Here is a 57,671-nt window from a genome sequence, read left to right as displayed (position 1 = left end):
TGTGTGTCGTATACGTTTGTATCGCATGCGATCTAATAATAATTGCGCAGGCACCCATCGCTGTCAATCAGTCGGGTTGCGCCACCCGACGAGTGGCCTGTTGATGCCGCCCGTACCCGCCGGCTCACTGTCATGAAATGAAAAGCCATTGTCGTCTGATGAGAAGCGGCTCGTCAGGCGGCGTCCTACAGTCCAGTCAGCGCAAATCGACGCTGCACGCCAACCTTGCAGACTGGAGAATAAGAAAACATGGCCAAAGCCGTACGCTTCTACGAAACCGGTGGTCCCGAAGTCCTTCGTTATGAGGACGTCGAAGTCGGCGAGCCCGGTCCAGGTCAGGTTCGTCTGCGTCATGTGGCGGTGGGTCTGAACTATGCCGATACCTACTTTCGCAATGGCACCTATCCGATCCCGATGCCCAATGGCATGGGGGTCGAAGCCTCCGGCGTGGTCCAGGCGATCGGCGAGGGGGTTACCAACGTGCGCGTGGGGGATCGCGTCACTTACACCGGTTTTCTCAATACATTGGGTGCCTACAGCACCGAACGGCTGATCCCGGCCGCACCGCTGATCAAGTTGCCGGAAACCATCAGTTTCGAGACCGCCGCGGCGATGACCATGCGCGGCCTGACGTCGTCGTACCTGATGCGGCGCATTTACGATTTCAAGGTCGGCGACAGCATTCTGCTGCACGCTGCCGCCGGTGGTGTGGGCCTGATCGTGGCGCAGTGGGCCAAGCTGCTCGGCCTGACCGTCATCGGCACCGTGTCCACCGAGGTCAAGGGTGAAATCGCCAAGGCCCATGGCTGCGACCATGTGATCAATTACAGCCATGAAGACGTCGCCCCGCGTGTGCGCGAGTTGACGGACGGCGTTGGTGTCAACGTGGTGTTCGACAGTGTCGGCAAGAACACCTTCATGGGTTCCCTGGATTCGCTCAAGCGTCGCGGTCTGATGGTGTGCGTCGGCACGGCCTCCGGTCCGATCCCGGCTGTCGATCCGGTACTGCTGGCGATGAAAGGCTCGCTGTTCATGACCCGCCCGGCCCTGGCCGACTACATCGCCGACCCGGCGGAAAAAACCGCGTTGGCCAATGAGTTGTTCGACCATGTCGGCAGCGGCCGGATCAAGATCGAGATCAACCAGCACTATGCCTTGCAGGATGCCGTCCAGGCCCATCGTGACCTGGAATCACGCAAGACCACGGGCTCATCGATTTTCGTCATTTAAGGGAGTCGTCTTCCATGAAAGTCGAACAATTGACCTGCAGCATTGGCGCGGAACTGCTGGGCGTCAACCTCGCCGATGCGGTGCATGACGACGGTCTTTTTGCCGAGATCCGTGCTCAGTTGCTCACGCATCGCGTGGTGTTCCTGCGTGATCAGGAGATCACCCGGGCCGAGCACGTGGCCTTCGCCCGGCGCTTTGGCGAGCTGGAGGATCACCCGGTGGCCGGCAGTGATCCGGATCATCCAGGGCTGGTGCGCATCTACAAGCGCCCGGACCAGCCGATGGACCGTTATGAGAACGCCTGGCACACCGATGCGACCTGGCGCGAAGCGCCGCCAATGGGCTGTGTGTTGCGTTGCGTGGAATGCCCGCCAGTTGGCGGCGACACCATGTGGGCCAACATGGTGGAGGCCTACGCGCGGTTGCCGGATGACGTAAAGGCGAAGATCGCCGACCTGCGTGCGCGCCACAGCATCGAAGCGAGTTTCGGTGCCGCGATGCCGATTGAAAAGCGTCTGGCGCTCAAGGCGATGTACCCGGATGCCGAGCATCCGGTGGTCCGTACCCATCCGGAGACTGGCGAAAAGGTGCTGTTCGTCAACGCCTTTACTACCCACTTGAGCAACTACCACACCCCCGAGCGGGTGCGCTTCGGCCAGGACGCCAACCCGGGTGCCAGTGAGTTGCTGCGCTACCTGATCAGCCAGGCTTACATCCCCGAGTACCAGGTGCGCTGGCGCTGGAAACCCAACAGCATTGCCATCTGGGACAACCGCAGTACCCAGCACTACGCCGTCATGGATTACCCGCCGTGCCATCGCAAGATGGAACGCGCCGGCATCATCGGCGACAAGACTTAACGATCGACCGCAGCTGCATTCGCTCTCACAGACACGTCCGCCCGGCGCGATCCGGGCGTGCGGACAACCATAATAATAGGAGTAACCCATGCAATTCTTCGACGATTCCCTGCACCCGGAAAACATGGAAAAGGTAGTCATCACCGTGGCCCCGTATGGCCCCGAGTGGATGCCGGAAGACTTTCCCGAAGACATCCCGTTGACCATGGATGAGCAGGTGCAGAAAGCGGTCGATTGTTATGAGGCGGGTGCCACGGTTTTGCACCTGCACGTGCGCGAACTGGACGGCAAGGGTTCCAAGCGTCTGTCCAAGTTCAACGAGTTGATCGCCGGTGTGCGTGAAGCCGTGCCGGACATGATCATCCAGGTTGGCGGTTCGATTTCCTTCGCACCCGAAAGCGATGGTGAAGCGGCCAAGTGGCTGTCTGACGACACTCGCCACATGCTCGCGGAGCTGACGCCAAAACCGGATCAGGTGACGGTGGCTATCAACACCACCCAGATGAACATCATGGAGTTGCTGTATCCGGAATACCTGGAAGGTACGTCCCTGGCCAACCCTGCCTATCAGGCGGCCTATAGCGAAATGACCGTACCGGCTGGCCCGGCCTGGGTCGCCGAACACCTCAAGCGTCTGATGGACAACGGCATCCAGCCGCATTTCCAACTGACCGGCATGCATGCCATGGAGACCCTTGAACGCCTGGTTCGCAAAGGCGTGTACAGGGGGCCGTTGAACCTGACCTGGATCGGCATCGGCGGCGGTTTCGATGGCCCCAATCCGTTCAACTTCTTCAACTTCATCCATCGTGCGCCGGACGGTTGCACCCTGACCGCCGAATCGCTGCTCAAGAACGTACTGCCGTTCAATACCATGGCGCTGGCGATGGGGCTGCACCCTCGCGTGGGGATTGAAGACACGATCATTGATCAGAAGGGCAAGCGTTTCAGCTCGGTGCAGCAAATCGAGCAAACCGTACGCATCGCCCATGAACTGGGTCGCGAAATCGCCACCGGTAAAGAAGCCCGCGAGATCTATCGCATCGGTGTGCAGTACCAAAGCATCGAAGAAGCCCTGTTGGCCAATGGCATGGCCCCCAACCGCAAGGCCGGACAAAAAGGTGTGCCGCAACGCGGCTGATCGACCGATCGGCAGACGAAGCGGGCGGTCAAAAGCCTCCCGCTCGCTGCTTGGCAACACGCTTGATAACAACAATAAAACGAAGCTTTGAGGAGGCTGCATGGCCTTTCACCCAATCGCCGCAGACGATGACGACGGCAGTGGCGTCGGCATTGCGCGCAAGTATGCCTGGATCGTCTTCGCACTGACGTTCGGCCTGCTGATTTCCGATTACATGTCGCGCCAGGTACTGAATGCGGTGTTTCCGATGCTCAAGGGCGAGTGGGCCCTGAGCGACGGTCAACTCGGCCTGCTCAGTGGCATTGTTGCCCTGATGGTCGGCCTGCTCACCTTCCCCTTGTCGTTGTTGGCGGATCGCTTCGGTCGGGTCAAAAGCCTGGCGTTGATGGCGCTGTTGTGGAGCCTGGCCACACTGGGCTGCGCGTTGGCGCAGGACTACCAGCAGATGTTTATCGCCCGCTTCATGGTGGGGGTAGGCGAGGCAGCCTATGGCAGCGTCGGCATCGCGGTGGTGATTTCGGTGTTTCCCAAACACATGCGTGCAACGCTGGCCAGTGCCTTCATGGCGGGCGGCATGTTTGGCTCGGTATTAGGCATGGCGCTGGGCGGTGCCATCGCCGCCAAACTGGGCTGGCGCTGGTCGTTCGCCGGCATGGCGCTGTTCGGCCTGCTGCTGGCGGTGCTTTACCCGATCATCGTCAAGGAAGCACGCATTGCTCCGCAGCGTGCCGCGCAGGCGGCGAACAAGGCGGCTGCCGCGGTCAAGCGTCCGTTGCGTACGCTGTTTTCCAGCCGCTCGGTGATCGCGGCCTACATCGGCAGTGGCTTGCAACTGTTCGTCGGCGGCACCGTGATTGTGTGGATGCCCAGCTACCTCAATCGCTATTACGACATGGCCACGGACAAGGCGGGCGGCGTCGCGGCGATCATCGTGCTGTGCAGCGGCGCGGGGATGATCCTGTGCGGCATGCTCAGCGATCGACTGTGTCGCCATTGGCCGGAGCGCAAAGTCGCTTTGGCCATCGCCTATTGCCTGGGCAGTTGTCTGCTGTTGTCGACGGCCTTCGCCCTGCCGCCAGGGCCTGTGCAATTGGTGCTGATCTGCCTGGGGATGTTGATTGCCGCCGGCACGACCGGTCCTTGCGGAGCCATGGTTGCCAACCTGACCCATTACTCGGTCCATGGCACGGCCTTCGCCACGCTGACCTTGGCCAACAACATGCTGGGGCTGGCGCCTGGGCCGTTCATCACCGGCCGGGTGTCCGACCTCATCGGCTTGCAGGCGGCTTTTCAAATGGTGCCACTGGTCAGTATCGCGGCAGCGGCCGTGTTCTTTTACGCCAAGTGTCATTACCACAAGGACATGGCCCGGCTTCAGGGCGAGCAAGTCCACGATTCGATTGGCAAAGCGGTGTTAGAGGTGAAGTTGTGAGTGGTCGTTTACGTATTGATGTGTTTTTCGATTTCATCTGCCCCTGGTGCCTGATCGGCAAGCGCCAACTGGAGCGCGCGCAAGACCTGCTGCGTGTCCAGCAACCCGGCGTGGAAATCACCACGGTGTGGCACGGGGTGCAATTGCTGCCGCAGCTGCCGGCACAGGGTGAACCCTTTGTCGATTTTTACCTCAAGCGCCTGGGCAGTCTTAAAGCCGTAGCGATGCGCCTGGCCCAGGTGCAGCAGGCTGCGATGGCGGAGGGCGTGCCCATCGATTTGAGTCGCATCGTCCGCATGCCCAATACCGCCGACGCCCATCGCTTGCTGGAGCGTGCGAAGGTGCTGGGCAATAGCGCCCAATGCGATGTTTTGCTTGAGCGTTTGTTCGCAGCCTATTTCCAGCTTCAGGGATCAGAGAGCGGTGAGGATCTGGGCAGCCAGGAGACCTTGCTTGCCATCGCCCGGTCGTGTGGTTTCGACCCTGATGCCATGGCCTCCTGCCTGCAAGGCGACGGCGATCCTTACATTGGCAACGAGGCGGGAGCCGCCAGTGGCGTGCCCAGTTTTCAGTTCGACGGTCGCCTGACGGTGGTGGGCGCGCAGCCTGCCGAGGCGCTATTTGACGCCATGTGCGAAGCCTTGCTCGACAGTCATCGCGCGCGGCAACCGGCATGAGTCTTCGAATCCCCGTGCCCGCTGGAAAACTCCCGCCGGCAGGCGGTCGTGCGCTGTTCGAATGCGATGGTAAAAGCCTGGCGTTATTCAACATCGAAGGTGACCTGTTCGCCATTGACGACAGTTGCCCGCACCAGGGCGCCTCGTTGTGTGGCGGGCGCCTTGAGGGGCGGGTGATCCAGTGCTGCGCCCATGGCCTGCGCTTCGATCTGCGCAGCGGTTACTTGCTCAATTCAACCCAGGTCAAAGTTGCCAACTATCCGGTCGAGACAATTGACGGCCAGGCATTCATCGTCATCGCTTGCGAGGAGCCCGCGCCATGAACGCTATCGCACTTACCCGTATCCACAGCCGAACGCGCGAATTGGCGCCAGGCTTTATCGTCAGCTTGATCGTGGCGGCCGCCGCGTCCTTTTTGTCCGAGCATTACGGTGCGCCGGTGATGCTGTTTGCCTTGCTGTTGGGCATGGCGCTGAACTTCCTGGCCAGTGATGGTGCCTGCAAGGCTGGCATCGAATTCACTGCACGTACTGTGTTGCGCATTGGCGTGGCCTTGCTCGGCATGCGCATCACCCTTGAGCAGATTGCCGCGCTGGGCTGGAAGCCTGTGGCCCTAGTGGTGATTCTGGTGGTGGTGACAATCGGCGTTTCGGTGATCGCGGCCAAGGCGCTAGGGTTTCAGCGCTTGTTCGGCATGCTCACCGGCGGAGCCACTGCGATTTGTGGTGCCTCGGCGGCGTTGGCGCTGGCGGCGGCATTGCCCAATCATCCACAGAAAGAACGCGCGACGTTGTTCACGGTGATCGGGGTGTCGGCGCTGTCGACCCTGGCGATGATCGTGTACCCGATGATTGCCAATTGGCTGTCGTTGTCGCCGCAAGTGGCGGGGGTGTTCCTGGGGGGCGACCATCCACGATGTCGCCCAGGTCGTCGGCGCTGGTTACAGCCTGTCGACCGAAACTGGCGATACCGCAACAGTGGTCAAGTTGATGCGGGTGGCGATGCTGCTGCCGGTGATCGTGTGTGCGGCGATGGTCACGCGCATGCAGGGTGCCGATCCGACCGGCAAGCGACCACCACTGCTACCGTGGTTCGCCGTCGGTTTTCTGCTGCTGGCCTGTATCAACAGCACCGGCTGGGTTGCCCCGGTGGTGCAAGGTTCGGTCAATGAACTGTCGCGTTGGTGCCTGGTGGTGTCCATCAGCGCCCTGGGTATGAAGACTCAGCTCAAGGAGCTGGCGGCGGTCGGTATCAAACCCATTCTGCTGATGGTGGGGGAGACGGTGTTCCTGGTCGTGCTGGTGTTGCTGTTGCTGCGCTGGGGGCTGTAGACACGCGACAACCTCATTCACGAGCGGCGTTGCACTGCGTTGCCTCCATGGCGCGGTGGGACTCTCGGCCGGTGTCCCTGACACCGGTTCTTTTGCGGCGACTGTGCCAGCAGTCGCCGTTTTTTTTGTTTGACCGGTTCTGGAACAACGATACGTCGTCACCAACTGCCATAGGGAATGCCAAAGCGTTCGATGTAGCGTTTGGAAGAGTCTTTGATCTTTCCGTGGTAGCCGTTGTACTTGCCTTGATAGGGGCCTAACGGCTCGATGCCGACTTGGCCACGGTCGACTTTGTGGGCACGGAAACAATCGTCCCAGACCCAGACCTGAATGATGCCACCCGGCGCCAATCCCAGATTCAGGGCCGCACTCGGGTTGGCGGTGAACTCTGGGGTCTCGTGGCAACGTTGGGCTGTCGAGTTGCGCATGATATCGCGGGTGGACTCGGAGATATCGATCCAGCCCGCGTAGGTCTTGCGCTCGACAATCGATTGCCAGCGCACATAGAGGCGCTTCGGCAGGTCGGCGCCTGTGACGGGCTTGCCGGCCCCGCCAATACCTACCCAGCCCCGCGCATTTTCAGTTCCATTCTCGTGGTCGCTGCTACCCGCTACCCCCGCAGCGATATTGTAAAAAATTCGCCCGTTTATATCCTCGACAGCGGAGGTCTCGACCCATACCGTCATATGAGCGGGCTCGGTGAAGCCGATGTACCACCAGGATGTCCTGTAGTCGTTTTTGGCCGACAGCGGATCGACGGGTTGGCAGGCACCTATCGATATAAGCGCCAATAACAGGATCAGAATTTTCATGGTTACAGTGTCCATTCCGGTACATGAGGGTGGTGCACCCTTGCGGCATCTGCCGTTGGGATATGGGCATAGGCCAGTTCGAATCGGGTGATGCGAGGCCCCGAAAGGAAAGTCGGGGTCCAGTGCGCTGACTGGTGGATGTAGTGCAGCTTCAGCAATTGCTCCTCTGCGGCGGTAACGCGGTAATCACCGGCGACAAACCGCTCGCACATTGGCTCAAGTTCCGCGGGTGGTGCTAATTCGGGATCTTCCTGAGGATCGTCAAATTCAACCCCATGCTTTTTGGCAGCTTCATACATCACCCGCAGGTACACCCGCGACAGCCCGGCACCGATCTTACGTCGTAGCTGTAAACCGACAAATACCCGCTTTTGTTTTGGCGCGTTCTGCTCTCTTGGTTCAGGCAGCAGCTTTACCGGATCTGGGGTGATCAGTTCCAGCATCTCCATGGGCCAGCCCTTGGCGTGCCATTTCGCCCGTTCCTGTTGGGCATCGCGGTAGATCGAGGTGGTTTTTACGTCGGTGAACTCACCAACTTCCAAGGCCTGCATGGGGTTGAGTAACACGCACTCTTCGATGTCTTCGCGGTAACCACCGCCGATATCCGAGTGAGCACCCGGCAGGCTGATTTCCAGATGGTCCGGACCGACGCTGTTGAGGGCGAAGTTCGCGCGGTACTCGTCCCGTGCCACCAGTTGCAGAACATTGGGAAAGAAGCGCGGCATCAAATACAACTTGACCCCGGGGGCTACCGGGCTGCGCACATAACCCAGGTTACTCAGGCCACCCACGGAAGCGACGGTGTCGAACAGGCCGACAAACCCGATGTTGACCCCTTCACCAAAGACCTTGCTGAAGCCCCGGGCGAACAGGCTATTCGGCAAGTACAGCGTTTCCCTGAGCGGACTGTTGGTCCCTGACAGGCACAAACAGGCGAAATGTCGGGCGGCGGCCGCACCACGGCTGAAGCCGAACACGTCGAAGGTCAAGGAGCTGATCTGGATGTCCGGGAAGACCTGATGAAAGTTGCGTAACCGCCGTTTGATCTGGCCGAATGCGTCAAATACCCGAGCTTCGATACCGGTCTCACCCCGGCCCCAAGCCATGCCCAGCAGACTGTCTTGCCCGCCTGCGGTCGTGCCAATACCTTCGACATAGACTTTATCGAATGCCTTTTTTTGCTGGATGATTTTTCCCCGGTCGGTAGATGTCATGTACAAATCATGTAACCGCGCAACATTCGTCACCTCACCCCCATAGCTGCCGTCAGGGTCCTGCATATACGGCTTGCAACTCCCATCCATATCCTCCGTCGACACCGGATGATGAGCCCCGCACTTGCGCCCCATCTCCACATTGAACGGGTTATTGCCGGTGCCATCGAAAAACACCCCGATACGCAGGGTGACATTCGCGAGAGCGGCTTCCTCGCGTTTTTCCTTGGCTTCCCACTCAGCGTTGTGGTGCTCCTCCCGCGCCCGCTGTCGGGCCATCATTTCATCGTATTGAGCCTGGTTCGGTCGGTGCACGGGCCGTCGGGCACGCTCTGCCAGAGCTCGCTCGCGGCAGACGGCACAGTGGTAACCCACAAAGTCCTTTTCCATGGATGCATCCCTTTTGCGCAAAGCCCGTCCCCGGGCGCCAAATCAGTGATCGGTTTCCTGGGAACAACGGTGCGCGTTGGGGAATAGGTGACGCTGCCAGTCGCGGCTTGATCGCTTGTAGGATCGAGATGGGATGGTTGAAGCCTGAGGCTGTCAGAAAAGCCTTCAGGCAATGAATGCGGGGTATGAGGTGTGGAATGGCAGCGGACTTTTTTGCCCGCGCCAGCCATAGATGACTCGAAGGTGCGGCTAGCTCAGGACTCTTTGGAACCAGAGAGCGGTCTTGAGATGGTTTGTTTTTGTGCGCTGCGCCATGTAGCGGGCGGCATGCCGAACTGGGTGATGAACCAGCGTGTGAAGGAGCTCGCCATGGAGTAGCCGAGCATGTCGGCGATCCGGCCCAGCGAGTAATTCGGATTGTCCAGGTAGCGCAGCACCAGGTCGCGGCGAACGTCGTTGATCAGGTCGTTGAAGGCGCAGCCGTCGTCTTTGAGGCGACGCTGCAGAGTCCGGACATTCATGCCCTGGGTCTGGGCGATCTGCTCGATGGTGGCGCGTCCCATCGGCAGCAGCAGGTAGATGGCTTTGCGCACCTCGAACAGTATCGACGGGCCTTCGTGGTTGAGCAGCGAGTCGAGGTAACTCTGGGCGTAGCGCGCCATGGCCGGGTCGGCATTGGGGTTGGTCATGTCGAGGCTGGCGTCGGAGCAGACAATGCCATTGAACTCACTGCCGAACTCCAGCGTGCAGCCGAACAGACGGCGATGCAGTTGCAGGTTGTCCGGGGGCTGGTGCGTGAAGTTGACGCTGTAGGGGTGCCAGTGGGTGCCGAGCAAGGCAGCGCACAGACGGAACATGACCCCGATGGCCAGCTCAGTGGCCTGGCGGGAAGGCATGGGCGATTCAGTGACTACCTCCTCGCGAATGATCACCATCTTGTCGGCCTCTTCAATGAAGATGGCCAGCGAATCATTCATCAGGTGACGGTAATTCACCACGACCTGCAAGGCATCACGCAGCGTACGTTGGTGGCTGAGGAGCAGGCTGACCACTCCGAAGTCCGAGAGTTGGCGCGACTCGGCCATGCTCAGGCCGAAATTCTGGCAGCCGCTGGCGGCGGCCGAGTCTTCCAGCAGGCGTACGGCGGCATCAATGGGAATGCGGTGTTCGGGCGCTTGCAGCAGGGCTTTGCTCAGGCCGACGCCGGCCAGTACATCGCGCGGGTTGAACCCCAGGTATTGAGTGACCTCCAGGTAGTTGGTCAAGACGGCGGCGCGAACAAGCTTGGGCATGCGAAAGTCTTTCCTGGGCCGGTTGCGATTCAAATGAGCGTGGCGACTATATCCAGCACATCAGCAATTGAACAGTTGCGAGGTTGTCGAGGGCGCTCGCTCAAATCTGTCCAGGATCACCTCCGTTGTCGTGGCGCAATCGACGCTCACCCGTTGATTACAGTGACCCGCAGAGAACCTGCGGGGATTTACGACCAATGGTCGCCGCGTGCCGATCCCTGAAAATTTGTCATGAAAAGAAAAGTGCTTGACGTCCAATGAAAAGCGCTTCGGGTGGGCGCTCTTTAATGTCAGTCCTACAAAAAGCCCCTGGCCAATAGAGCCAGTCGAGTCATCGAGAAAGCGAAGGTGTTGACGTGGACAAACTGCAAACTGCCGCAACCGTTCTGATCGTACCGGGCCTGCGCGAGCACGTTGCCGAGCATTGGCAAACGCTGCTTGAAGCCAGGTTGTGCAAGGTGCGCAGTGTGCCGCCGCAGGCAACCGACAAGCTCGATTGCGCCAAGCGGGTCGAAGCGATTCAACACCAGCTGGAGCAGATCGATGGGCCGGTGATTCTGGTGGCCCACAGCGCGGGCGTGTTGATGGTCGCACACTGGGCTGCGCAACACAGCCGGCCGATCAAGGGTGCGCTGCTGGCCACTCCTCCGGATCTCGATGCTGATTGGCCGCAAGGCTACCCATCCGCTGAAACCCTGCGTACCCAGGGTTGGAACCCTCTGCCAAAAGGGCCGCTGCCGTTCCGCAGTCTGGTGGCCGCCAGTACCAACGACCATCTCGCCAGCCTGGCCGCCGTCACTCAGCTGGCTGAAGGCTGGGGCAGTGAACTGCTCAACGTAGGCGATGCAGGTCATCTCAATCCGGCTGCAGGCTTTGGCCACTGGCCTCAAGCCGAAGCTCTCATCCTGGAGCTGGACCGCTAGTTCAGGCGCCGGGTGGCCCTCAGTCATCCGGCATTTGCCCTCATTCCTGAAAAACGCAACCCCCTGGAACAAGGGGGGGTGAGGGCGGCTGCGCTTAAAACAAATACAAAAAGGCGGAGACAACGCAATGCACAACAATAAGAGTCACGGGTTCGCCCCCTCGCGATGCACCTTATTGGCCTCGGCCATGCTGGCCGCAGCCGTGCCGGTTGCCCATGCGGTCGAACTGGACACAGGTAACCCGGACTGGACCGCGCGCCTGGATAACACCGTCAAGTACAACTACGGTGTGCGCACCGAAAGCGCCGACAAGCGCCTGTTGGCGACGCCGAACAACAATGATGGCGACTACAACTTCCGCAAGGCCGGAACCAACATCACCAACCGCGTTGACCTGTTGACCGAAATGGATGTGGTCTACAAGGACCACATGGGCTTTCGCGTCAGCGCCGCCAGTTGGTATGACAAGGCCTACGAGAACACCGGTTCCAATTCCAACCCGTTCGTCAATGGCAATGACGCAAGGTCGGGTCTGGTCGCCAACGATCCGCGCCTGGCCGGGGTCACGGGCGACAATGTCGGCAATGGCAGCCCCCACCTGAGCCACTACGCCGAGCGTTACTACACCGGTCCTTCCGGCGAAATCCTCGATGCCTTCGTGTTCTACAGCACCGAAGTGGGCGGGGAGTCGCTGTTGAGCGTCAAGGCCGGTCAACACAACGTGTTTTGGGGCGAGACCATTCTCAACCCGGTGCACTCGATCAGCTACGGCCAGTCCGGGCTGGACCTGGCCAAACTGGCCGCCTCGCCGGGAACCGAAGCCAAGGAACTGTTCGTTCCGCGTAACCAGCTGTCGATGTCGTTCACCGTCAATCCCGAGTTGACCGTGGCCGCTCAGTATTTCCTCGATTGGGATGCCGCCCGCCTGCCGGAAGCCGGTACTTACTATGGCGGCTCCGATCTGGTCGGCTTCGGTGCGCAGTCGTTCCTGCTGGGCAACACCAATGGTGTGGTGCCGGGCAGCCCGTTGGGTTGCGGTCTGGCACCCTGCAACAGTTTGACCAATGTGCGTCGCGGTCATGACCTGACGCCGGACAAGCGCGGCGACTGGGGGGTAATGGCCAAGTGGTCGCCGGCCTGGCTGGATGGCACCCTCGGTGTTTACTACCGCAATACCTCGGAAATCCTGCCGCAAGCCTGGCTGAACGCCACCGGGCTGACGTCTGCCAATCCCAACGGCACCCCGCCTGCCGGCATGGTGCCGGCGGTGGTCAACACCCTCAATTCGTTGAGCACCAGCACCTATCAACTGGCCTATGCCGACAACATTCAGATCTTTGGCCTGAGCCTGTCCAAGGATGTGCGCGGTATCAGTGTGGGTTCGGACCTGAACATTCGTCACAACATGCCGCTGGCCAGTATTCCGGCGATTGTCAGCTCGACCGGGCCGCAGGGCTTCGGCGCCGGTCTGGGTCTGCTGCCGGCCCGTACGGCGGCCACCGGTGTGATCTATGACACCCCGCAAAAGGGCGACAGCCTGAGTGCCACCGGTGACACGTTGCACTGGACGCTCAACGGCCTGATGACATTCCCGAAAACGCCAGTGTTCGATTCGGCCAGCCTGCTCGCCGAGTTGTACTACAGCAACCTGCTCAAGCTCGATAGCAAGAACGAAGCGCTCTACAAGGGCCAGGACACCTATCGCGGCATCGACCAGCCGACCCGGGACAACTGGGGCATCGCGGTCAACTTCACACCGACCTGGTACCAGGTATTCCCGGGGGTCGATCTCAACGCCCCGATGTCCATCAACGTCGGCCTCGCCGGCGTGTCACCGGTGTCCGGTGGCGGTGCCAAAGACACCGGCAACTATGCCTTGGGCGTGGGTGCCGTTGTGTACAACAAATACTTCATCGACCTGAAGTACGTGGACTCCTTCGGCAAGACCGACAAGTGCGACGTCAGTGGTTTGAGCACCGGCGCGGCCAATGCCGGCAGCGGAGACGGCTCCACACCCAATGCCTTTAGCGGCAATGAAAACTACGCGTGTTACGGCGGTGGCTACTCGGCCTTCTCCGGTGGTGGTGCCACGACTGAGGACCGTGGCGCCGTTTACCTGACGATGAAAACCACTTTTTGATTCACCACTGGCTTACGCAAAGTAAGCAGGAGAATAACAAGATGAAATGTGTGCAAACCGTGTTAGCCGCCTCGTTGGCGATGGTTATTGCCAGCCAGGCACAGGCCGCTGTATCGACTCAGGAAGCCGCCAGGCTCGGCACCAGCCTGACCCTGGTCGGGGCTGAAAAGGCCGGGAATGCCGACGGATCCATCCCCGCCTATGACGGTGGCCTGACCACGCCGCCGGCCAGCTTCAAATCCGGTGACAGCATGCGCCCGGATCCCTTCGCCAACGAAAAGCCGCTGCTGGTGATCGACGGCAAGAACGTCGATCAGTACAAGGGCTTGCTCAGTGCAACCACCGCGGAACTGGCCAAGCGTTTCCCAAGTTTCCACGTCAATGTCTACCCGACCCACCGTACCGTCTCTTTGCCCAAGGCGGTGCTGGACAACGGGGTGAAAAATGCCACCGGCGCCAAGTCCCTCGAAGGTGGGTTGGCCGTCGATAACGTGCTGCCCGGCGTGCCGTTCCCGATTCCGCAGACGGGTAACGAGGCGATGTGGAACTTCCTGTTGCGTTATCAGGGCGTCAGCATCAACTCCAAGTACGACTCCTGGAACGTCGACTCCGCAGGCATTCCGAGCCTGGCGACCACCGGGCAGGCGTTCATTTCCTATCCGATCTACGAGAACCTGGCGCAGCCGATCAGCAGCGCCGACGTGTACTACCAGATGAAGCTGTCCTACACCGGCCCTGCGCGCCGGGCCGGTGAAGCGGTGATGCTCAAGGACGCCGCCAACCCGCTGCAGCAACCGCGCCGTGCCTGGCAATACTTGCCTGGCCAGCGTCGGGTCAAGCTGGCACCGAACCTGGCTTACGACACGCCCAACCCCGGCACCGCCGGCGCGGGTACCTACGACGATGTTTTCGTGTTCAACGGTGCGCTGGACCGTTACGACTGGAAGCTGGTGGGCAAGCAGGAAATGATCGTGCCCTACAACACTTACAAGCTGACCTACGCCCAGGACCCCAAGTCGCTGACCACTGCCAATCACCTGGCACCCGATTATGTGCGTTGGGAAAAACATCGCGTCTGGGTGGTGGAGGGCAATCTCAAGGCTGGCGCCCGACACATCTATCAGAAGCGTCGCTTCTACCTCGATGAAGACAGTTGGACCGCTCTGGCCTCTGACCAGTACGACGCCCGTGGTCAGCTGTACCGTGGCTCCTTCGCGTTCCTCAGCCAGAGCTACGACAAGCAAGTCCCGGACTCCACGCCCTTCATGATCTACGACCTGGTGGGTGGCTCCTACAACATCAATGGCGTGGTCGGGCCTTACGGCGGGATCAAGTACATCGAGCCGCTCTCCAAGGCGCAGTGGTCGTCGGAATCCCTGGCAGGTAGCGGGATTCGCTAAGCAAACCGTGACAACGCGTCCGAGCGTTCCGTTGCCCGCAAGGCAAGGGACCGCACGACGGTCGGCGTATGCCGATCGTTTCGGGCGTCAGGTTTGAAAGTCAGGCACACGGATGTGTGTCCCGGCGCGGTTATCCGAAGAGGACGCGGTATGTGTTCGTACAAAAATTATCTGCGGCTGGCGCTCGGCGCACTGCTTGCAATGTTGCAGGGCTTGAGCCAGGCCTCCGGTTATGTCGACGTGCTGGATCTGCCGGCCAGGGTCAGCGCCCTGGCTGTCAACAGCCCGCTATCGGGCATGGCCCGCGACGGCGACCGTCTGGTCGCCGTCGGGCAGCGTGGCCACATTCTGTATTCCGATGATGCCGGCAAACACTGGCAGCAGGCAGCGGTGCCAGTCAGTGCCGACCTCAATGCCGTCAGTTTTCCTTCCACTACCCAAGGCTGGGCGGTGGGCGGTGACGGCGTGGTGTTGCACAGCAGTGACGCGGGTGCGACCTGGCGCAAGCAACTGGATGGCCGCGAGATCGGCGCCTTGCTGGTCAAGCATTACGGCGCGTTGGCCAGTGCAGAGCCCGGCAACGAGCAATGGCCACTGCTGGTCGCCGAAGGTGAGCGCCTGATTGCGCAGGGCGCCGACAAACCCTTGCTCGATGTCTGGTTCGCTAACGACCGCCTCGGCTATGTGGTCGGGGTGTTCAACCTGATCCTGCGTACCGAAGACGGCGGCCAGAGCTGGACGCCGTTTCAGGACCGCACCGACAACCCGCAGGGCTTTCACCTCAACGCCATCGCCTCCACCGGCGATGCGTTGTACATCGCCGGTGAACAGGGCCTGTTGCTCAAATGGAACAACACCGATCAGCGCTTCGCCGCCGTACCGACACCCTATCAGGGCAGTTTTTTCGGCGTGCTTGGCAAATCCGGCGAAGTGATTGCCTACGGCCTGCGCGGCAACGTGTTGCGCAGCACGGACGGCGGCCTCAACTGGACCCCGCTGGACAGTGGCCTGCACGTCAGCATCACCGCCGGCCTCGTCGATAACCGTGGCAACTATCGCTTGTTCACCCAGGGCGGGCAGATGCTGGTCAGCCAGGGCACAGGCGCGCAATTGCACCTGGTTCAGCAACCGGCATCGACCCCGGTGACCGGCGCCGCTCAGTCCGCCGACGGTGCGCTGGTGCTGGTTGGCAGCCGTGGTGCACGGACGCTGTCCGTTGATTAAGTCCTCGAACCCTTAGAGCGAGAACCCAGACATGGGCCATACCAAACAAGAAACCATGCCGGTGATCCGCGATCTGCGGGATTTCGACTGCCATTCCGGCAACCGGCTGGAGCGGCTGGTGTTCAACTATCGTCCGCTGTTCATGCTGCTGATGGCGCTGGTCACCCTGATGCTGGGCTACATGGCCGCGACTCGCCTGGAGCTGCGTCCAAGCTTCGAAAAGATGATTCCGCAGAGCCAGCCGTACATCCAGAACTTCCTGGAAAACCGCCAGTCGCTGCGCGGTTTGGGGAACTCGGTACGGGTGGTGGTGGAGAACACTCAGGGCGATATCTTCGACCCCGGTTACCTGGACGTGCTCAAACAGGTCAACGACCGATTGTTCCTTGCCGAGGGTGTCGACCGTGCCTGGATGAAGTCGTTGTGGAGCCCGGCGGTGCGCTGGACCGAAGTCACCGAGGAAGGTTTCCAGGGCGGCCCGGTGATGCCCGATACCTACCAGGGCAAGCCGGCAGAAATAGAACAGCTGCGCCAGAATATTTCCCGCGCCGGTATCGTCGGCAGTCTGGTGGCCAGCGACTACAAATCGAGCATGCTGATCGTGCCGCTGCTGGACAAGGCCACGGCCAGCGGTCAGCGCATCGACTACCACGCCTTTTCGCAAATGCTCGAAGAACAGTTGCGCGACCAGATCGAGTTTGCCGGTGACAGTGCTGCACGCAAGGCCGGGGAGGAGGGCAAGGGCCCGTACAAAGTCCGGGTGATCGGTTTCGCCAAACTGATGGGCGACCTGATCGACGGGTTGATCCAGGTGATGATGTTCTTTGGCCTGGCCGTCGTCACTTCGCTGATCATCATTTACGCCTACACCCGATGCGTGCGCAGCACCTTGCTGGTGGTCGGCTGCTCGCTGATCGCGGTGGTCTGGCAGCTGGGCATCGTCGCCTGGCTCGGCTATGCCATCGACCCGTACTCGGTGCTCGTGCCTTTCCTGATCTTCGCCATCGGCGTGTCCCACGCGGCGCAGAAGATGAACGGCATCATGCAAGACATCGCCCGTGGCACCCACAAACTGATCGCCGCACGCTACACCTTCCGCCGCCTGTTCATTGCCGGCGTTACCGCGCTGCTGGCCGACGCCGTCGGCTTCGCGGTACTGATGCTGATCGATATTCCGGTGATCCGGGATCTGGCGATCACCGCCAGTATCGGTGTGGCGGTGCTGATTTTCACTTCGCTGTTGCTGATGCCGGTGGCGCTGTCTTATGTCGGCGTGGGCGCCAGGGCTGCCGAGCGTGCGCTGAACATCGACACGCGTGCCGAAGGGCACAAAGGCTTCGGCAAACTGTGGGACTTGCTCGACCGCTTCACCACGGCCAAATGGGCCACGGGGGCGGTAGTGGTCGCGGTACTGATGGGCATCGGCGGTTTCATGATCAGCCAGCAGCTGAAGATCGGCGATCTGGAAAGTGGCGCACCGGAGTTGCGTGCCGACTCTCGCTATAACCGTGATAACGCCTACATCACCAGCCACTACGCGCTGTCCAGCGACCTGTTCGCGGTGATGATCAAGACCGCGCCGGAAGGCTGCCTGAGCTACAAGACGCTGATTCTCGCCGACCGTCTGGCCTGGGAGCTGCAGCAGTATCCGGGCGTACAGGCCACGGCTTCGCTGGTTAACGCGGTGCGCCAGATCACCGCCGGTACTTATGAAGGCAACCCCAAGCTCAACAGCATCCAGCGCAATCAGGACGTGCTGAACTACGCCGCGCAGCAAGCCTCGGTCAACTCCCCGGAGTTGTTCAACGCTGATTGTTCGTTGATGCCGGTGATCACGTTCCTCAAGGACCACAAGGCCGAGACCCTCGATGCCGTGGTGGGCATCGCCGAAAAATTCGCCCGGGACAACAACAGCGACGATCGCCAGTTCCTGCTCGCGGCCGGGTCGGCCGGGATTGAGGCGGCGACCAACATTGTGGTGCGCGAGGCCAATCGCACCATGCTGCTTTATGTCTATGCGGCGGTGACGCTGTTCTGTCTGATCACCTTCCGCAGTTGGCGCGCAACCCTGGTCGCCCTGTTGCCATTGGTCCTGACCTCGATCCTGTGCGAGGCGTTGATGGTGGCCATGGGCATTGGCGTGAAAGTCGCGACCCTGCCAGTGATCGCCTTGGGCGTGGGCATCGGCGTGGATTACGCCTTGTACCTGCTCAGCGTGCAATTGCATTACCAGCGCCAGGGCCTGCCGCTGAGCCAGGCCTACCGCAGCGCCGTGTCGTTTACCGGCCGGGTGGTGGGCCTGGTGGGCATCACCCTCGCGGCGGGCGTTGTGTGCTGGGTCTGGTCGCCGATCAAGTTCCAGGCCGACATGGGCATCCTGCTGACCTTCATGTTCCTGTGGAACATGCTCGGCGCGCTGATCCTGATCCCGGCCCTGTCGTACTTCTTGCTGCGTCACCCCGTTGCGCAAGCTGATGTGGCGCAAACCGCTGAAACCGATACAACCCAACGTCAGGCCATGTCGCATGCCCTGACCACTTCTGAGTAAGCCAACTATGTCTGATTACAAAGCTCCCTTGCGCGACATGCGCTTCGTACTCAACGAGGTCTTCGAGGTGTCCCGGCTCTGGGCCAGATTGCCTGGTCTGGCCGAGGTGATCGATGAAGAAACGGCTGCCGCGATCCTTGAAGAGGCCGGCAAGATCAGCGCCGAGGTGGTCGCACCGCTGAACCGCAGCAGCGACGAACAGGGCTGCACCTGGAGCAGTGGCATCGTCATCGCTCCCGAAGGTTTTGTCGCGGCTTACCAAGCGTTCGCCGCAGGCGGTTGGGTGGGTGTCGGCGGTGATCCGCAGTTCGGTGGCATGGGCATGCCCAAGGCCATTTCGGCTCAGGTCGAGGAGATGGTCAACTCGGCGAGTCTGTCGTTCGGTCTATACCCGATGTTGACCGCCGGGGCGTGCCTGTCGATCAATGCCCATGCCAGCCAGGAACTCAAGGAGCGTTATCTGCCGAACATGTATGCCGGCACCTGGACCGGTTCCATGTGCCTGACCGAGGCGCATGCCGGCACCGACCTGGGCCTGATCCGCACCCGAGCCGAGCCTCAGGCCGACGGCAGTTTCAAGATCAGTGGCAGCAAGATTTTCATCACCGGCGGCGAGCACGACCTGACCGAAAACATCATTCACCTGGTGCTGGCCAGACTGCCCGATGCACCCGCCGGCCCCAAGGGCATTTCACTGTTCCTGGTGCCCAAGGTGCTGGTGAATGCCGATGGCTCGCTGGGTGAACGCAATGCACTGTCCTGCGGTTCAATCGAACACAAGATGGGCATCAAGGCGTCCGCGACCTGCGTGATGAACTTTGACGGCGCCACTGGCTGGATCGTCGATGCGCCGAACAAGGGGCTGGCGGCGATGTTCACCATGATGAACTACGAACGCCTGGGCGTGGGTATCCAGGGCCTGGCGTTGGGTGAGCGCTCGTACCAGAACGCCGTCGCATACGCCCGTGACCGTCTGCAAAGCCGTTCGCCGACGGGCGCGCAGAGCGAGGACAAGGCTGCCGATCCGATCATCGTGCATCCGGATGTACGGCGGATGCTGTTGACCATGAAGGCCTTGAACGAAGGCGGGCGGGCGTTTTCCAGCTACGTGGCCCTGCAACTGGATACCGCCAGGTACAGCGATGACGCGCCAACCCGAACCCGCGCCCAGGAACTGGTGTCGCTGCTGACCCCTGTGGCCAAGGCGTTCCTCACCGACATGGGGCTGGAAACCACGGTGCATGGCCAGCAGATCTTCGGCGGTCACGGTTACATCCGCGAATGGGGCCAGGAGCAATTGGTTCGCGATGTGCGTATCACTCAGATCTACGAAGGCACCAACGGCATTCAGTCGCTGGACCTGGCCGGGCGCAAAATAGTCGCCAGCGGCGGGGCGCTCTACCGCTTGTTCGCCGCCGAAGTTCGCCACTACACCGCCAACGCCTGCGCTGACCTGGGTGAGTTCACCAAACCGTTGAATGCCGCGATGGACACCCTTGACGAACTGACCGCGTGGCTGCTGGATCGAGCCCAGAGCAACCCGAATGAAATCGGCGCGGCCTCGGTCGAGTACCTGCATGTGTTCGGCTATACCGCGTACGCCTACATGTGGACGCGAATGGCCAAGACTGCGATGAGTACGCACTCCAAGGACGCTTTCTATGCCAGTAAACTGGCCACCGCGCGCTTCTACTTCGCCCGCCTGCTGCCGCGCATCCACTCGCTGAGTGCATCGGCCAGGGCCGGTAGCGAATGCCTCTTTGAACTGGAATCAGCGCAGTTTTGATCGAAAGGGCACTGTGCCCATTTCGTCACCCTCCGTCCCTAAACCGATCAAGCCACCGCTCCTTGGATAGACCACGCTGAACGGTCTGTCCAAGGAGATGACCATGATTCGACTGACCCTGATCGAAGCCCGTGAATTGGCCGAAGCGATCCTGTTGCACAACGGTTTTAACCTGGCCCATGCGCAAGCGGTGGCGGCGACGGTGATCGCCGGCGAGCGCGATGGCTGCGCCTCCCACGGTTTGTACCGGATTCTGGGCTGCGTGAATTCCCTGCGGGCCGGCAAGGTGTCGGCCAACGCCGAGCCACGGGTGATCGACCAGGCACCGTCGATTGTGCGGGTGGATGCCGGGGGTGGTTTTTCGCAGTTGGCGTTCCAGGCAGGTTTGCCGCTACTGGCGGAGAAAACCCGGGCCAACGGGATTGCGGCGTTGGCGATCAATCGCTGCGTGCATTTCTCGGCGCTGTGGGTGGAGATCGAGCAGTTGACCGCCGCCGGGCTGGTGGCGCTGGCGTGTAATCCGAGCCATGCCTGGGTGGCGCCGGCCGGGGGACGGGTGCCGGTGTTCGGTACCAATCCCATTGCCTTTGGCTGGCCACGCGTGGGGCAGGATCCGTTTGTGTTCGACTTCGCCACCAGTGCAATTGCCCGTGGCGATATCGAGTTGCATCGGCGTGCCGGCAAGGCGATTCCCGAGGGCTGGGGCGTGGACGCCGAGGGGCGGCCGAGCACCGATGCCAACGTGGTGCTCGATAGCGGCGCGATGCTGACGTTCGGTGGGCACAAGGGCTCCGCGCTGGCGGCGATGGTGGAGTTGATTGCCGGGCCTTTGATCGGTGACCTGACCAGCGCCGAGTCACTGGCTTACGACGCGGGCAGCAAGTCATCGCCCTACCATGGCGAGTTGATCATCGCGCTGGATCCGCGACGTTTTCTGGGAGCGGCCACTGAAGAGCACTTGGCCCGGGCCGAGGTGTTGTTTCAAGGGATTGAAGGGCAGGGCGCGCGCTTGCCGTCGCAACGGCGTTATGCGGCGCGGGCGCACAGTTTGGTGGAGGGCGTGCAGATTCCCGAGGCGCTGTACAACGATCTGAAAGTGCTGCTGACTTGATAATCCGAACTCCTGTGGAAGCGAGCCTGTGTGGCGAGGGGGCTTGTGTGGTGAGGGGGCTTGCCCCCGTTCGGCTGCGTAGCAGTCGTAAAACCATTACATGCGGTGTACCTGATACACCGCGATTGCAGGTTTTGGGGCCGCTTCGCAACCCAACGGGGGCAAGCCCCCTCACCACACAAGCCCCCTCACCACACAGGAGCGTTGTGTTGTCAGACCGGTTCGCGGTGGCTGGCGCCATCGACCAGGCGGGCAATGCCCAGCGGGTTGGCGTTTTTCAGGGCGTCGGGCAGCAAGGCATCCGGGCAGTTCTGGTAGCACACCGGGCGCAGGAAACGCTCGATGGCCAGGCTGCCGACCGACGTGCCACGGGCGTCGGAGGTCGCCGGGTAAGGGCCGCCATGCACCATCGCATCGCACACTTCAACGCCGGTGGGGTAGCCATTGAACAGCACCCGGCCGGCCTTTTGTTCCAGCAGCACCAGCAGATCGGCGTGTTCGTGCAGGTCCTGCGTTTCGCCAATCAAAGTGGCGGTGAGTTGACCGTGCAAACTGTTCAGCGCTTGTTGTAACTCGGCTTTATCGGCCACTTCGACGACGAGGGTGGTCGGGCCGAACACTTCTTCCTGCAACAGCGGATCACCCTTGAGCAACAGACTGACGTCGGCCTTGAACAGTTGCGGCCGCGCTTGATTACCGTGCTGCTCCTGGCCTGCCAGATGGCTTATCCCTGGATGGTCGACTAACGCCTGCACACCTTTTTCGTAGCTGGCGAGGGTGCCGGCGTTGAGCATGGTTTGCGCCGGCTGTTCGGCCATCAAGGCACTGAGCCGAGCGGTGAACGCGCTGAACTGTGGTGAGCGGATACCGATCACCAACCCTGGATTGGTGCAGAACTGACCGCACCCCTGAACCACCGACGCCACCAGTTCACCGGCGATTTTTTCGCCCCGTGCGCGCAGGGCTTCAGGCAATACCAGCACCGGGTTGATGCTGCTCATTTCGGCGAACACCGGAATCGGTTGTGGCCGTGCGGCGGCCATGTCACAGAGGGCGCGACCGCCTTTGAGCGAGCCGGTGAAACCGACGGCCTGGATCGCCGGATGCTTGACCAGCGTTTCACCGACGCCCGCGCCGTAGATCATGTTGAACACGCCTTTAGGCATGTCGGTTTGCTCGGCGGCGCGGATGATTGCGTCGGCCACGCGTTCAGCGGTCGCCATGTGTCCGCTGTGGGCCTTGAACACCACCGGGCAACCGGCGGCCAGAGCCGCCGCGGTATCACCGCCAGCGGTAGAAAAGGCCAGCGGGAAGTTACTGGCACCGAACACGGCCACCGGGCCGACGCCGATCCGGTATTGACGCAGGTCGACCCGTGGCAGTGGCTGACGTTCGGGCAATGCGCGGTCGATGCGCGCACCATAGAAATCGCCCCGGCGCAGCACCTGAGCGAACAGGCGCATCTGGCCGCTGGTGCGGCTGCGTTCGCCCTGGATGCGTCCGGTTGGCAGGGCGGTTTCGCGAGTGACCAGGGCGACGAATTCGTCATCCAGGGCATCCAGTTGCGCGGCGATGGCCTCGAGAAACTCTGCACGGCGCGTCGCCGGCAAGTTACGAAAGGCGGGGTAAGCGGCAGCGGCGGCTTGGGCTGCGGCGTGCACTTCCTCGACGGTGGCTTGCATGAACGAATAGGGCAGTACTGCGCCGGTGCTGGCGTCATGGCTCTGCATCGCGATGTTGCCAGCGGCGCTGCGGGCACCGCCGATGTAGTTGTGGCCGATGATCTCGGGCATGGAAAACTCCTGTCGAAAAAGGGCAGTTTTGATTGAGGAAAAGGCGCGTCGAACACAAAACCCGTGGCGAGGGGGCTTGCCCCCGTTGGGTCGCGAAGCGGCCCTGAAAGGGATTTGCGACCGCTGCGCGGTCGAACGGGGCGATGCGGCGTTCCGACAAGCCCCCTCGCCACAAATGTTTGCCGGACTAAAGATCCGGTTCAGGCCAGCGAATCACCCCGGCGCGCAGCGGCCGGCACGGCGTTGTCCAGCGCAGCAATACGCGCAGCAGATTCGGCATCCACCTGGTGCAACGACTTGCCACGGGTTTCCCGGGTCAGGCCGACAGCCACAATGGAGATCAGCGCGGCGCCCACCAGGTACCAGGCGATCGGTGTCGAGCTGTGGTACTTGTTGAGCAGGTTGATGGCGATCAGCGGCGCGAGGGATCCGGCGAAGATCGGCGCCACCTGGTAGCACAGCGAAAGGGCGGTGTAGCGCACATGGGTCGGGAACATTTCGGCCATCAGCGCCGAGTAGGGCGCATAGGTCATCGACTCGATGGCCAGGCCCAGGGTGATGGCGCCGATGATCAGCCAGTTGTTGCCGGTGTCCATCATCGGGAAGCCGATGAAGCCCCAGAACGCAGTGAGCACCGCGCCGATCAGGTACACCGGTTTACGCCCCACGATATCCGACAGATAGCCCATCAACGGGATCAGGAAAAAGTGCAGCAGGTGCGCGCCGAACATCAGCAACAGAATCTCTGAAGTGTCCTTGTGCACCACCAGTTTCAGGTAGGTGATCGAAAAGGTGACCACCGTGTAATAGAGGATGTTCTCGGCAAACCGCGCGCCGATCCCCACCAGCACCGCGCGCCAGTGATGGCGCAACACTTCCACCACGCCCAGTTGTTGCTGTTTGGTCTGCGCTTGCCGGGCCTGGGCCTCCTTGAAAATCGGTGCGTCATCGACGCTGGTGCGAATCCAGTAGCCGATCAGCACCACCACCGCCGAGAACCAGAACGCCACGCGCCAGCCCCAGGCGAGGAATTGTTGCTCTGACAGGTTCGACGACAACAGCAGCAAGGCAACGGTCGCCACCAGGTTACCGGCCGGCACCCCGGCTTGCGGCCAACTGGCCCAGAAGCCTCGGCGATTGTCCGGGCAGTGCTCGGACACCAGCAGAATCGCGCCACCCCATTCGCCACCAAAGGCAAAGCCCTGGATCAGCCGCAGCAGCACCAATAACACCGGCGCGGCATAGCCGATGCTGTCGAAGCCGGGCAGGCAACCCATCAGGAACGTGGTGATGCCAACCACCACCAGGCTCAGTTGCAGCAGGCGCTTGCGGCCGAACTTGTCACCGTAGTGACCGAACACCAGACCGCCCAACGGACGGGCGAGGAAGCCGACGGCGTACAGGGCGAAGGCGGCGATGATGCCGTCGATCGGACTGTCGGTCTGGCGGAAGAACAGCTGGCCGAAGACCAAGGCCGAGGCGGTGCCGTAGAGAAAGAATTCATACCACTCGGCGACAGTGCCGGCCATGGCGGCGGCCACCACGCGTTTGAGTCCCGAGGGTGTGGTTGCGCTGGACGTGCTGTGAGGATTGGACATGCTGACGTTTCCTGTAGAGGCGCGAAAACAGGTAGCCGGGCCGGACCTGCAAGGATCCGCCCGGCAATCACTCAGAGACCGACGTCCGGCAACTCCGGACGATTGGCCATGGCCTTGGCCATGATCTGCTCGACGAACTCCCGATCCGCTTGCGGCAGTGCCAGGCGTGGCGGACGGGTCAGGGCGCTGCCGCGACCGGCGATGGCTTCGCAGAGTTTGATGCACTGCACCAGGTCGGCACGGGCATCGAGGTGCAGGATCGGCATCAGCCATTCGTAGATCGGCATGGCTTCGGCGAAGCGACCGGCCTTGGCCAGGCGGAAGATGGTCTCGCCTTCTTTCGGGAATACGTTCGACATGCCCGAGACCCAGCCTTCGGCCCCCACCGCGATGCTTTCCAGCACCACGTCATCGAGACCTGCGAACAGCACGAAACGGTCGCCGACTTCATTGCGCACGTCGATGAAACGGCGGGTATCGCCAGAGGAATCCTTGAAGCACACCACGTTGTCGCAGTCGGCCAGGGAAATCAGGATGTCCGGGGTGACGTCGTTTTTGTAGATCGGCGGGTTGTTGTAAACCATCAACGGTACGTCGGCGTTCTTCGCCACGTAGCGGTAATGCTCGGCGGTCTCGAATGGCTTGGAACCGTAGACCAGCGCCGGCATCAGCATCACGCCGTCGACACCGACCCTGCGCACCGCGTTGGCCACCTTGGCCGCTTGCACACTGGTGAACTCGGCCACACCGCAAATCACCGGCACGCGGCCGCGGGAAGCGTCGACCGCAACTTCGGTCACGGCGATTTTTTCTTCGGCGGTCAATGAGGTGTTTTCCCCCACCGAACCACACACCACCAGGCCCGATACGCCGTCACGGATCACGTTGGAAATCACCTGATGGGTTTTTTCCAGGTTGATGGAGAAGTCATCGTTGAATTGAGTGGTCACCGCGGGGAAGACGCCACTCCAGTTAATGCGCTTGCTCATTGTTGCCTCCGGTTCGTTTTTGTATTTCGTATACGATATTTTAAATGCCGATGCTCGGCCAGTGGTTTTTTCAATCAATCAGGGGTTTTGGGTTGCCGTTGGTCTGGGGGAGTTTCAGGCACCTGGCCAGGTGTCTGACAGGCGATAGCCCTGTGGCCAGGGATCGCTGGGGTCGAGCAGCAATTGGTGGGTGCCGGTGATCCAGGCCCGGCCGGAAATGCACGGGTAGATCGCCGGGCGGCCGGCCACTTCGGTCATCGAATCGATGCGGCAATGGAATTCGGAACCGAGGATCGAACGGCCGATAAAGCGCTCGCCGACCTGCATCAATCCCTTGGCCTGCAACACCGCCATACGCGCCGAACAACCAGTGCCGGTGGGCGAGCGGTCGATCTTGCCGGGTTGAATCACCACGGCGTTGGCCCCGGTGGCGATGCCATTTTCAACCACGATGGGCGCGGCAATCTGGCAGAAGGAAATATGCGACCACTCGGGGTTCAGCGGATGGACGAAGCCCAGTTGATCATTGGCCGCGCGGGTGATTTTCAACCCGACCTCGACCAGCTCGGCCGCCTCGTCAGGGCGGATGGAAAAGCCCAGGCGTTTGGCGTCGGCGATGACAAAACTGTCGCCACCGTACGCGGTGTCGACCTGTAACGAGCCGAAGCCTTCGACTTCGATCCAGGCGTCGAGGCGATCAGCGAAGGAGGGCACGTTCTTGATTTCTACCCGTTCGACCTTGCCGTCACGGCAATCGGCCACGGCCTCGATCAAGCCTCCGGGCGCTTCGAGCACCAGCCGGGTTTGCGGTTCGGTCATCGGCAAGATGCCGCTGTCGAGCAGCACCGTGGCGACGCACAGCGAGTTGGAGCCGGACATCGGTGGCGTGTCGGCCGGTTCCATGATGATCCAGGCCATTTGCGCCCGAGGGTCCTTGGCCGGCACCAGCAGGTTGACGTGGCGGAACACGCCGCCGCGGGGTTCGTTGAGGACGAAATTGCGCAGGGTTTCATCCTTGGCGATCCAGCGCGATTGTTCCCACACGGTGGCGCCGGGCGGTGGGGCGACACCGCCGACGATCACATCGCCGACTTCGCCTTCGGCGTGGCAACTGACCACATGAATGACTTTCGATGAACGCATGGCTGACTCCTTTTATCGCCGGTCGTTATTTCACTGATTTGAGAAACGCCGCCGTTTCCGCATGTATCGGATTGCCAATCACCTGATCCGGCGAGCCGATCTCGTGCACCAGGCCATTGCGAAAGAACGCCACGCGGTCGGACACATCGCGGGCAAAGCGGATTTCGTGGGTCACCAGCACCATGGTCATGCCGTCTTCGGCGAGCATGCGCATGGTGTCCAGCACCTCGCCGACCAGTTGCGGGTCGAGGGCCGAGGTGGCTTCGTCGAACAGCATGTAGTCCGGCGACATGGCCAGGGCGCGGGCGATGGCCATGCGTTGCTGCTGGCCTCCGGACAACTTGCCGGGGAAGGTCTTGAGCTTGTCGCCAAGGCCCACGTGGGTCAGTTGCTGCACCGCCAGCTCTTCAGCTTCGGCCTTGCTTTTGCCCAGCACTTTGCGCGGCGCCAGCATCACGTTTTCCAGCACGGTCAGGTGCGGGAAGGCATTCCATTGCTGGAACACGATGCCGATTTTCTGCCGCAGGCGGTTGAGGTCGGTGGCGCTGTGATGGACCTCGACGCCGTCGACCCGGATGTTGCCTTTCTGGATCGGCTCCAGGCCGTTGATGCACATCAGCAGGGTCGATTTGCCGGAGCCCGAGCCGCCGATGATCGACACCACTTCGCCCTTGTCCACCGTCAGGCTGACACCCTTGACCACGGCCAGATCGCCGAAGGATTTATGTACGTTGTCGATCTCAATCATTTTCTTGCCACCTTCTTTCCAGACGAGCGCCCAGGCGTGCAACCACCAGGCTCATGACGTAATAGATAAGGCCCGCGATGCACAGCACCAGCAACGGTTCCTGAATGCGGGTGACGATGGTTTGCGAGGCGCGCAGCAGTTCGACGATGCCGATCCACATCACCAGCGCGGTGTCTTTCATCACCCCGAGCACCAGGTTCAGCCAGCCGGGGAAGGCCACGCGGGTGGCCATCGGCAGGACGATCCAGCGCAGGTCCTGCATAAAACTCAGGCCCAGCGAACGACTGGCCCGCCGCAAGGTGAACGGCACCGACAGCACGCCGCTGCGCACGATCTCGGTGAAGTACGCGGCGGTGTAGACCCCCAGCACAATGCAGCCGACGCTGAATGCACTGATGTTCAAGCCGACGATGCTTTTGAGCGAGTTGAACAGCACGAACTGGATCAACAGCGGCACACTGCGAAACACGTCCAGCACCCAGGCCAGGGGCAGGCTGGCGCGTGGCAACAGCGCTCGCAGCAGGCCAAACAACAGCCCGGCGAAGGAGCCGAGGATGATCGACCAGAACGTCAGTTGCAGGGTGACCCAGGCGCCGTCGAGCAGGAACAGCAGGTCATTCCAGGAAAAACTGGTGGAAAACATGGTCAAGCCCTCAGTAACGGAACAACCGCCAGGCCATCAGCCGGGCTGACGCGACGATCGCCTTGGCAATCAGGTAATACAGCGCGGCGGCGATGGCGAAGTATTCGAAGGTGCGGAACGTTTTGACGTTGTAGTCCTGGGTCACCCCGGTCAGGTCATTGTTCAGCCCGACGATCACCCCCAGCGACGTCATCAGCACCGCCCAGACCATCTGATTGGTCAGCGGGTAGAAGACGATCCGCAACAGCTGCGGGACGATGATCATGCGGTAGGCCTGGAAGGCACTCATGCCCAGCGAACGCGCGGCGCGCACTTGCGTGTCGGGTACGGCCTTGAGGCCGCCGCGAAAGTTCTCCGCCAGATACCCGGCATTGTTGAAGGTGATCCCGGCGAGCAGGGCGAACCATGAGCTGACGTGCAAGCCCAGCGAGCCGAGGCCGAAGTAGAGGACGTAGATCTGGAACAGCGACGGGGTGTTGCGCGCGATCGATACCCAGCCGTTGCCGATGCCGCGCAGCAGCGGGGTTTTGCTTTCGCGCATCACCGTCAGGGCCAGGGCGATCAGCACGCCGAAGATCATCGACAACGCGGCGGTCTCGAAAGTGACCCAGGCACCGGCGAGCATGTCCGGCAGGGCGCGCAGGGTGGCGCGCCATTGGAAGGTGTAATCAAACATGCGCGAGCGTCTCCAGAGGGGTGGCAATGTTCAGCCAGGCCGGCAGACGACCGCTGGCCTTGGCACTGCAAGCGGTATCGACACATTCAGCCAGGCTGGCGAAATGCACCTTGCGGCCCACCAGACCGGGTGCGTAATGGGCGTATTTGCCGGAGTTGGTCATCAAGGTTGTTGCACCCGGCGGGATCACCGGTTCGCCGAGCATGCACCAGCAGGTATCGGTGACCAGGGTCGCGCCGAAGGCTTCGATCACGGCGATATGCCCGGCTTCGCGAGCCTGCTCCAGCACGGCGCGGCCGCAAGTAATGGCGAGGACCACGTCGGGGTGTTTGTGCCGACCCAGGCACAGTCGCGCCAGGTGAGCGAACTCGCTGAGGGAGAAATGCGGGTTACCCAGCGAGACCACATCCACCCGGCTGTCGCGGGCACTGTTGAGTTCGCGCCAACTGACCAATAGATCCTTCAGACGGATTGTTTCCACGGGCAGGGCTACATCTCCCTCCAGCACCTGCGCCGGGTCGATAGCTTCCGGGGTGATCCCGGCGATATGGAACAAGGGAGCGGCGGAGGTGGTGGCAAACGCTGCGCCGAACGCCTTGAGGTCGTCCAGGCTCGGCTTGCGGTTTTCCAACCCGCGCACCAGTGGAATCCGGCTGCCCGCCAACGCGCCGATGTGGTAACCGAGCAGCGGGTAGAAGGCATCGTCCAGTTCGCCCAGGGCGGGCACCTCGACCTGCAGTCGGGCCTTGCGTTGTGCGTCCAGGTGGCAGCCGATCAACGGGGCGCGGCCGGTCAGGGCGATGCAGATATCCAGGTAGTCCGGGTACTTCAGGGTGCGTGCCCCCAGCACGCTGTTGGCGTAGACCACCGCGTTGGATTCGGCCCAGACGATCTGCTCGCCCGCCTTGGGTGCGCTGTCGAGCAGGTAGGGCGCACAGGTGAAACTGAGTTGCGCACCCATCGCCATATAGGCATCGCCCAAGGCACTGGCCGGTTCGCCGAGCGCCGGGTCGATGCCCAATTCGCGCCAGCGACGCTGGTCCACGGAAATCGAATTGAGGGTGGTGGGCACCCGCACGTTGGCGCCCCATTGCACCAGTTGTTCGGCAAAGCGCAGGCTCGCAGGTCCGGTGTAGATGCAGCCGTCGATGTGTGCCTGGGTGACATCCACCAGGCGGCGGGCACCTTGCAGTTCGGCCATGCGCAGAACAATCTGCATGGCCACTTGTGCAGCCTTGCCATGTTGGCCGTCGAGTAGCGCCCGGTCGTGTTCGGTGAGTTCGAGCGGGGCGCTTGGGTCTTGCGTTTGCAACGGGCTGTCGAGTGCCTGCCAGGCATCGCCCGGCAGGTGTTCGAACACGGTTACCGAGGCGCCGTCGACCCGAGCGAAGGCCTTGCCGCGCAACGCGGCGAAGGCCTCCCGGCCGATGCACAGCACCGGCAGGGAACGCTCGAAAATCGTCTGCGCCACGAGCACGCCCAGGGTCAGGATCTCATCGGGTTCGGCCAGCACCAATGCAGCCGGTGCGTGACCGTTGCTGATCAGTTCCATCAACACGCTACTGCCGGTGCACGAGCCGCGACCGCTGGGAATGGCCAGCACGCGGCCGGCCAGGTATTCGCCGCTGAGCGGATGGTGACGGTCAATGATCTCGCCGCTAAACGGATCGACCCCGCCCCAGAAACTCAACCCGACATCGGCGAACAGCAGGGCGCCCTCGGCGGCGCCCGCGACCAGGCTACGACCGGTCAGAGAAGTGGGCCTAGGCATGCCGGACACCTCAGTAGTAGACCTGGGGCACGGTCAGGTTGGTCGGCGGGATTTCAGTGCCGACCCATTTGACGAACAGCTCTTTGTAACGACCGGTGCGCACCTGTTGGTTGACGAACAGGTTGAGGTAGTTGAGCAGGCCATACTCGTTACGCTTGGCGCCGAGGGAGACATAGTCGATCACGTACGGCGCGTTACCGGCGACTTTAAGGTTTTTGTATTTGCCCGATTTGAGGGTGGCAGCGGCCACGGTGTTGGTGACCACGGTGGCGTCGATATGGCCCTGGGCGACGGCCAGCAGGGTGTCGTTCTGCGATTGATAGGCGCGGAAGGTGCCGGTGCCCCAGTTCTTCACGTCTTTCTCCAGAGCGATGGCCTCATAGGTGCCGCTGGTATTACCCACGGGTTTGCCCTTGAGGTCATCGAAGCTGTTGATGCCGGTGTCGTCGCGGGTCAGCACCACCATCTGGAAGGCGAAGTAAGGCACGGTGAGGCCCACGGTCTTGGCCCGTTCGAGGGTGTCGGAAGTGGAGGCGACAATCACATCGGCCCGCCCGGAGACCAGCGCCGGAATACGGTCCGGGAACGGCGTCTCGACCACTTCGGCCTCGACCCCGAGGATTTTCGCCAGATCACGGCAGTAGTCCACGTCGAAACCGGCCGGGTTGTTACCGGCATCGCGGAAACCCATGGGCGGGAAGTCCAGGGTCACGGCGCAGCGCAGCTTGCCCGAACCGATGATGTCGTCGAGCTTGTCGGCCTGGGCGGTGGCAATGAAAGAGGTACTGAGAACAGCGCTGAGGGCTACGGCAAATGCGGGGTTTTTCATAGAGGCCTCGTTGATGTGAAGTGCTGCTGGATATCGTATTGGGGATTTCGTATACGATATTAAATATAGCAATCAGCGTGCCCGTTTCCAGGCCGAGGCGTGAATTTGTTGGCAGACCTTGGAAGTAGAGGTGTTGCGGTGCGTCAGAGTGACGCCGTGAGGAGCGGGGGCCGCGATGGTGGGTGTTACAGATGGGAGCAATGGTTGTGCGGGGCGCCCCTTTAGGGAACATCGGCGCCCTGCGATCACCCCGTGCTCTGACACACCCATGTGGCGAGGGGGCTTGCCCCCGTTGGGTTGCGAAGCGACCCCAAAACCTGCAACCGCGGTGTATCAGAGAAATCGCATACACCGGTTTTACGACTGCTTCGCAGCCGAACGGGGGCAAGCCCCCTCGCCACAACAAGCCCCTTTGCCACAGATTCTGGCTAGCCCTGCGGATCGAGGTTATCCAGCACTCGATTCACCGCCAATTCACCGAGCATGACCACCGATTGAATCCCCAACATCACGTTGCGATGGGGCATCTCCATCAAACCGGCGAACTCACTGAGCATCATGCTGGCTGACGCCAGGGATTCGCAGGCATTGACCAGCAGGGTTTCGTTATCGACCTTCGCACCCACATGGTAAATGGTGCTGGGTTTGCGCTTGGTGTCTTTGGGGGGGGGGGGCGGTTTGAGGTAATGATCGAGGGCGCGGTCGGCGGCTGCGTGGAGCTTTTTCGAATCGAGGGATTCGTAGGGGGAAACGTCGTCGGTTTCCGGTGGATTTGGCGTTGGTTTGAACATAGATGGAACTCCATATGTGATTAGAGGAGCCATCACTCTCGCTACCAAACGAAGAGGTGGTGGCCATACGAAGGTTGGTAGACCGGCCCACATGGCAAAACCGGCGTGCCCGAGGGCACCCTACGCATGGCCACCATAAATACAAATGCTGAAGAAGCACCTGCATAAGGTGAAGCTATGCGACATGTGAACGGCGGGCTACCAAACCCGATCGCTGTTTTTTTCAGCGACAGGGAAACGATATAGCCCGGGCCACAGGCGCACTAGCCGGCGGATTCTGGCGTAGTCGTAGGCAGAGGCGCAAGGATGTGTAGCCTGGGTGAGTATCTGGAGATGTCTATTAAACATCGCCTGTTTATTGGTCTTACTGTGGGTTGATCATTCCCATGCTCCGCGTGGGAACGATCCTTAGCGCTGAGTATCGCGATACTGGCTCGGTGACAGACCGGTCAACGCACGAAACTGTCGGCTGAACGCACTGTGGTCGGTGTAACCGCAGCGCAGGGCGATCTCGGTGATCGGCAGGTCGCTGTGCAGCAGCAACCGCGAGCCTTCTTCCAGGCGCGCCTTGTTGATCATCTGCCGTGGCGTGAGCTGGAACACCCGCTTGCAGTGACGCTCCAGTTGCGCCACGGAATAACCGGCGATGGCGGTCAGTTCGGCGAGGCTGATGGGGCGGGCGAAGTGGCTGCGGATGTGTGCGTCCACGGCGGCGAGTTTCTGGAACGCGGGGTGATTGGACTGTGGCGATTGCAGGTCGCGGGAGATCCCGGCCAGGCCCACGATGTGACCCTGTTCATCCTTCAAGGCGAGTTTGTGGGTCAGGCACCAGATCGGCTGGTTGCCGTAATACAGGTGCAGTTCCAGTTGGTCGGCCATCTCGCGGCCGCTGGACAGCACCCGCCGATCCTGTTCGGTGTACAGCGGGCCGAAGCGTTCCGGGAAGACCATCTCGGCGGTGAGCCCCAGCAGATCCTCGCGATGTTTGAAACCGCAACGCCGGGCCAGGGTCTGGTTGACGAAGGCGTAGCGAGCTTCGCGGTCCTTGATGAAAAACACCACGTCCGCCAGGGTGTCGAGCAGCGGCGCAATCGGCTGCAGGCTGTTCAACAGCGTGGGCAGATCGCAGGGTTTGAAGGTGCTGAGCGAGGGGTACATGGCGCTGGGGTCTGAGGGCGACCCCGGGATCATAGAGGCTCGACAGCGCGGCTGAAACCCCCGAGGGGGTTTCAGGCTGGCGGGGTGTCGTCCAGGCACATCAAGGTCTCGATTCGTGCCGGGCTGAAGGGCGGGCGGGGGGCCGAGGGTTGCCAGCCAAACAGGTGCTGCACCGCGCCACCACACACCCGGCCCTGACAGGCGCCCATGCCACAGCGACTGGCCAGTTTGGCTTCACGCCAGTCGGTGTGCCCGGTCAATGCGCCGTAGGGCACGTCTTCGCAGCGGCAGACCAGGGTGTCGGGGCGGGCCAGGGATTTGAGTTGCGGGTCGAGGGCGAAGGCCTGATTCAGTGCCTTGGCGAAACCCTGCCAGCGTGCCCGGCGTGGCCACAACTGGCGTGCCGCTTCAAGGTCACCGACCGCCGCGTGGCCAGCAATGGCACCTTCGACCAACGCCAGTTCACTGCCACCAAACCCGGTGCATTCTCCCGCCGCATAATGATCGACGCGACTGGCCTGCCAGGCATCCACGGCCAACGCCTGACCCTCGATGGCGTAACCCAGTGCCTGGCCCAATTGAATGTTCGGGATCAAGCCGAAACCACAGGCTAACCGATCACATTCAAGTTCGATGATTTTGCCCTGCTGTTGCAGGCGCACACCTTCCAGCCGGTCAGTGCCAAGGGCGGCCAGCACATGCGTCGCGGTGCGGTAATGGCGGTCGAACAGGCTGAACGATTGCAGCCATTTGCCAGGCCAGCGGGGCAGTTGCACGGCGAAACCGGCGACGGCGGTGCGCGAGGCTTGCTCGGCGATGCGCTGGATCTGCGCGCCGTGTTTTTTCGCGGTGGCGGCACTGGCCAGTAACAACGGGCCGCTGCCGGCGATCACCACGCGCTCACCCTGCACCGGCAGGCCCGCCTTGATCAGCGCCTGCAAGCCACCAGCGCCGGTCACGCCGGGCAACGTCCAGCCGGGGAAGGGCAGCAGCAACTCGCGGGCGCCGGTGCACAGAATCAGCTTGTCGTAACTGATCAGCCAACCGGCATCGTCATTTTCGACCAACAGTTGTTTCGGACCGGGACTGGCGATCACCCGGGTGCCGGCGTGACGGCGGATGTTGCTGCACGCCTGCAAACGTTCACGCAGGCGACGGGCCTGATCGGGCACATTGGCTTGCGGACCATCACGCCAGATTTGCCCGCCCGGCAGCGGATTGTCGTCGAGCATGACGATGCGTGCGCCACTGGGGGCAGCGGCAAGAGCAGCGGCCATGCCAGCGGGGCCGGCTCCGATGATCAGCAGATCGGCGTATTCGTTCATGGGCATGTCTGCACCTGCATGCCGTCACGGCACAGAGTCTGGCAGGCCAGGCGTCGCCGGCCGTCGATGGTCACCCGGCATTCCTGGCAAATGCCCATGCCGCACAGCGGTGCGCGGCGTTGGCCACTGACCGAAGTGCGCGTGCAGCCGTCGCTGCCCAGCGCCAAGGCAGCGGCGACGCTGGTGCCCTCGGCCACCTTCAAGGCGCGGCCGTCCAGCAGTAATTCAGGCATAGACGGGTTCTCCGAGGAAACGCTGGGGCAGATAGGGTTGCGCGGCCAGTGGCGGGGTTTCGTTGAACAGCTGCGCCACCAGCAAGTCGGCCGTGCCGGGGGCCGTGGTGACGCCCAACCCTTCGTGCCCGACCGCCAGCCACAAGCCCTGCTGCTGTGGGTGCTGGCCAACCAGCGGCAGGCCGTCGGGGCTGGCGGCGCGAAAACCGGTCCAGGCGCGGATGCCGTTGAGCCGGGCCAGCCCTGGCATGTACTCGGCGGCACGCTTGAGCATTTTCGCCAGCATCCAGCCTTCGACCTGCGGGTCGGTGGTGCCGAATTGCCGTGAGGCTCCGATGAACAATTGCCCGGTCGGGCGCGGCTGAATATTGCAGGCGGTCGATGGCCCGGTGGCGTTGTGCGCGCTGGTGACGTAACCCAACTCCACCAAGGTGTGGGTGACGGTGCGGGGGTAGCGGTCGGTAATCAGCAGGTGGCCTTTTTTCGGCTCGATGGGTAATTCCGGGCACAGTTCGTTGGCCTGAACACCGTTGGCCAACACCACCGCTTCGGCCCGCAACCAATGGCCGTCATCGAGGCAAACGCGGTGACCATCGACCGCGCTGACCCGCGCCCGGTGCTGACGGATGTTCGGTGTGTCGAGCATCCAGCGGGCCGTCGCCGGCGCATACAGAATGCCGTCGCCATTGATCAGCAAGCCGCCTTCCAGATCCTCGCGCAGTTCCGGTTCACGCTGACGCAAGGCGCTGGCGCTGACCAGTTCACACGCCACGCCCTGGGCTTTCAGGTTCAGGTATTTGCTGTGGGCGACCGCCATTTCCTCGGCGTTGGCCGCCAGCCACAGTGTGCCGTTGTTGCGGTAAGCGCAGCCGGCGGGCAGGTCTGGCGCCAGTTCGCGCCAGCGTTGCAGGGAATATTGGCTCAGGGCCAATTCGGCCGGGTTGTCATCGAGCACCAGCAGGTGGCCCATGCCCGCCGCCGTCGCACCGTGCAGGCCGGCGTCCAGCACCAGCACCTGCAAGCCACGACGGGCCAGCGCCTGGGCGCAGGCGGCGCCGATGATGCCGGCGCCGATCACGATCACATCGGCCACCAGGCCCTCGCTCATGGGCGAATGCCCCAGGCGAACGGGTCATCCTGTTCGATGATCAAACTGGCTTCGGCGCTGATAAAGGCACGGCCACGAATAGTCGGCACGATGCGCTCGCCTTGCCATTCATAAGAGCCTTCGAACTCGCTGCCGATGACACTGGCCTGACGCCAGATCTGCCCCGGTTGCAACTTGTCGTCGGCCGCCAGGCACGCCAGTTTGGCACTGGTGCCGGTGCCGCACGGTGAGCGGTCATAGGCTTTGCCGGGGCATAGGACAAAGTTGCGGCTGTCGGCTTGATCGTCATCGGCGAACAGTTCGATATGGTCGATCACCCCGCCGTCTTCGCCACGAATGCCCTGGGCTTCCAGCGCTTGTTGCACGGCGTAGGTATAAGCGGTCAGCGCGTCGAGGTTGTCGCCGGCGACCCGCAGGCCATGCTCGGCGATCAGGAAAAACCAGTTCCCGCCCCAGGCAATATCGCCGACCACCTGGCCGATGCCCGGCACCTGCAACGCCAGCGCTTTGCGGTAACGGTAGGCCGGCACATTGCGCACGCTCACCGAATGGTCTTCGTGCAGGGTCGCCTGCACCGTCCCCACCGGCGTCTCGATGCGGTGCACACCGGGGCCGATCTTGCCCAGGTGCGCCAACGACGCCACCAGGCCGATGGTGCCGTGGCCGCACATGCCCAGGTAACCGGTGTTGTTGAAAAAAATCACCCCGGCACAGGCGCTCGGGTCTACCGGTGTGCAGAGCAGGGCACCCACCAGCACGTCGCTGCCTCGTGGTTCCAGCACACAGGCCGCGCGCCATTGATCGTGATGGTCGGCCAGCAACTTACGCCGTTCAGCCATGCTGCCGGTGCCCAGGTCAGGAAAACCGGCGGTCACCAGGCGGGTCGGTTCGCCGCCGGTGTGGGAGTCGATCACGGTGATGCGTTTCATGGGAGGGCCACGTCCGTTCAGATGAGTGAACGCAAGAGTGGCCTGTGCAGCGGGGTGCCGGCTTGATGGATTTATCCTGTGCCGATGACGAAATCGGCACAGCGCTTAGTGAGCGTGGGGCAGGTGTTCGAACAGGGTCTTGCAGACTCCGGCAATGTGTTCGTCAAGCAGCTTCACCGCCAGCTCCACATCGCCGGCACGGCAGGCCGCGAGGATCTCACGGTGTTCGTGATCGGCCCGTTCCTTGCCAGCCGACAGGCTCATTTGCATGCGAAGGTAGCGCTCCAGCTTGTCGTTGACCGAACGAATCAGGCTGACCAGAAACGGCCGTTGTGCCGGTTCGTAAAGGCAGGCGTGCAGCTCCCAATTGAGCTCGGCCCAGCGGCCCACGTCGTCCTCGCCGATGAATTCCTGACAGATGCGCTCGGCCCGGGCGAAGGTTTCTTCGGTCATGTTGGGAATGGCCAGGCGCAGTATTTTGTCTTCCAGCAACATGCGCACTTCGAACATCTGCGCCAACTCGGCATCGGACACCCGCGTGACCATCGCCCCGCGATTGCGCTGGAACATCACCAGCCCTTCGGCCTCCAGCCGCTTGAGGGCCTCGCGCACCGGAATCTTGCTGACGTTGAACTGGCGGGCAATGTCGTCCTGGCGAATCGGCTCATCTTCGGCGAAATGCCCGGCGACGATCGCGTCGCGCAGATGACGGGTGATGATTTCCGAGGTCGAAGGCGTATTGCCAAGGTCGGGAGCGTTGAGTTTGGGTAGGTTCACGGCGGCGGTCGTTTGGAAGTGAGATAGCGATAGGGTATACGAAATCCTTTCGCTGATCTTCCTTGGGCCGTATGAACCTCAGGACGTATGCTGTACCCCGGATCGCTTCGCCACGCAGTGCAGGCTCGACCAATCCCGACTTCAAGGAACATGGATGTGAGAAACAAATACGCAGCGGGTCTGTTTTTTTTACTGACGATTGTGGCTGTTCAATGTGCTTATTCCAGCGGTATGGACGAGTCCGTCGAGAACGCCTCACTGCTCAGCAAAATACTGGATGGGAATGACACGATGAACTTGACCCAGGCTAGCGAATACTCAGCCGAGAATCGTTCGGTCAACATCGATGTAGATCACTCTCCGGAGGAGGCCAAAAAACTTTGCTCCGAAATCAGTGCCATCGTTGAGTATCACGACTTGGTTTTTGCCCCAGGCTGGACTGTGCAGATGACCACCCCAAGCACTGATGGTGCCGTTATCGCAGTCTGCCCGCTTTAAAACGAATGCCTGTCAGTAAACTGCGCAAAACGCGTGGGGGCGAGCAGACTCGCTCCCACGGGTATTTTGCTTACCTGACCGGCAAGGGCGTTTGATTTCAGGTGTTCAGTCAGAACCGGTAGTTGGTACTCAACTCCAGGGTCCGTGGCGCTCCAGGGGTGATCAGGTCCACGGAGCCATGGGCCGAGGCGTAATAGTCCTTGTCGAAGACGTTACGCAAACGCAGCGCCATGTCCCACTTCGGCAGGTTATAGAGCAATGCCGCGTCCACGGTGGTGTAGGCGGGCATGACCACCCGGTTGTCCAGGGCGGTGTAGCGGTCATCGACATAGTTCGCGCCCATGCCGACACGCCAGGTGTTGGTCAGCGAGCGCACCAGCCAGAGGTTGGCACTGTGACGCGGGGTCAGGGTCGGTGTCTGGCCTTCGTTGGCGACGCCATTGGTCCGGTTGTTGGACTTGGTGATCTCGGCATCCAGGTAGGCGTAGCCGGCATAGACCTGCCACTTGTCGCTCAACTGCCCGCTGGCGGTCAGTTCCAGGCCGTCGGTGCGCTGCTCGCCCGACAGGACCAGTTTGGTCGGGTTCGCCGGGTCGGTGGTTTTCATGTTGGTGCGTTCCAGGCGGAACAGCGCCGCCGTCAACGCCAGGCGATTGTCGAGCAGGTCCCACTTGCCGCCGATTTCGAAGTTAGTGGTTTGCTCCGGTTCAAGGTCCTGGTTGGTGGTGCTCAGGGCGAAGACTTCGGAAGACGGCTGGTAAGAGCGACTCACCGAAATGTAGTAGGACTGGACCTGATCAGGCTGGTAGACCAGGCCTGCACGCGGGCTCCAGGTGTTGTCGGTTCGAGACATGGTGGCGCGGGTCAGGTCATCCGAATATTCCTGGTCGAACACGTCATGGCGCACGCCCAGCAGCGCTTTCCAGTTCGGGGTCAGTTCAATCAGATCCTGGACGTAGAAACCGGCCGTGTCCTGGGTATTGGTGCCCTTGGCGGTTTGCCGATTGGCCTGGAACGGTACGGCGACCAGAGCATCGCGGTACACCGGAACCCGCGCTACGTTGTTCTGGCTGAAGACGGATTGATCCTTGACCTGGCGCCCCAGTTCCACACCATAGAGCAGGTTGTGGTTCATCCCGGCGAGCGTGGCCTGTTGCTTGAGTTCGGTCTGGTTGAACCAGCCCTCTTCCTTGCGCTGCACGTTGCCGCGGTTGAGCTTGACCAGCAATTCGCCGTTGGGGGCAGTGACGAAGCGTGTCGGGCTGGAGTCGGCGAGGGTGTTGTTGCGATCCAGGTCGTAGTGGTAGTAGCGGCTGGTGTTGCTCAGGGTGAAGTCGTCGTTGAGGCGGTAGTCGACGCCCGCCGTGAACGAGAACACTTCGCTGCGAGTGTAATCATCATCCGGGTCGGCGGCGCCGAAGCGCTTGTCCCGGTCGACATTGACCGGACGGTTGCCCAGCGCGGGGATGCCGAAGTCGATCAGGCGTTTATCGTAGAGGTACGTGGCGCCCAGATTCAGCTCAAGATCATCGGAGAGCTTGAAGTAGGCCGAAGGCGCAATGGCCTTGCGGTCGATGTAACCGTCATCGCGGAAGGTGTCGCTGTTTTCCAGTGCGCCAGTTACCCGGAAAGCCTTGTCGTTTTGCTGCTGATCGGCCCAGCCCGCATCGAACTGCGTGCGCTTTTTGCCTTCGCTGTCGAAGCTGACACCCACTTCCTGCTTGGGAGTGAAGTTGGGTTTCTTACTGATGCTGTTGATCAGGCCACCGGATGAACCGCGGCCATAGAGCACCGCTGCCGGCCCCTTGATCACTTCCACCCGCTCGACGTTAGACAGATCGCGGAAGTACAGCGCGTCGTCGCGGACGCCATCGACGTACATGTCGCCAATCGCACTGAAGCCGCGAATGGTGACCTGATCGCGCTGGCCATCGCCATTGGAAAGACCGATGCCAGGAACGTTTTTCAGCACGTCTTCCATCGATCGCGCGCCCTGGTCCTTGATCACGCTCTGCGGGATCACGTTCACCGTTTGCGGAATGTCGCGCAGTGGGGCATCGATCTTCAGCGCACTGCGGTTGTCGGTCGGCCTGTAACTTTGCTCGCTGTAATCACTGGTCACAGCGGTGGCAGGCAAGGTGACTGCCGATTGGGTTTCTGCCTGTAAATCGGGGACTGCCAACAGCCCCAGCAGCGAGAGAGAGGCGGGGTAAATGCGCGGTAAAGCCACCATGAGCTCCTTTTTAGTTATGGTGCTAATGATAACGATTACCTTTTGTAAGTAAATAAATATCATTCAGCTATGAAGTCGACACACTGACTGTTGGCGCTTTACCGCACATGCGGAAAAACATATATTCGGCCAATCGCATATAAGCTGATGCTCCGTTGTGACGCATAGCCCAAACCAGCGAGAACCGAAATGTCTGACTCTCTGACGCCGACCACCGTTTTCAAATGCCTGGCTGACGACAACCGCGTCCGCATGATGCTGCTCATCGCCCGTGAGGGAGAGTTGTGTGTTTGCGAGCTGACCTGCGCGTTGAACGAGAGCCAGCCGAAAATCTCCAGGCACCTGGCGCAGTTGCGCACCTGCGGATTGCTGGCGGACCGTCGGCAAGGTCAATGGGTTTACTACCGATTGCACCCGACTCTTCCTGACTGGGTGAATCAGATGCTGATCGTGGCGCTTCAAGCCAACACGCACTGGTTGAGCCCCGATGCCAAACGCCTTGAACAAATGGGCGACCGTCCTGAACGGGCAGCCGCCTGCTGTCCGGCTTGATGATTGCCAAAGCACCCTCCCTGACAACCGCTACAGAGCACCTCGACATGACTATCAAAGTGGGCATCAATGGTTTTGGCCGCATCGGTCGTCTCGCCATGCGCGCCGCCTGGCACTGGCCAGAGTTTGAGTTCGTGCAGATCAACGACCCGGCAGGCGACGCGGCGACGCATGCGCACCTGCTGAACTTCGATTCGGTGCATGGTCGCTGGAATGATCAAGCCAGCGCCGAAGGTAACTGCATTGTCATCGACGGCAAGCGCATCAAGGTTTCTGCCAACAAGGCGATTGCCGATACCGATTGGTCGGGCTGCGATCTAGTGATTGAAGCCAGCGGGAAGATGAAGACTGTCGCGGTGCTTCAGGCGTACCTCGACCAGGGCGTCAAGCGCGTGGTGGTCAGTGCTCCGGTGAAAGAAGAGGGCGCGCTGAACATCGTCATGGGCGTCAACCATCAACTGTTCAATCCGGCGGAACATCGCATCGTTACCGCTGCGTCGTGCACCACCAATTGCCTCGCGCCAGTGGTCAAGGTGATCCATGAAGCGCTAGGCATTCGCCACGGCTCGATCACCACCATTCACGACTTGACCAACACCCAAAGCATTCTCGACCAACCCCACAAGGATCTGCGTCGCGCGCGGGCTTCGGGCATGAGCCTGATCCCGACCAGCACCGGTTCGGCCACCGCCATCGCGGAAATTTTCCCGGAGCTGCGCGGGCGACTGAATGGCCACGCGGTGCGCGTACCGTTGGCCAATGCTTCGCTGACTGATTGTGTGTTCGAGGTCGAGCGCGTCACCACGGTTGACGAAGTGAATCGGTTTCTCAAGGACGCGTCCGAGAACGAACTCAAAGGTATTCTCGGTTTCGAGGAGCGCCCGCTGGTGTCCATCGACTACCGCACCGATCCGCGCTCATCGATCATCGATGCGCTGTCGACCATGGTCATCAACGGCACCCAGGTCAAAATCTATGCCTGGTACGACAACGAATGGGGTTACGCAAACCGCACCGTCGAATTGGCCAGGATGGTCGGTCTGGCCGTTTAAGGAGCGTTGATGAAAGCCTTGTCAGCCCTCGCGCCGTCAGTGCGGCAATACCTGCTTGTTACGGGCAATTACTGGGCTTTTACCCTCACCGACGGTGCCTTGCGCATGTTGGTGGTGCTGCACTTTCACGGGTTGGGCTACAGCCCTTTGCAAATCGCGGCGTTATTTCTGTTCTACGAACTCTTTGGCGTGATCACCAACCTGCTGGGCGGTTATCTCGGTGCGCGACTGGGGCTGAACCGGACCATGAACATCGGGCTGGGAATGCAGGTTGTGGCGCTGTTGATGCTGACGGTGCCAGTCACCTGGCTGACGATTCCTTGGGTGATGGGGGCTCAGGCGCTGTCGGGGATCGCCAAAGACCTGAACAAGATGAGCGCCAAAAGCTCGATCAAGCTGCTGGTGCCTGACGGGCAACAGGGCACGCTTTATCAATGGATAGCCATCCTCACCGGCTCGAAGAATGCCCTCAAGGGCGTCGGTTTCTTTCTCGGCGGGGCATTGCTCGCCCTGATCGGTTTCAGAGGGGCGCTGCTGGCCATGGCAGGCGTTCTTTCGCTGATCTGGCTCGGCAGCTTGATCCTGTTGAAAAAGGACCTGGGCAAGGCGAAAGCCAAGCCCAGGTTCCGCGACATCCTCTCCAAGAGCCGGGCCATCAACATCTTGTCGGCGGCACGGATGTTCCTGTTCGGTGCCCGCGATGTCTGGTTCGTCGTGGCTTTGCCGGTGTACTTGAGCAGCGTTTTTGGCTGGGACTTCTGGAAGGTCGGTGGATTCCTCGCGGCCTGGGTGATTGGCTACGGCATTGTGCAATCGCTCGCGCCGCGGATCACCGGCAAGCAACGAGGGCATGTCCCGGATGGCCGCGCGGCGTTTCTTTGGGCGGTTGCCTTGGCAGGCCTGCCAGCGGCAATCGCGCTGGGGCTGAACACCGGGTTGTCGCCGCAGTGGGTGCTGTTGGGCGGTCTGATGATCTTTGGTGCGTTGTTCGCGGTGAATTCCTCGCTGCACAGCTACCTGATCGTGTCCTACGCCAAGGAAGACGGCGTATCGCTGGATGTGGGCTTCTACTACATGTCCAACGCCATGGGACGGCTGATCGGCACCGTGCTCTCCGGTTGGGTTTTTCAGGTCTTCGGGCTGGAAGCGTGTTTATGGATATCCAGCGCATTTGTTATTTTCGCGGCACTGATTTCTGTTAGGTTGCCGCGGCATTCCAACGTGCTCTAAATCGCTCTAAAAGTGCTGTTTCACGGGTTTTACACTTATTAAGTGTAACTTCCATTTATATTTATTTTGGCGCATGTGACATTTTTCAGGCGCCAAATATTTGAAGTTTTTTATATGTAACGAAAAGCGATTGTTCTTAGCGCAATAAATTCATACACACGCTTACAATCTAAGCCATACATTACCCACCAGAACAGGCGGCGAGGAACAACTACAACAACCTGATCACTAAAAACCTGACATAACAAAAACTAAAATCTCCTTATAAGTCGGTGAACATCATGATTAAAATCATGGCCTACTTTTTAATAGGAGCTGGTATTGCAGGATGCAACGGTATGGTAAAACCCGACTTGTCGGGGCCTGCCAATGATTCATATTTCTCAGTCTTCTCAGGCTTTCCCTTGCCCTATCTGTACACGGCCTCGGCCGTGCAATGGAACGAGGATTACGCCGTCACCACCCGCCACACCCCACTCATTCGCAACGTGATATACAGCTGCAGCACCGGTTGCGACCTGGTCTTCATCAAGCACAAGGCTGACGGCCATTATCCATCATGGCGCGCACCGCGCGTGGGTGAGCACATTACTGCCGTGGGAACGAGCCCGTATATGACAACGGTCAGCGGGCAAGGCAAGGTGTATCCGGCGCCTTTCATCAACAGTGATGAAGGCAGCGGCGAACGCTATGCCATCCATGATGCCCCGATGATCAAGGGAATGTCGGGTGGGCCCGTTATCGCCAATGACGGCAGCATTGTCGGTATTAATGTCGGATTCTTCTCCACCACACTTCACGATGTGAGTTTTCACCCTGGGGTAAAGGGCGCTGAGCGGATCAGTATCTTTATTCCTTACTCGATCATTCAGCGTGAGTGGGGGTTGATGCAGGCACAGCTTAATGATCAGCACGGCACGAAATATGCCCAGAAGTAGTGTTGGGTTGTCACCCGGTTGGTATGGGGTGACAGCTCTTTAGCTCGTTATTGAATCCAGGCGTATATTGATAGTGTCGATCCCGTTAGTTGAGGCGATAGCAGGTCGTCGGTGGTGACGGGGGTCTGGAGGTGTTACATGAGCCAATATCAACGACTCTTTCTGATAGCCGGCCCAGCCATGCGTCACACTCCAGCGTTGGAACGAGCTGTCGCCATCGCCGAAGCCACTGGCGCAGCGCTGCACATCACGGTGTTTATCGAAGACTCCCACCTTTTGGGTTTGATGAGCGCCAGTGCGCGGTTTCGTGAGACCTGTCAGCAAGAGAACGAAAAGTGGCTGAAGGATGAAGCAGATCTGATACGCGGGCGCGGGGTCACGGTAAGCACCGAAGTGCTTATAACCCGCAGCGCGTTGCAAGAGATCCTTCGGCATGTGGCAGAAATGCAGCCGGATCTGGTGATCAAGGACGTGCAGCACGAGTCTGCACTCAAGCGCGTTTTCGTTACGCCTCTGGATTGGCACCTGTTGCGCGAATGTCCGGTGCCTGTGCATCTGGTCAGCGAAGTCAGGTGTCCGCTGCCGCGGGTGATCGTGGCGGCGGTCGATCCGTCGCAACCCGAGACGCAGATCACCGGCATCAACGACCGCATCATCCAGGCAGCGAACGGACTGGCCATGCAATGCAACGCAGAACTGCATCTGCTGCATGCCTATGATCTGTCGCTGACGCATATAGCTGACGCGGGCGCGGGGGCAGTGACGATGCCAGGCTTCAACAGTGACGTGCGCAAGTCTCTGCATAAGTCATTCATCGCATTGGCTGACCACTTTGGCGTGCCCACCGAGCGACAACACTTCGTTGCGGGCCCGCCCGGCAAAGCGCTGGCTGACTTTGCAGCGCATCACCGGGCCGATGTGATCGTCATGGGCAATGCGCATCGCAAGGGGTTGGGCAAGTGGGTGGGCAGTACGACGGAGCATGTTCTGTATCGAGTGCCCTGCAACATCTTCGCGGTCACGGGGTCAGCGGATCAGTGAATGGAGTCGTTGTTAAATGATTCGCGAGGGACGCCTCGGCGACCGGGGCGGTTTTTTTTGTGGGCACGTGCCGAGATGTCCTCGAAGGTCTCGCTATCGGTTGCCGCCAGGAGCTTGCCACCGTCCTTCAGAGTGGCCATGAAGGTCACTTCCGTGTTGTTGCCCGCGAGCAGATAGCCAGCGATGGCACCGACCGGCCCCAACAACATTGCGCCCGCAATGCCCAGGCCGATGGCGCTCTTTATATTCTTGTTGGAATCCGTGTTCTGGATCGTTAGATCTTTAAATTCCGAGACCGGGAAGCTTTTCCCCAGTCGTGGCTTAAGGGCCGTTTTGAGCGTGATGGTACCCGAGTGATATTCCCCGTCGCACTGCGGGAAGTCACCAGCGAGCACTATGATCTTTGCCATGTGGAATGTTCTCTTGGGCGATCATTTTTGGGGTAGCCATTGCGCGCGTCCAAACTCAAAACGTCAACGAGCTGACGATGAGTGGCAGCCATGGATTTGCAACACACAAGTATCAGTCTTCCGGGTCAATTTCTTCATCAGGCGTCCATCTGGCGTCGGGCCGGGCGGGGGTAGGATCGTCCGGCATGGTTATCCCTCCAGTCATGAACGCAAAGCGTAGCAGGCGGATAGGGCCGTCGAGGTGTTCATAGCCCTGGTCATGGACGTTTTATAACGTTTGGCTCAAGCCGGCGGGTAATGCGTTTTAATTCTCCGTTGACCCGACAGATGCTCGGAACCAACAACAGACCTTTCAGCCGAGAGGGGTTAACGGGGGATTAATGGACTTCTGGACCACCACGCAAGTATCGATTCTAGGGCTGGTTGAAGGACTCACAGAGTTTTTGCCGATCTCCAGTACAGGCCACCAGATTATTGCCGCGGACTTGCTCGACTTTGGCGGTGAGCGAGCCATGGCGTTCAATATCATTATTCAGTTGGGCGCTATTCTGGCGGTCGTCTGGGAGTTCCGTCGCAAGATTCTGGACATCACCACGGGTTTGCCGACCCAGCGAAATGCACAACGTTTCACTCTGAATTTGTTGATCGGTTTTTTGCCGGCGGTGGTCCTGGGGGTGATGTTCGCCGACAAAATCCATCAGTATCTGTTCAACCCGATCACCGTGGCCGTGGCGCTGGTGATCGGCGGGATCATCATGTTATGGGCCGAACAGCGCGAGCACGTGGTAGTGGTCGATCACGTGGACGAGATGCGCTGGACCGATGCCTTGAAAGTCGGATGTGCACAATGCCTGGCGATGATTCCCGGCACTTCGCGCTCAGGGTCGACGATTATCGGCGGGTTGCTGTTTGGCCTGTCACGCAAGACGGCCACCGAGTTTTCGTTCTTCCTGGCGATGCCGACAATGGTGGGTGCCGCGGTGTACTCGGGCTATAAATATCGCGACCTGTTCCAGGCCGCAGATTTGCCGGTGTTTGCCCTAGGGTTTGTCGCCGCTTTCGTCTTTGCGATGATTGCCGTGCGCGGGTTGCTCAAGTTCATCGCCAACCATAGTTATGCGGTGTTTGCCTGGTACCGGATCGCCTTCGGTTTACTGATTCTGGCGACGTGGTTTTTGGGTTGGGTCGACTGGAATCACCTCTCGGAAGGGGCGTAGGTTTTCCTGTGTTGATAAAAAACGCCGCTTGTTGAGCGGCGTTTTTGTGTGAGCAACTAAAAGCATCTAAAGCTTGTTGACCCGCGCCAGTGGCAGGCTGATTTGCTGTTCACGCTGCAGCAAATTCATCATCAGCAGCACCCGTTCTTCGCCGTCCATGGCCAGGAACACCGCTTCGAGATCGCAGAACGGACCGTCAGTGATGCGCACCGCATCTCCGTGCTTCAACAGCGTGGTCACGATCGCCTGGCTGTCCGGTTCCTGGAGTTCGTCGATCAGCTCATCGCGGATCGGCAATGGCTGACCACCGAACCCGACGACCCGCGAAACGCCGCGGGTCGAGCGCAGTGGACCCCAACTGTCCTGAAGGCTCAGTTGAATAAACAGGTAGCCCGGAAACAGCGACTCGCTGATCACTCGACGTTGTCCGCGCAATATGCGCTCACGTCTGTAGGTTTTGCGAAAGCAGGCATAGCCTTGGCGCTGCAAATGTTCTTCGGCGCGCTCATCTTGTTTGGGCTTGCACTGGACCAGGTACCAGGCTTTGGTGGCGTGTTCGGCAATCGCGTTCATTCAAATGCCCTCCCTGCATCAATCTGCTCCAGCAGCTCGGTAGTTTTGCGCTGCAGGAGCGAGCTGTCGCCCCGACTCTCCACGGTCAGGCAAGCTACGCAACCCTCGCCCGAGAGGCGCAAGCTGAAGCGCCAGTCGGCAAAGACCAGGTTCAGCCCGCTGCTCTCGTTGAGGTCGAGGGCATCGCGGGCGTAACGCTGCTTGATGCTCGCCAACAGCGCCGGACCATCCTTGACTTGGCGGCGGATCTCCCCGGAAGAGGGAAACGCGCCGATGCGTTCCACCAGCAGTACCGGTGGTTTTCGCACGCGAGGGGAAATCAGTTCCGACGCATAGGCGCGCACGATGCGGTACGCGAGGTTGTGCTTAAGGTCAGTGCTATACGGGTGGCGACTGTCATCTGCCTTGAAACCGCTCAACGTATTCATAGAGGCTTCGTCCATAAGGTGATAAAGACCATATCGGGGGACAGCAACATCACAGGGCGTTTTGATGCAGATGCTCGAAGCAGAAGTTGGTGGCTTCGATATAACCTTCGGCACCGCCACAGTCGAAGCGTCGACCCTCGAACTTGTAAGCCAGTACGCAACCGTTCTGGGCCTGCTTCATCAGCGCATCGGTGATCTGGATTTCACCGCCCTTGCCAGGTTCGGTGTCAGCGATCAGGTCGAAGATGTCGGGGGTCAGAATGTATCGACCGATGATCGCCAGGTTGGACGGAGCGTCTTCCGGACGGGGTTTTTCGACCATGCTGTTGACCCGGTAAATCCCCTCGCGAATCAACTCGCCGGCAATCACGCCGTACTTCTGAGTCTGCTCGCGGGGCACTTCCTGGATCGCCACGATCGAACAGCGGAACTGCTCATAAAGTTTGAGCATTTGCGCCAGAACTCCATCCCCCTCCAGGTTCAGGCACAGGTCGTCGGCCAGCACCACGGCGAATGGCTCATCACCGATCAACGAGCGGCCGCTGAGAATGGCGTGCCCCAGGCCTTTCATTTCCACCTGACGGGTGTAGGAAAAGCTGCAGGTATCGATCAGCTCGCGAGTGCCGTGCAGGAACTTTTCCTTATCGGTGCCACGAATCTGGTGCTCCAGCTCGTAGCTGGTATCGAAATGATCCTCCAGCGCGCGCTTGCCGCGACCGGTGACGATGGCCATGTGTTGCAGGCCGGCGTCACGCGCTTCCTCGACGGCGTACTGGATCAGCGGCTTACTGACGATCGGCAGCATCTCCTTCGGCATGGCCTTGGTGGCGGGTAAAAAGCGGGTCCCATAACCGGCGGCGGGGAACAGGCATTTACGAATCATGGAAGCGTCCTTGAAAGTAGACTGATGGAATAGCTGATGGCAGTAGGAAAGGTTCGATCCAGGCTGGCCGAACCGGTCACGCTGGGGAGTGCGGGCTCGAAGCGGCCCGGTCACTCGAGAAAAATGTTCGCAACGCGCAAGGGGCTGCGAATGGTCTGCACGCCATGCTTCTCGCCAGGCGTGGGCAGGGGAGACATCGAGCAGCCGATTGGCCGGCGAGCATGCCCGGTTGTTCCACGGCATGCTCGTGACGTAACCCGCTGTAAATAGAGTTATTGCCCAAGGCGTCCCTTACCCAACTACTAACCAAATGTTCGACACCCTGGCAATGCATTAGCGGAACGGCTATACATTAGTCATTCGCTATTTCAGTGTAATTTAGATTGAACGGTCGCCAGAAAACGACAACCGTTAGAAATTGTCTGGATAAATTCACTAGCTGTTATTTTCACACTCTGGAGAGTGTGGTGTTATTTTTTGTCTGGATAAAAAGTTGGGGGCTGTTCAAACCTCATGGTAATAAATACGCATTGATTGTCTGAAAGTTTCAGTCGCAGTTCCTGGCCATTATAAGTGCCCGGGCTCATTCGTAATTTAAAGCTCTTATGTTCGGCAAGTGCTAGGTCACCGCCAATGTTGACAAGACGGGGAAGGTCATCTTGCTTAAAAGGGTTTTGATTGTCTGTGTTGGCAATATATGCCGCAGTCCCACCGCGGAGCATTTGCTGCGTGGGGCACTCGTCCATTCCGATATTCAGGTCAGTTCAGCCGGCCTTGCCGCCCTGACGGGCAAGCCCATCGAGCCGACAGCACACGCCGTACTCACGGAGCATGGTCATCTGCCCCATGAGCACCAGGCCGTTCAACTTACGTCTCAAGCCGTTAGTGAGGCGGACTTGATACTGGTGATGGAGCGGCGGCATGTCAGTGGCGTGCTCAACATTGCCCCTGAAGCGCGGGGCAAAGTGTTGTTGTTGGGCAAATGGCAGGACGATCGAGAGATCAGCGACCCCTACCGTCAAGGCAAACCTGCTTTTGTGCACGCTTATGCGTTGATCGAAGAAGCCGTACACGCATGGGCACAGCGCCTGGCACGCTGATGGCCACTTCCTTTTTGAATCGTAATCAAGGCAAAGAATCCGACTTATGCAGCAAGCACCGGTAGTCAACGTGCGGGACGACGACAATGACGAGATTGATCTTCTCGGCCTGTTTGGGACACTTATCGACCATAGCTGATTGCCGCAGTTACCGGCGCCTTCATGGAGGCCGGGGCGGCGTACGCGGTGCTGGTGACGCCGGTATACCAAGCGAATGCATTGTTGCAGGTTGAAGCGAAAAAGAACGATTGTTGGGTGTCTCGGATATCGGCAGCATGTTGGGAAAGGAGATCGCCGAGTCTTCTTCGGCCACCGAGATCGAATTGATCCAGTCCCGCTCTGTGATTGGCAAAACTGTCGACAACTTGAAGCTTGATATTGTCATACAACCGAAGTACTTTCCGGTAGTCGGTGAGTTCCTAGTGTGCTGTTATTCGAAATAACTTGCCCTTCCAACTGCGTCTCCATCGCCTCGCGTGCTCGCCGTATCTTGTTCAAAATTTCCTCGCCCTTTGCGTTCCAAACGTACCGGGTCGGTCGTGCGTTCCGTAATGCCAGGAAGGTGGTGATCGAGCTTTCCAACTCACGTACGGAGCCGAAGCTGCCGTCGTGCAAGAACACGGTAATGTCCCTGAAAAACCGCTCGACCATGTTCATCCACGGGCTGGAGGTCGGCGTGAAATGCACATGGAAGCGCGGATGTTTCGCCAGCCAAGCCTTCACCTTGGCGTGCTTGTGTGTCGCATAGTTATCCACGATCAGATGCAGCTGGAGGTGCTTGGGGGGGGGCTTGTCGATTTTCTTGAGGAAAGCCAACCACTCCTGATAGCGGTGCTGGTGCTCGATGCTACTGATCAGTTTGCCTTGGAGATAATCCAGCGCTGCGAACAGCGTGACCGTACCCTGGCGAGTGTAATCATGGGATTTTGTTTGGATATGACCGATCCCCAGAGGCAGTCCAGGCTGTGTGCGTTCCAAGGCTTGCACCTGACTTTTCTCGTCGCAGCAGAGCATCAACGCCTTGTCTGGCTGGGCCAGGTACAAGCCGATGACATCCCAGAATTTCTCCTCGAACTGCGGGTCGTTCGACAGTTTGAAGGTACGTGTCAGATGAGGCTTCATGTCATTGGCCGCCCACAGTTTATGCACGGTGGTCGCTGATATGCCGGCGGCACGGGCCATGCTTCGGCAGCTCCAGCGGGGCTCGCCGATACGAGGTTGAGTGACCTGTTCAAGCACGCGGCGGATCGTGTCGGCCGGCAGAGGGGATTTGCGTCCTCGGCCAGGCTTGTCGAGCAGGTCTTCCAATCTGAGCGCCTGAAAACACCTGAAGTGTAGTGCAAGCATTGAGAAATTTATTTCGCGAACAGCACAGGGTAGGGAAAGTCTGAAGTAGTCACCGATGTTTTGATATCCCTTCATTGGGCGCTCAAAAAATCGGTGACCTGACAAAATCAGGCTTTGGCGCTTTTTAATTCATGTCTTTTCCTTGAATCACCCCTTTTCTCGGTGCATTTCGCGCATCACGGGCGCACCTCTCCTACATTCAACAACCGCTTTCGCACCATCCACAGATTCGACAACGCGAACAACGTCGTCTGCTGAGCGATGTTTTCCGCCAGACCACGAAAGCGCACTTTCGTATAACCGAACTGGCGCTTGATGACCCGAAATGAATGTTCAACCTTGGCCCTGAGATGGGCCTTGGTGTATTCGATTGTGCGGCGCAGACAACCGATCAAACTCTCCTTGTCGTGCTTTTTTGTAATTGAATGGACTCGCCCAAGCCGAGGCGTCTATGCGCCACGGTGGCATTCTATGAAAGCCAACGACAGCGAGGGCGAGGCCATGAGCAAGCATACGACGATAAACAAATCCTTGTCGCCAGCCGATCTTCCGGCGTGCACGACAGTAGCGGTGGATCTTGCGAAGTATGTGTTTCAGGTCGCGGGGGAAAATCCCCTTGGCCAAGTGGTCCACGAGCAACGGATCAAGTCTCGTGAAGCTTTCCACCGGTTCCTGCGCCAGTTGTCGGCGGATGTGACGATACTCATGGAAACCGGGCCGGGCGCGCAGGCCTGGGCACGGCTATTACAGGCGCAAGGCAACCCAGTGCGGATACTGCCTGCACAGCGTGTGGCCGAGCACCGCAGCGGAGCGAAGAATGACCGCAACGATGTGCTGGCGATATTGCGTGCAGGCCGAGACCAAAAAATTGCAGCAGTGCCGGTCAAAAGTGAGTCGGCGTTAGCGATGAAAGCGCTGCACCGCGTCCGGCAGGGATGCATGCGACGGCACACGGCCTTGGGCAACCAGATGCGTGGTTTGCTGCTGGAGCACGGCATTGCCATGGCGCAGGGCGAGACAGCCCTCAGTCGAGGTGTACCAAGGGTACTCGAAGACCCCAACCAGCCGCTGCCGGATATGTTGCGCGAACTGATCGCCGAAATACTGGTTGAGGGGAGTCAACTGAGCGAACACATCAACGTGCTGACGGGACGCCTGGAAGCCAGTGCACGCGCGGACGAGACGGCGAAACGCCTGATGACGATATGAGGTGTCGGCCCGATCTTTTCCACGGCGATGCTAGCCAAACAGACTGAACCTGAACGCTTTGCCAACGCGCGCCAGTTCGCGGCCTATTTCGGCACGGTGCCCGAACAGCACAGCAGCGGGCAAAAGATTCGACTGGGCAAGATGTGCAAGCGCAGTGATGCCTATCTGCGCAGCTTGGCGTTTCAAGGTGCGCACGCCGTATTGAGGCAGGTGCCCAGATTCGGAGCATCCAGATGACCAGCGTCTGCGACGCTGGTTGAGCCATCACGGTCAAAAAGGCGCGGCGGTGCGGTTGGCTAACCGCAACTTGCGCATCATGTGGGTGCTGTTGCAAAACGAGCAGACCTATGATCGCCAGCCGGCCACTGGTCGGAGGCTGTGATGAGGGACTGATCAAGCGTAATTTGACAGAGTTCTGCCACCGAGGCGCTGAGCCGCCTCAACCCTTGCTGAAGAACATTGACCCCAGACCAGACCGTCGCGGATAGATGCCTGAGTCATACGAAGAGGTCATTCTCGCAATGGGCGTCGGCACCGTCGCTGCAATCGGTGCAGTTCCTGCAATAGCACTTCGTGGACCTCGGCGAGCCTAGATTTGATCGATGGAACAAGCCCACCCACAGACCAGTTCAGGCTATTGCGCACGGTCGTCGGAGAGTTAATGGGTTAATAGATCACTGGTTCTTCGTTAAACATTCGTATGCGATCCATGAACCCCATATTTTAAAGGTGGGACCTGTAGCTATCTTGGTATTTGCGGCGTGCAGTTCCATGGCAACAAGGCTTCGAAGTCTTCTACTGCGGCGGCTTGCGGCAACCGTTCAAGTGCGTGGCGCAGCCACGCATAGGGCTCTTGGCCGTTGGCTTTAGCCGTCTCGAGCAAACTGTAAAGTTGAGCGCTGGCCGTCGCGCCTTTGGGCGTGTCGCTGAACAGCCAGTTCTTGCGCCCGATCACGAAGGGCCTGATCGCACGCTCTGCCGCGTTGTTGTCGATCGGCAAAAAACCGGCTTCGGTGTAGCGCACTAACTTGTTCCAGTTGTTGGCCAGATAACTGATAGCTTTGCCCAGCGCGTTTTGTGCCGCCACCTGAGGCTGCGTGTTCTCCAGCCAGGCGTGTAACTGCGCCAGCACCGGCAGGCTGTTTTGCTGACGACCTTCATGGCGATGTTCATCGCCGACTTCTTTTAAATCTCGCTCGATACCGTACAGCTTGTTGATCAGATTCAGGGCGATATCGGCACGTCCGGTTTTGCCCTTGGATTGCACTTTTTGCGCCTCGACAAACTTGCGTCGCGCATGTGCCCAGCAGCCTAAACGTTCGACACCAGCCTCCGCGCCCAAGGCGTTATAACCGGCGTAATCGTCGGTCATCAGATAGCCGCGATAACCTTCGAGCAGGCGCGACGGCACCTCTTGCGCTCGGCTGGTCGAGTAATCAAACAAGATAACGGGCTGATTCGGCGGTCCACCGGTTTGTACCCACATCCAGGATTGGCTAGTCGGCTCTCGATCAGGCTCTTTCATCACCTGGACACGCGTTTCGTCGCAGTGGATCACTCGACTTTCCAGCAGCCGGTCACGCATCAAGTTGAGCAGCGGTTGCAGGTGTTCGCCGCACTGGATGACCCAACGCGCCAAGGTTTGTCGTGGAATATCGACGCCATGGCGACCGAGTACTTTTTCGAAGCGATGCAGCGGCAGACCGTCGACGTATTTGGTAGTCAGCAACATCGCCAACACACTGGGACTAGCCATGCTCTTTTCAATCAATTGCGCTGGCTTGTCAGCGGTGACCGGCGCGGTTTCACAGCCACGGCAGGCGTAGCCCTTGCGGATGTGTTTGATCACGCGGATCTGCATCGGCACGATTTCCAGCTGCTCGCTGGTCTCTTCGCCAATGGCGTGCTTGCGGCAGCCGCAAGCACAAGTCAGCTCGTGCTCGGGCAGTTCGTGGATGACTTCGATACGGGGCAAGTCGGCGGGCAGAGGTCTGCGTTTGCCGCGGCGTTTGGTCGGAGCTACGACTTCTTCCTTCGCCTCTTCGGCGGCAGGTTCAGCGACACTTTCGGCTTCATTAAAAAGAGCCAATTGCGGGGTCGCTGGATCGATTGTTTGTTCGGATTTACGCCCGAAGAGACGCTGACGGAGCAGCGCATTCTGTTCTTCGAGATGAACAACCTTGGACTGCATCTGAGCAAGTAATTGCTTGAGCACAGTCAGGTCATCGGGAAGGTTGTCGGGCATGGAAATCATGCCGTGGATTATACCGAATCAGGCGACAAATCGAGGTGTCAAAACTTGATGTGGACGGTTGCGCCACAGATCAAAACCATCGAGCAGCCAGTTCAGTTCCTGGACCGTCAGCACGATGGCTTCGTCGGTGTGATCGGGCGATGTTTTGAAGCGTTCGGATTCAAGGCGTTTGAGCCAAAGGCAAAAGCCGTTGCGTTCCCAGTACAAAATTTTCACGCGGTTTCGGGACTTGTTGAGGAAAATGAAAAGCACAGGGTCAAACACGGCGACCTTGATGTCCAATTCGACCAGCGCGGCCAGGCCATCAATGGATTTTCGGAAATCCACGGGCTTGGGGTAGAGATAGACTTTTTCGACTTTGGCATCGGGACGCATCATGGCCGCTGGCTTCTGAAAGAGATCGGAAGCACAGCATCAGGCATCAAATAGCGGCTTTGAATGTGGGGTTCGTGGAGCGGTATACGTTATGTATACGATATAGATTTAAATAACAAAATAATAACGATACTTTATTTCGTTGCTATTAATAGTTGTGCGCAACAGATACCATAATCTATGTAATGGTGCATATAAAAATCATAAATCTTAAGTTTCGTCTAGGAAGGTGAATGACGTTAACTTTTTTTGGTTTGATACATTTCAGGATCGTGTTCGCCTACCTTGTTCTTGGTTAAACTGGAGGATGGGTGTAATTTGATAAAACGCTTATTCTATAGCCGGTGATTAAACGATAACCAGTTTTGCAGCAAGTGGGTACGCAACATGCCAGGCTAGGCTCGCAGAAAAATAATTTCGATTTCTTGCGCTAGTAAAGTTCTTCAGAACTCAGACTGCTACCCCTTGATCAGACCCATGAAAGAATTAGCGGGGGCGTTAGGTAGCCTTGGAAAAATACTAGAAAGTTGATTGTCTGAAAGGTTTAATCCTTTTTGGCAAATATGCGAGAGCACATGTCGGAAATCCGTTGTGATGGCGACATCCCTTCGTTGATACAGTACATCATCTGAGAGACCGGGCCATTCACCGTAAATTTTCTCACCACCAACATTCCCTCCAAGAACCATCATTACGTTTCCATGACCATGATCTGTGCCGCCAGTGCTGTTTTCTTTAGCAGTTCTACCGAATTCTGACATCACGACTACAGTAGTAGATTGCCAATGGGGGCCAAGGAGTTTTGGTAGTTGCGAAAGACCGCTGCTTAGTTGGGAAAGATTAGTCGCGAGTATCCCCTTTGCACCGCCTTGATCGACATGCGTATCCCATCCGCTTAGTTGCATGAAAGCAAACTGCAAATCAGGTTGAGTGTTGATCAAAGAACTGAGCAAATTAATATCTCTGGAAAAAAGCGTAGGAGGTGCGGCGCCATTGTTTGCCATTAGCACCTCCTTATCTAGTTTAGGAGCGTTAATGGACTTAACTATTTCTTCGCGAAATTTCAAGCCTTGGCTGTAGTTATGATGTAACGAGTTACTGGGCGAGTAGAGCGATGCCAAAGAACTTCGAAAGTCCCTCCTGTCAACTGGCAAACGATGCCCATAATTCTCCTGAGAGTTTATGCTGGCTATAGGTTTTTTTCCCGAAAAAATCTGAGGGACAGTTGCTCCAAAACTGACAGCGGTCATTTCATCCAAATCAGTGCTGTTTGCTACAGCTAGTCTATTCATCCAGCCATCGAGTGAACGGTCGGCATCTGGAATCCCGCACTCCATATTAAATTGCGCTGAAAAGTGCGAGCGAGTTTCGCTTGGGCACCCTGAAGCAGGAATAAAGGCGAGCTGGCCTGAACGCCAGAGAGGGAGTAGTGATGAAAGTGCTGGATGAAGCCCAAAATAGTTATTTAATTTATGCATACCTCCTTCATTGCCCGGTAAAGCAATCGCTGTCTTTTCTCGCAATCGGTAGTAGTTTTTTTCTGTGTAAGGGATTAATACGCTTAATCCATCTACTGCACCACGGAGCATCACGACAACCAAGCGTGCTTTTGAATCTGGCGAGTTGGATGGTAGCGTTGAAGCAAGGGGGGAGTTAAAAAAATTATAGGTTCCGATCGCACCAAAAAGCTTTAAAAGACTTCTGCGATTCATTATGTGCTCCTCAGTTTTTGTTATCGGTACATAAAATCTGGGCTACTGAGAATCAAAGCTGAATGGACAGATTCTGGAGCACGTTTGATAACCGATATTGTACTCGGCGATAAGCCTGAGCCAATAGTCGAAAGCATATCTTGATCATTGGGATGAGGATTGCCACCCTCCTGATCACTCCCCCAGAGTGACATCCATCCGGCAGCCAATTTGTAGGAAAAATTTGCCCGGTTGATCAACACATCTGGAGACAACCAAGCACCCTCGGTATTTTTATAGCCATCCGGAGCTGGCCACGCAAAGAGCCCATTTCCGGATTGCTTAACCCAAGTCTGCAAAAGCCTAGAGTCTTGGATGGGAGGAAGCCCTGCCGCCCTTAAGCTGGAGATCATGTAGTAAAGTGGTGTCTTGAATTTTGTCTTGTGGTTTTTTTGCGACCAGAACTCATCACTTTGAAAAATCGTTATGAGGAGTTCTTTTATGTCACCGTCGCTTTCCATGTACCGTTGGGCCACCTTGTGTACCAGTAACTGAGGGGGCGTATCATTGACAAAAAGCTCAACTAGATCATGTGCAATATGCTGTGCGGTTTTTGGG

Annotated in this window: 49 protein-coding genes and 5 pseudogenes (1 of these 54 cut by a window edge); 24 read left to right on the top strand and 30 right to left on the bottom strand. The window is 59.5% G+C overall.

Features of this window, described 5'->3' with window-relative positions:
• The first annotated feature begins 249 nt into the window (after positions 1-249).
• From JUI81_RS13125 to JUI81_RS13095, 7 genes and pseudogenes are all read left to right on the top strand, one after another.
• Entirely contained in the window at positions 250-1,230 is a 981-nt protein-coding gene (locus tag JUI81_RS13125) for a quinone oxidoreductase (protein ID WP_204124421.1), read from the top strand.
• Positions 1,231-1,244: 14 nt separating this feature from the next.
• Complete coding sequence (locus JUI81_RS13120; RefSeq protein WP_019581932.1) at positions 1,245-2,090, top strand: TauD/TfdA family dioxygenase; 846 nt, start codon at positions 1,245-1,247, stop codon at positions 2,088-2,090.
• 88 nt (positions 2,091-2,178) lie between these two features.
• The gene (locus JUI81_RS13115) at positions 2,179-3,231 is read left to right on the top strand and encodes a 3-keto-5-aminohexanoate cleavage protein (RefSeq protein WP_019581933.1); all 1,053 of its coding nucleotides are present in this window, start codon (positions 2,179-2,181) and stop codon (positions 3,229-3,231) included.
• A gap of 100 nt (positions 3,232-3,331) precedes the next feature.
• A complete protein-coding gene (locus JUI81_RS13110) occupies positions 3,332-4,663 on the top strand; it encodes an MFS transporter (RefSeq protein ID WP_204124420.1) in 1,332 nt (443 codons plus the stop codon).
• Positions 4,660-5,340 (top strand): DsbA family oxidoreductase, encoded by a 681-nt coding sequence (locus JUI81_RS13105; RefSeq protein ID WP_204124419.1) that lies wholly within the window; start codon positions 4,660-4,662, stop codon positions 5,338-5,340. The genes JUI81_RS13110 and JUI81_RS13105 overlap by 4 nt, the downstream gene beginning before the upstream one ends.
• Positions 5,337-5,663: a Rieske 2Fe-2S domain-containing protein gene (locus JUI81_RS13100; RefSeq protein ID WP_026286598.1), complete on the top strand. Its 327-nt coding sequence runs from the start codon at positions 5,337-5,339 to the stop codon at positions 5,661-5,663. The genes JUI81_RS13105 and JUI81_RS13100 overlap by 4 nt, the downstream gene beginning before the upstream one ends.
• Positions 5,660-6,671: pseudogene (locus JUI81_RS13095) on the top strand (YeiH family protein). Before JUI81_RS13100 ends, JUI81_RS13095 begins: the two are co-directional and overlap by 4 nt.
• 158 nt (positions 6,672-6,829) lie before the next feature.
• Here JUI81_RS13095 and JUI81_RS13090 read toward each other — a convergent pair.
• The 3 genes from JUI81_RS13090 to JUI81_RS13080 form a co-directional block, all read right to left on the bottom strand.
• Positions 6,830-7,483, bottom strand: coding sequence for a DUF2931 family protein (locus JUI81_RS13090; RefSeq protein WP_028939797.1), 654 nt, complete (start codon positions 7,481-7,483; stop codon positions 6,830-6,832).
• 2 nt (positions 7,484-7,485) lie between these two features.
• Positions 7,486-9,087: a DUF2235 domain-containing protein gene (locus JUI81_RS13085; protein WP_028939796.1), complete on the bottom strand. Its 1,602-nt coding sequence runs from the start codon at positions 9,085-9,087 to the stop codon at positions 7,486-7,488.
• Positions 9,088-9,341: 254 nt separating this feature from the next.
• Positions 9,342-10,379: an AraC family transcriptional regulator gene (locus JUI81_RS13080; protein ID WP_019581939.1), complete on the bottom strand. Its 1,038-nt coding sequence runs from the start codon at positions 10,377-10,379 to the stop codon at positions 9,342-9,344.
• Between the two features lie 356 nt (positions 10,380-10,735).
• Between JUI81_RS13080 and JUI81_RS13075 the strand changes: the two genes are divergently transcribed.
• The 7 genes from JUI81_RS13075 (at position 10,736) to JUI81_RS13045 (ending at position 21,511) form a co-directional block, all read left to right on the top strand.
• Positions 10,736-11,302: an alpha/beta hydrolase gene (locus JUI81_RS13075; RefSeq protein ID WP_064616845.1), complete on the top strand. Its 567-nt coding sequence runs from the start codon at positions 10,736-10,738 to the stop codon at positions 11,300-11,302.
• Positions 11,303-11,429: 127 nt separating this feature from the next.
• Positions 11,430-13,442 carry a DUF1302 domain-containing protein gene (locus JUI81_RS13070; RefSeq protein WP_204124418.1) on the top strand — a complete coding sequence of 671 codons (2,013 nt, stop codon included), beginning with the start codon at positions 11,430-11,432 and terminating at the stop codon, positions 13,440-13,442.
• Positions 13,443-13,483: 41 nt separating this feature from the next.
• Positions 13,484-14,842: a DUF1329 domain-containing protein gene (locus tag JUI81_RS13065; RefSeq protein WP_204124417.1), complete on the top strand. Its 1,359-nt coding sequence runs from the start codon at positions 13,484-13,486 to the stop codon at positions 14,840-14,842.
• Positions 14,843-14,992: 150 nt separating this feature from the next.
• Positions 14,993-16,066 (top strand): YCF48-related protein, encoded by a 1,074-nt coding sequence (locus JUI81_RS13060; RefSeq protein ID WP_204124416.1) that lies wholly within the window; start codon positions 14,993-14,995, stop codon positions 16,064-16,066.
• A gap of 31 nt (positions 16,067-16,097) precedes the next feature.
• Positions 16,098-18,614, top strand: a complete 2,517-nt coding sequence (locus tag JUI81_RS13055) for an RND family transporter (RefSeq protein WP_204124415.1) — start codon at positions 16,098-16,100, stop codon at positions 18,612-18,614.
• 7 nt (positions 18,615-18,621) lie between these two features.
• Positions 18,622-20,400 (top strand): acyl-CoA dehydrogenase C-terminal domain-containing protein, encoded by a 1,779-nt coding sequence (locus tag JUI81_RS13050; protein WP_204124414.1) that lies wholly within the window; start codon positions 18,622-18,624, stop codon positions 20,398-20,400.
• A 103-nt stretch (positions 20,401-20,503) separates the two neighbouring features.
• Positions 20,504-21,511 (top strand): Ldh family oxidoreductase, encoded by a 1,008-nt coding sequence (locus JUI81_RS13045; RefSeq protein ID WP_019581946.1) that lies wholly within the window; start codon positions 20,504-20,506, stop codon positions 21,509-21,511.
• A 212-nt stretch (positions 21,512-21,723) separates the two neighbouring features.
• Here JUI81_RS13045 and JUI81_RS13040 read toward each other — a convergent pair whose 3' ends face one another.
• The 16 genes from JUI81_RS13040 to JUI81_RS12965 all read right to left on the bottom strand — a co-directional run bounded on the left by JUI81_RS13040 (position 21,724) and on the right by JUI81_RS12965 (position 38,022).
• Positions 21,724-23,304, bottom strand: coding sequence for an aldehyde dehydrogenase (NADP(+)) (locus JUI81_RS13040; RefSeq protein WP_028939788.1), 1,581 nt, complete (start codon positions 23,302-23,304; stop codon positions 21,724-21,726).
• Between the two features lie 200 nt (positions 23,305-23,504).
• On the bottom strand, positions 23,505-24,902 hold the full coding sequence (abaF, locus tag JUI81_RS13035) for a fosfomycin efflux MFS transporter AbaF (RefSeq protein WP_204124413.1): 1,398 nt from the start codon (positions 24,900-24,902) through the stop codon (positions 23,505-23,507).
• A gap of 71 nt (positions 24,903-24,973) precedes the next feature.
• Positions 24,974-25,891: a dihydrodipicolinate synthase family protein gene (locus tag JUI81_RS13030; RefSeq protein ID WP_018928306.1), complete on the bottom strand. Its 918-nt coding sequence runs from the start codon at positions 25,889-25,891 to the stop codon at positions 24,974-24,976.
• 114 nt (positions 25,892-26,005) lie between these two features.
• A complete protein-coding gene (locus JUI81_RS13025; RefSeq protein ID WP_204124412.1) occupies positions 26,006-27,034 on the bottom strand; it encodes a proline racemase family protein in 1,029 nt (342 codons plus the stop codon).
• A 25-nt stretch (positions 27,035-27,059) separates the two neighbouring features.
• On the bottom strand, positions 27,060-27,782 hold the full coding sequence (locus JUI81_RS13020; protein ID WP_028939785.1) for an amino acid ABC transporter ATP-binding protein: 723 nt from the start codon (positions 27,780-27,782) through the stop codon (positions 27,060-27,062).
• Positions 27,775-28,425, bottom strand: a complete 651-nt coding sequence (locus JUI81_RS13015; protein WP_204124411.1) for an amino acid ABC transporter permease — start codon at positions 28,423-28,425, stop codon at positions 27,775-27,777. The genes JUI81_RS13020 and JUI81_RS13015 overlap by 8 nt, the downstream gene beginning before the upstream one ends.
• 10 nt (positions 28,426-28,435) lie before the next feature.
• On the bottom strand, positions 28,436-29,101 hold the full coding sequence (locus JUI81_RS13010; protein ID WP_018928302.1) for an amino acid ABC transporter permease: 666 nt from the start codon (positions 29,099-29,101) through the stop codon (positions 28,436-28,438).
• Positions 29,094-30,872, bottom strand: a complete 1,779-nt coding sequence (locus JUI81_RS13005; RefSeq protein ID WP_204124410.1) for an aconitase X — start codon at positions 30,870-30,872, stop codon at positions 29,094-29,096. The genes JUI81_RS13010 and JUI81_RS13005 overlap by 8 nt, the downstream gene beginning before the upstream one ends.
• A 10-nt stretch (positions 30,873-30,882) precedes the next feature.
• The gene (locus JUI81_RS13000; protein ID WP_019581953.1) at positions 30,883-31,701 is read right to left on the bottom strand and encodes a transporter substrate-binding domain-containing protein; all 819 of its coding nucleotides are present in this window, start codon (positions 31,699-31,701) and stop codon (positions 30,883-30,885) included.
• Positions 31,702-32,129: 428 nt separating this feature from the next.
• Positions 32,130-32,492, bottom strand: coding sequence for a DUF6124 family protein (locus tag JUI81_RS12995; protein ID WP_204124409.1), 363 nt, complete (start codon positions 32,490-32,492; stop codon positions 32,130-32,132).
• A 408-nt stretch (positions 32,493-32,900) separates the two neighbouring features.
• Positions 32,901-33,650, bottom strand: a complete 750-nt coding sequence (locus JUI81_RS12990; protein ID WP_138867116.1) for an AraC family transcriptional regulator — start codon at positions 33,648-33,650, stop codon at positions 32,901-32,903.
• A gap of 71 nt (positions 33,651-33,721) precedes the next feature.
• The gene (locus JUI81_RS12985) at positions 33,722-34,975 is read right to left on the bottom strand and encodes an FAD/NAD(P)-binding oxidoreductase (RefSeq protein WP_204124471.1); all 1,254 of its coding nucleotides are present in this window, start codon (positions 34,973-34,975) and stop codon (positions 33,722-33,724) included.
• Entirely contained in the window at positions 34,972-35,208 is a 237-nt protein-coding gene (locus JUI81_RS12980) for a (2Fe-2S)-binding protein (RefSeq protein WP_008074690.1), read from the bottom strand. The genes JUI81_RS12985 and JUI81_RS12980 overlap by 4 nt, the downstream gene beginning before the upstream one ends.
• Positions 35,201-36,316: an FAD-binding oxidoreductase gene (locus JUI81_RS12975; RefSeq protein ID WP_204124408.1), complete on the bottom strand. Its 1,116-nt coding sequence runs from the start codon at positions 36,314-36,316 to the stop codon at positions 35,201-35,203. Before JUI81_RS12975 ends, JUI81_RS12980 begins: the two co-directional genes overlap by 8 nt.
• Positions 36,313-37,245 (bottom strand): 4-hydroxyproline epimerase, encoded by a 933-nt coding sequence (locus tag JUI81_RS12970; protein ID WP_204124407.1) that lies wholly within the window; start codon positions 37,243-37,245, stop codon positions 36,313-36,315. Before JUI81_RS12970 ends, JUI81_RS12975 begins: the two co-directional genes overlap by 4 nt.
• 105 nt (positions 37,246-37,350) lie before the next feature.
• Positions 37,351-38,022 carry a GntR family transcriptional regulator gene (locus tag JUI81_RS12965; RefSeq protein ID WP_007935506.1) on the bottom strand — a complete coding sequence of 224 codons (672 nt, stop codon included), beginning with the start codon at positions 38,020-38,022 and terminating at the stop codon, positions 37,351-37,353.
• 150 nt (positions 38,023-38,172) lie between these two features.
• On the opposite strand from JUI81_RS12965, the gene JUI81_RS12960 reads away from it, so the two are divergent.
• A complete protein-coding gene (locus JUI81_RS12960) occupies positions 38,173-38,520 on the top strand; it encodes a hypothetical protein (RefSeq protein WP_019581959.1) in 348 nt (115 codons plus the stop codon).
• Between the two features lie 109 nt (positions 38,521-38,629).
• On the opposite strand, the gene JUI81_RS12955 is transcribed toward JUI81_RS12960, so the two are convergent.
• Positions 38,630-40,753 (bottom strand): TonB-dependent siderophore receptor, encoded by a 2,124-nt coding sequence (locus JUI81_RS12955; RefSeq protein WP_204124406.1) that lies wholly within the window; start codon positions 40,751-40,753, stop codon positions 38,630-38,632.
• 189 nt (positions 40,754-40,942) lie between these two features.
• Between JUI81_RS12955 and JUI81_RS12950 the strand changes: the two genes are divergently transcribed.
• The 5 genes from JUI81_RS12950 to JUI81_RS12930 all read left to right on the top strand — a co-directional run bounded on the left by JUI81_RS12950 (position 40,943) and on the right by JUI81_RS12930 (position 45,566).
• Positions 40,943-41,305: a metalloregulator ArsR/SmtB family transcription factor gene (locus JUI81_RS12950; RefSeq protein ID WP_096480769.1), complete on the top strand. Its 363-nt coding sequence runs from the start codon at positions 40,943-40,945 to the stop codon at positions 41,303-41,305.
• A 47-nt stretch (positions 41,306-41,352) separates the two neighbouring features.
• On the top strand, positions 41,353-42,357 hold the full coding sequence (locus JUI81_RS12945; protein ID WP_019581962.1) for an ArsJ-associated glyceraldehyde-3-phosphate dehydrogenase: 1,005 nt from the start codon (positions 41,353-41,355) through the stop codon (positions 42,355-42,357).
• Between the two features lie 9 nt (positions 42,358-42,366).
• Entirely contained in the window at positions 42,367-43,587 is a 1,221-nt protein-coding gene (gene arsJ / locus JUI81_RS12940; protein ID WP_018928291.1) for an organoarsenical effux MFS transporter ArsJ, read from the top strand.
• A 338-nt stretch (positions 43,588-43,925) separates the two neighbouring features.
• Positions 43,926-44,525: a trypsin-like peptidase domain-containing protein gene (locus tag JUI81_RS12935; protein ID WP_019581963.1), complete on the top strand. Its 600-nt coding sequence runs from the start codon at positions 43,926-43,928 to the stop codon at positions 44,523-44,525.
• A gap of 138 nt (positions 44,526-44,663) precedes the next feature.
• Complete coding sequence (locus JUI81_RS12930; protein ID WP_204124405.1) at positions 44,664-45,566, top strand: universal stress protein; 903 nt, start codon at positions 44,664-44,666, stop codon at positions 45,564-45,566.
• Here the strand turns inward: JUI81_RS12930 and JUI81_RS12925 are convergent.
• On the bottom strand, positions 45,560-45,976 hold the full coding sequence (locus JUI81_RS12925; RefSeq protein WP_111453690.1) for a hypothetical protein: 417 nt from the start codon (positions 45,974-45,976) through the stop codon (positions 45,560-45,562). The two genes, JUI81_RS12930 and JUI81_RS12925, sit on opposite strands and share 7 nt — an antisense overlap.
• A gap of 380 nt (positions 45,977-46,356) precedes the next feature.
• Here JUI81_RS12925 and JUI81_RS12920 point away from each other — a divergent pair, with 380 nt between their 5' ends.
• On the top strand, positions 46,357-47,193 hold the full coding sequence (locus JUI81_RS12920; protein WP_019581965.1) for an undecaprenyl-diphosphate phosphatase: 837 nt from the start codon (positions 46,357-46,359) through the stop codon (positions 47,191-47,193).
• A gap of 66 nt (positions 47,194-47,259) precedes the next feature.
• Here JUI81_RS12920 and rfaH read toward each other — a convergent pair whose 3' ends face one another.
• Genes rfaH through galU form a run of 3 tightly spaced genes read right to left on the bottom strand, consistent with a single transcriptional unit; the run spans position 47,260 to position 49,077 of the window.
• Complete coding sequence (rfaH, locus tag JUI81_RS12915; RefSeq protein WP_204124404.1) at positions 47,260-47,766, bottom strand: transcription/translation regulatory transformer protein RfaH; 507 nt, start codon at positions 47,764-47,766, stop codon at positions 47,260-47,262.
• On the bottom strand, positions 47,763-48,194 hold the full coding sequence (locus JUI81_RS12910; RefSeq protein ID WP_204124403.1) for a phosphomannomutase: 432 nt from the start codon (positions 48,192-48,194) through the stop codon (positions 47,763-47,765). Before JUI81_RS12910 ends, rfaH begins: the two co-directional genes overlap by 4 nt.
• Positions 48,195-48,243: 49 nt before the next feature.
• Positions 48,244-49,077 (bottom strand): UTP--glucose-1-phosphate uridylyltransferase GalU, encoded by an 834-nt coding sequence (gene galU, locus JUI81_RS12905; protein WP_018928284.1) that lies wholly within the window; start codon positions 49,075-49,077, stop codon positions 48,244-48,246.
• A 659-nt stretch (positions 49,078-49,736) separates the two neighbouring features.
• On the opposite strand from galU, the gene JUI81_RS12900 reads away from it, so the two are divergent.
• The gene (locus tag JUI81_RS12900) at positions 49,737-50,177 is read left to right on the top strand and encodes a low molecular weight protein-tyrosine-phosphatase (RefSeq protein WP_172901207.1); all 441 of its coding nucleotides are present in this window, start codon (positions 49,737-49,739) and stop codon (positions 50,175-50,177) included.
• Between the two features lie 46 nt (positions 50,178-50,223).
• Positions 50,224-50,599: pseudogene (locus tag JUI81_RS12895) on the top strand (Wzz/FepE/Etk N-terminal domain-containing protein); the annotation flags it as partial.
• On the opposite strand, the pseudogene JUI81_RS12890 reads toward JUI81_RS12895, so the two are convergent.
• Together JUI81_RS12890 and JUI81_RS12885 are read right to left on the bottom strand one after the other, a co-directional pair.
• Positions 50,559-51,542: pseudogene (locus JUI81_RS12890) on the bottom strand (IS630 family transposase); the annotation flags it as partial. The pseudogenes JUI81_RS12895 and JUI81_RS12890 sit on opposite strands and share 41 nt — an antisense overlap.
• Before the next feature lie 158 nt (positions 51,543-51,700).
• Positions 51,701-51,949 (bottom strand): annotated as a pseudogene (locus JUI81_RS12885) (transposase); the annotation flags it as partial.
• 76 nt (positions 51,950-52,025) lie between these two features.
• Here JUI81_RS12885 and JUI81_RS12880 point away from each other — a divergent pair.
• A pseudogene (locus JUI81_RS12880) lies at positions 52,026-53,115 on the top strand (IS110 family transposase).
• Between the two features lie 360 nt (positions 53,116-53,475).
• Here JUI81_RS12880 and JUI81_RS12875 read toward each other — a convergent pair.
• From JUI81_RS12875 to JUI81_RS12860, 4 genes are all read right to left on the bottom strand, one after another.
• Positions 53,476-54,987, bottom strand: coding sequence for an IS66 family transposase (locus JUI81_RS12875; protein WP_204124402.1), 1,512 nt, complete (start codon positions 54,985-54,987; stop codon positions 53,476-53,478).
• Positions 54,988-55,005: 18 nt separating this feature from the next.
• Positions 55,006-55,365 (bottom strand): IS66 family insertion sequence element accessory protein TnpB, encoded by a 360-nt coding sequence (gene tnpB / locus JUI81_RS12870; RefSeq protein ID WP_239077692.1) that lies wholly within the window; start codon positions 55,363-55,365, stop codon positions 55,006-55,008.
• A gap of 455 nt (positions 55,366-55,820) precedes the next feature.
• On the bottom strand, positions 55,821-57,074 hold the full coding sequence (locus JUI81_RS12865; protein ID WP_204124401.1) for a DUF1501 domain-containing protein: 1,254 nt from the start codon (positions 57,072-57,074) through the stop codon (positions 55,821-55,823).
• Positions 57,075-57,094: 20 nt separating this feature from the next.
• A protein-coding gene (locus tag JUI81_RS12860) for a DUF1800 domain-containing protein (RefSeq protein ID WP_204124400.1) crosses the window boundary here: on the bottom strand, positions 57,095-57,671 show its end. 959 nt of this gene lie beyond the right edge of the window; the window shows 577 of its 1,536 coding nt (coding positions 960-1,536); the start codon falls outside the window, past its right edge — the gene reads right to left on this strand; the stop codon is at positions 57,095-57,097.

It is taken from the genome of Pseudomonas sp. 008 (assembly GCF_016861935.1).
Lineage (GTDB): Bacteria > Pseudomonadota > Gammaproteobacteria > Pseudomonadales > Pseudomonadaceae > Aquipseudomonas.
The sequence above is the reverse complement of the archived record's forward strand: the minus strand, read 5'-3'. Positions and strand labels throughout refer to the sequence as shown.

Coding starts and splice junctions, on each gene's coding strand:
- JUI81_RS13125 (WP_204124421.1), top strand. CDS start 250: ATGGCCAAAGCCGTACGCTTCTACGAAACCGGTGGTCCCGAAGTCCTT.
- JUI81_RS13120 (WP_019581932.1), top strand. CDS start 1,245: ATGAAAGTCGAACAATTGACCTGCAGCATTGGCGCGGAACTGCTGGGC.
- JUI81_RS13115 (WP_019581933.1), top strand. CDS start 2,179: ATGCAATTCTTCGACGATTCCCTGCACCCGGAAAACATGGAAAAGGTA.
- JUI81_RS13110 (WP_204124420.1), top strand. CDS start 3,332: ATGGCCTTTCACCCAATCGCCGCAGACGATGACGACGGCAGTGGCGTC.
- JUI81_RS13100 (WP_026286598.1), top strand. CDS start 5,337: ATGAGTCTTCGAATCCCCGTGCCCGCTGGAAAACTCCCGCCGGCAGGC.
- JUI81_RS13090 (WP_028939797.1), bottom strand. CDS start 7,483: ATGAAAATTCTGATCCTGTTATTGGCGCTTATATCGATAGGTGCCTGC.
- JUI81_RS13085 (WP_028939796.1), bottom strand. CDS start 9,087: ATGGAAAAGGACTTTGTGGGTTACCACTGTGCCGTCTGCCGCGAGCGA.
- JUI81_RS13080 (WP_019581939.1), bottom strand. CDS start 10,379: ATGCCCAAGCTTGTTCGCGCCGCCGTCTTGACCAACTACCTGGAGGTC.
- JUI81_RS13070 (WP_204124418.1), top strand. CDS start 11,430: ATGCACAACAATAAGAGTCACGGGTTCGCCCCCTCGCGATGCACCTTA.
- JUI81_RS13065 (WP_204124417.1), top strand. CDS start 13,484: ATGAAATGTGTGCAAACCGTGTTAGCCGCCTCGTTGGCGATGGTTATT.
- JUI81_RS13060 (WP_204124416.1), top strand. CDS start 14,993: ATGTGTTCGTACAAAAATTATCTGCGGCTGGCGCTCGGCGCACTGCTT.
- JUI81_RS13055 (WP_204124415.1), top strand. CDS start 16,098: ATGGGCCATACCAAACAAGAAACCATGCCGGTGATCCGCGATCTGCGG.
- JUI81_RS13050 (WP_204124414.1), top strand. CDS start 18,622: ATGTCTGATTACAAAGCTCCCTTGCGCGACATGCGCTTCGTACTCAAC.
- JUI81_RS13045 (WP_019581946.1), top strand. CDS start 20,504: ATGATTCGACTGACCCTGATCGAAGCCCGTGAATTGGCCGAAGCGATC.
- JUI81_RS13040 (WP_028939788.1), bottom strand. CDS start 23,304: ATGCCCGAGATCATCGGCCACAACTACATCGGCGGTGCCCGCAGCGCC.
- abaF (WP_204124413.1), bottom strand. CDS start 24,902: ATGTCCAATCCTCACAGCACGTCCAGCGCAACCACACCCTCGGGACTC.
- JUI81_RS13030 (WP_018928306.1), bottom strand. CDS start 25,891: ATGAGCAAGCGCATTAACTGGAGTGGCGTCTTCCCCGCGGTGACCACT.
- JUI81_RS13025 (WP_204124412.1), bottom strand. CDS start 27,034: ATGCGTTCATCGAAAGTCATTCATGTGGTCAGTTGCCACGCCGAAGGC.
- JUI81_RS13020 (WP_028939785.1), bottom strand. CDS start 27,782: ATGATTGAGATCGACAACGTACATAAATCCTTCGGCGATCTGGCCGTG.
- JUI81_RS13015 (WP_204124411.1), bottom strand. CDS start 28,425: ATGTTTTCCACCAGTTTTTCCTGGAATGACCTGCTGTTCCTGCTCGAC.
- JUI81_RS13010 (WP_018928302.1), bottom strand. CDS start 29,101: ATGTTTGATTACACCTTCCAATGGCGCGCCACCCTGCGCGCCCTGCCG.
- JUI81_RS13005 (WP_204124410.1), bottom strand. CDS start 30,872: ATGCCTAGGCCCACTTCTCTGACCGGTCGTAGCCTGGTCGCGGGCGCC.
- JUI81_RS13000 (WP_019581953.1), bottom strand. CDS start 31,701: ATGAAAAACCCCGCATTTGCCGTAGCCCTCAGCGCTGTTCTCAGTACC.
- JUI81_RS12995 (WP_204124409.1), bottom strand. CDS start 32,492: ATGTTCAAACCAACGCCAAATCCACCGGAAACCGACGACGTTTCCCCC.
- JUI81_RS12990 (WP_138867116.1), bottom strand. CDS start 33,650: ATGTACCCCTCGCTCAGCACCTTCAAACCCTGCGATCTGCCCACGCTG.
- JUI81_RS12985 (WP_204124471.1), bottom strand. CDS start 34,975: ATGAACGAATACGCCGATCTGCTGATCATCGGAGCCGGCCCCGCTGGC.
- JUI81_RS12980 (WP_008074690.1), bottom strand. CDS start 35,208: ATGCCTGAATTACTGCTGGACGGCCGCGCCTTGAAGGTGGCCGAGGGC.
- JUI81_RS12975 (WP_204124408.1), bottom strand. CDS start 36,316: ATGAGCGAGGGCCTGGTGGCCGATGTGATCGTGATCGGCGCCGGCATC.
- JUI81_RS12970 (WP_204124407.1), bottom strand. CDS start 37,245: ATGAAACGCATCACCGTGATCGACTCCCACACCGGCGGCGAACCGACC.
- JUI81_RS12960 (WP_019581959.1), top strand. CDS start 38,173: ATGGATGTGAGAAACAAATACGCAGCGGGTCTGTTTTTTTTACTGACG.
- JUI81_RS12955 (WP_204124406.1), bottom strand. CDS start 40,753: ATGGTGGCTTTACCGCGCATTTACCCCGCCTCTCTCTCGCTGCTGGGG.
- JUI81_RS12950 (WP_096480769.1), top strand. CDS start 40,943: ATGTCTGACTCTCTGACGCCGACCACCGTTTTCAAATGCCTGGCTGAC.
- JUI81_RS12945 (WP_019581962.1), top strand. CDS start 41,353: ATGACTATCAAAGTGGGCATCAATGGTTTTGGCCGCATCGGTCGTCTC.
- arsJ (WP_018928291.1), top strand. CDS start 42,367: ATGAAAGCCTTGTCAGCCCTCGCGCCGTCAGTGCGGCAATACCTGCTT.
- JUI81_RS12935 (WP_019581963.1), top strand. CDS start 43,926: ATGGTAAAACCCGACTTGTCGGGGCCTGCCAATGATTCATATTTCTCA.
- JUI81_RS12930 (WP_204124405.1), top strand. CDS start 44,664: ATGAGCCAATATCAACGACTCTTTCTGATAGCCGGCCCAGCCATGCGT.
- JUI81_RS12925 (WP_111453690.1), bottom strand. CDS start 45,976: ATGGCAAAGATCATAGTGCTCGCTGGTGACTTCCCGCAGTGCGACGGG.
- JUI81_RS12920 (WP_019581965.1), top strand. CDS start 46,357: ATGGACTTCTGGACCACCACGCAAGTATCGATTCTAGGGCTGGTTGAA.
- rfaH (WP_204124404.1), bottom strand. CDS start 47,766: ATGAACGCGATTGCCGAACACGCCACCAAAGCCTGGTACCTGGTCCAG.
- JUI81_RS12910 (WP_204124403.1), bottom strand. CDS start 48,194: ATGAATACGTTGAGCGGTTTCAAGGCAGATGACAGTCGCCACCCGTAT.
- galU (WP_018928284.1), bottom strand. CDS start 49,077: ATGATTCGTAAATGCCTGTTCCCCGCCGCCGGTTATGGGACCCGCTTT.
- JUI81_RS12875 (WP_204124402.1), bottom strand. CDS start 54,987: ATGATTTCCATGCCCGACAACCTTCCCGATGACCTGACTGTGCTCAAG.
- tnpB (WP_239077692.1), bottom strand. CDS start 55,365: ATGATGCGTCCCGATGCCAAAGTCGAAAAAGTCTATCTCTACCCCAAG.
- JUI81_RS12865 (WP_204124401.1), bottom strand. CDS start 57,074: ATGAATCGCAGAAGTCTTTTAAAGCTTTTTGGTGCGATCGGAACCTAT.